Consider the following 55,734-nt stretch of genomic DNA (forward strand, 5'->3'; position numbering starts at 1 on the left):
GACATAGATCACGGCCTGCGCGATCGCGAGCTCGCCTTCCGGCGAGCCCAGGAAATCATAGGCGTCCTTGGCGGCGTTGGCGATGACCAGCGCCTGCGGATCGGCCAGACCGATGTCCTCCACCGCCATGCGCACGATGCGGCGCGCCAGGAACAGCGGGTCCTCGCCGGCGTCGAGCATGCGTGCGAAATAGTACAGCGCCGCATCCGGATCGGAGCCGCGCACCGCCTTATGCAGCGCCGAGATCAGGTTGTAGTGGCCGTCGGCCGACTTGTCGTAGATCGGCGCCCGGCGCTGCAGGATCTCCTGCAATTGCACCGCGTTGAAGATCTCGTCCTTGCGCGCCGAGCGCCAGACTTCCTCGGCGAGCGTCAGCGCGGCGCGGCCGTCGCCGTCGGCCATGCGGATCAGCACGGCGCGCGCCTCGTCGTCAAGCGGCAGCTTGCGGCCCTCGACCGCTTCGGCGTTGCTGTAGAGCCGCTCGATCGCAGCGGCGTCGAGCGAGTGGAACACCAGCACGCGCGAACGCGACAACAGAGCGGCGTTGAGCTCGAAGGACGGATTCTCCGTGGTGGCGCCGACCAGCACGACGGTGCCGTCCTCCATCACCGGCAGGAAGGAATCCTGCTGGGCGCGATTGAACCTGTGCACCTCGTCGACGAAGAGAAGCGTTCCTTGCCCGGTCTCGCGGCGGGCGCGCGCGGCGTCGAACACCTTCTTCAGGTCGGCGACGCCGGAGAACACCGCGGAGATCTGCTCGAAATGCAGCTCGGTGGCATCGGCCAACAGCCGCGCCACCGTGGTCTTGCCGGTGCCGGGCGGGCCCCAGAAGATCAGCGAGCCCAGCGTCCGCGTCTCCAGCATGCGCGTCAGCGCGCCGTCGGGGCCGAGGATGTGATCCTGTCCGACGACGTCGGAGAGCTTGTGGGGGCGCAGCCGCTCCGGCAGCGGCCGCGGCGCATCGTGCTCCATCCCCGCCGCGGCGAAGAGGCTCGGGCCTCCCTGCTGGGGGCGCTTCGGACTCATCCGCCGAGCGTGACGTTGATCTGCTGGCCGCCGCGCAGCACGGTGATGCGCCAGACGCGGGCGGTCTCGCGCGCGGCCTTGTCGAGATCAGCGGTCTTGGCGATCTTCTGGTTGTTGACCGCCATAATCACGTCGCCCTTCTGGAAGCCGACATTGGCCGCCGTGGTGCCGTCGCCCGGCTCGAGAATGACGACGCCCTCGGTGTCGGCATCGAGATGCAGCTCGTCGGCCACCGCGGGCGAGATGTTGGCGACCTTGGCACCCTGGAACGGCGAGCGGCCGTTGATGACCATCTCGTTGCGCCCCGTGTCCGGCGCCGTCTCCAGCGCGACCGCGACCTTCACCGGCTTGCCGCCGCGCTGCACCTCGATCTGCGCGGTGCCGCCGAGCGGCCGCGTGGCGAAGCGGTAGTCGAAGGCGTTGGGATCGTCGACGGTCTGGCCGTCGATCGACACGATCAGGTCGGACGACTTGATGCCCGCCTTCGCCGCCGGGCTGTTCGCGACCACGGAGGCGACCAGCGCGCCGGTCGGTGAGCGCAAGCCGAGGCTCTCGGCGATCTCAGGGGTCACCGCCTGCAGCCGCGCGCCGAGCCACGGACGCTTGACCGCCTTGCCGCCGCTCTTGGCAGACGCCACGACGACCCGCACCATGTTGGCGGGAATCGCGAAGCCGATGCCCTGCGAGCCGCCGGACTTGGAATAGATCGCGGTGTTGATGCCGACCAGACGGCCGTTGATATCGACCAGCGCACCGCCGGAATTGCCGGGATTGATCGCGGCATCGGTCTGGATGAAGAACTGATAGTCGGTGATGCCGACCTGCGTGCGCGCCAGCGCCGAGACGATGCCGTGCGTCACGGTCTGGCCGACGCCGAACGGATTGCCGATCGCCAGCACGATATCGCCGACCAGCAGATCGTCGGAATTGGCGAGGTCGAGCGTGACGAACGACTCGCGCGTTCCCTTCAGCTTGAGCACAGCAAGGTCGGTGCGGCTGTCCTTCAGCACGATCTCGGCCTCGAATTCGCGCTTGTCGGACAGCGACACCTTCACCTCGTCGGCGCCCTCGATGACGTGCACGTTGGTGACGACGAGACCCGACTGATCGATCATCACGCCCGAGCCGAGCGAGCGCTGCATCTGCTCCTGCGGTCCGCCCTGCAGGCCGAAGAAGCGGCGGAAGATGGGATCGTCGAGGAAGGGATTGCGGTTCTGCACCACCTTGGCGGCGTAAACGTTGACGACTGCCGGCTGCACCCGCTGCACGATCGGCGCATAGGACAGCCGGAGCTCGGCCTGGGACTGCGGCACGCGCCGGTCCTGGGCCGCGAGCGGAGAGGCGGCCAGCAGGGACAGCAGCAGGACCACGGAAGTGCGAATCAACGTCATGCAAAGAATCCCGGACAATGAGGACTTCGATATAGGCGGAACGGCGGGTGCGGCCAAGCTCAGGCGGTCTGATGCGGCGCTTTGATGGTCTCCGCAACGGGTGCGCAGGACAGCCGTTCCTGGTGCCGCTCGCCCCAGCTTCTGAGAACCTCGATCACCGGCCGCAGGCTCTCGCCGACCTCGGACAGGCTGTATTCGACGCGCGGCGGCACCTCGGCATAGACCTTGCGGACGACCAGCCCGTCGTCCTCGAGCGCCCGCAGCTGCTTGGTCAACATGCGCTGAGTGATGCCGGGCATCAGCCGGCGCAGCTCGCCGAAGCGCTGGCTGCCACCCTGCAGGTGGTAGAGGATCACGCCCTTCCACTTGCCGTCGATCAGATCGAGCGTGGCTTCGACCGCGCAGCCGGGACGGCGGGTGAAATTCTTCCGTTTCATCGCGTTTTGGCCCAATAGTATCCAAATGGGGACTAGTTCCCCATTTTTACAGTACTTGCTGAAGTGATGCCAGCAGGACAAACAGATCCTATTGCCAAGCCAACCAGGAGGCTGTTCATGAAGGCCGTCGGATACCAGCAGTCGCTGCCCATCACCGAGGACCGCGCGCTGTTCGATTTCGAGACCGCCAAACCCGAGCCGAAGGGACGCGACATCCGCGTCGCGGTGAAAGCGGTGTCGGTCAATCCGGTCGACACCAAGGTGCGCAAGCGCGCCGCACCGCCCGCCGGCGAAACCAAGATCCTGGGCTATGACGCCGCTGGCGTGGTCGAGGCTATCGGCCCGGACGTGAGCCTGTTCAAGCCCGGTGACGAGGTGTTCTACGCCGGCTCGATCCTGCGCCAGGGCACCAATGCCGAATTCCATCTGGTCGACGAGCGCATCGTCGGCCGCAAGCCGAAGAGCCTGTCGTTCGCCGAAGCCGCCGCCCTGCCCCTGACCTCGATCACGGCCTGGGAGCTGTTGTTCGACCGGCTCGGCGCAATCCCCGGCAAGAGCCTCGACGACCGCACTTTGCTGATCACGGGCGCCGCCGGCGGCGTCGGCTCGATCCTGATCCAGCTCGCGCGCCGGCTCACCGGGCTGACCGTGCTCGCCACGGCGACGCGACCGGAGTCGCGCGACTGGTGCCTTGCGCTCGGCGCCCATGCCGTGATCGATCATGGCAAGCCGATGAAAGAGCAGATCGACGCGCTGAAGCTGCCGCCGGTCGCGCTCATCGCGAGCCTCACCCACAGCGACCAGCACTACAAGGCAATCGCCGAGTTCATGACGCCGCAGGGCAAGTTCGGCCTGATCGACGATCCCGCCGAGTTCTCGCTCGCCGCCTTCAAGGGCAAGGCGATCTCGATCCACTGGGAGTCGATGTTCACGCGCTCATCGTTCACGACCCCGGACATGATCGCGCAGCACCATCTGCTCAACGACGTGTCCGACCTGATCGACAAGGGCGTGATCCGCACCACCCTTGGCGACAATTACGGCACCATCAACGCGGCCAACCTCAAGCGCGCGCACGCGTTGATCGAGAGCAACACCTCCCGCGGCAAGATCGTGCTGGAGGGATGGAGCTAACTAGCAGGCAACAATGGGCAAAGGCGCACAGGCGGTCTCCTCGCGCGAGATCGCGGGGGCGCCGTGCCCACCATTCCACCGATCGAAAGCATGAGATGGCCGGCAGCCGACGCGCGGTCCGATCAGCGGCCATGAGCGATTGAGACTGGCCGACGGTCCCGTTTCCCCTTAACGAAAGCCGATAGGAACCTCCTCGCGACTGGAACGAACGTCCGTGAGCAGCCTGAAGTCCGCGACCAACGCGTCCGCCGATCATGGGCATCGCTCCGGATCTGCGCTCGAGGTTCTGCGGATCTTCCTCACGCTCGGCCTGACCTGCTTCGGCGGTCCGATCGCCCATATCGGCTATTTCCGCGACGAGTTCGTCGTCAGGCGGAAGTGGATCGACGAGCATGCCTATGCCGATCTGGTCGGGCTGTGCCAGTTCCTGCCCGGCCCCGCCAGCAGCCAGGTCGGCTTCTCCATCGGGCTGATGCGCGCCGGCTATCTCGGCGCGCTCGCCGCCTGGACCGGCTTCACCCTGCCGTCGGCCGCCATGCTCGTCCTGTTCGCCTATGGTGCGGGCCGATTGAGCGGACCGGTCGGCAGCGGCCTGCTGCACGGGCTGAAGCTGACCGCGGTCGCCATCGTCGCGCAGGCGGTCTGGGGCATGGCGCGCTCGCTCTGTCCCGACCGTGCGCGCGCCTCGATCGCGGTCGCCGCAACGCTCATCATCCTATTCAGCACCGCCTCGCTCGCCCAGATCGGAGCGATCGTTCTCGGCGGACTCGCCGGTCTGTGGCTCTGCCGCGGCGAGGCGGCGCCGTCCGGACACGTCGCGATCCCGGTGTCGCGGACCGTGGGGCTGGTTGCGCTCGCCATGTTCGTCGTCCTGTTGGCGGGACTTCCGCTGCTGCGCGGCGTGACGGGATCGACCGGCATCGCCTTGTTCGATGCCTTCTATCGCTCGGGCGCGCTCGTGTTCGGCGGTGGGCACGTCGTGCTTCCGCTGCTGCGCGAGGCCTTCGTCGGACCTGGCTGGCTGAGCGACGACGCCTTTCTCGCCGGCTACGGCGCCGCGCAGGCCGTACCAGGCCCGCTCTTCACCTTCGCCGCCTATCTCGGCACCGTGGTGGCTCCCGAGCCGCACGGGATCATCGGGGCTGCGCTTGGTCTCCTGGGCATCTTCCTGCCTGGCATGCTTGTCCTGCTCGCCGCGCTACCGTTCTGGGACTCGTTCCGCAAACGCGCCGGCGCCCAGGCCATGATGCGGGGGGTCAACGCTGCGGTGGTCGGTGTGCTGGGAGCGGCCCTGTACGACCCGGTCTGGACAACCACCATCCACAACGCCGCGGATTTTGGCATCGCCCTGATCGGCTTCGTCCTGCTGGTCGCATGGCGCGCGCCGCCGCTCGTCGTGGTCGCGTTCAGCGCCGCTGCCGGCGTCACGGTCGCGCTGGTGTGAGCGGCGCCGCCGTCGCATCACATGGTGGCAAAGCGCCGCCACGGCGGCGCCTTGCCACCAGCGAACCGCCGTGCGCGGCTAATTGTGCTTCTTCCAGAATATGCGCGCGCCCTGCACGGATTGCGCGACGTTGATGCGGGCACGCTCGAACGGCGTCACCACGCCGTCCACCTTGGCCTTGTTTTCCAGCTTCTGGACGTGGATCTGACCGCGGACGAGCTGTTGCGCCTCCAGATAGGTCAGCCGTCCGCTCGCGATGCCGTTGTAGATGCGATGTGACTGGTCGTGCTGACGCGCATCGATCAGCGGCGTGCCGCAAGGCTTGCGCCCGATGTCAGCACGAGCAGCAACGCAGAGGCCATGATGGACTTCATTTCACTCTCCTGTGGTTGTCGTCCACTGGCGTGAAGACCTCATTGTCCGCACTTCTCCAGCGAACGGCCGCCAGGATGCGCGCGATCAGCGGTGTCGGCCGTGCCCGCGCTCACACTGCAGCCCCTGTCGGCAGGTGAAGACGAACGCCGTCGCATCGACGGTCCGGCAGAGCCGCATTTCACGCCGCGAGGCGCCTCCGAAAAAAAACGCGGGTTGCGTGAGCTACCGGTCTTGCAAATCTCACCTTTGGGTGCATGTTCGCCGCGCACTACTTTTGAATGAATCATTTTCAGCAATCATTTGCGACGCATGGCGGCGAGACCTTCGGCCCATCCCAGCGCGCACATCAATGGAGACCGGCCATGAAGACGATTCAGTGGCTCATGCTCACTTTCGCGACGACCATCACCGCAAGCGGCCTTGCCGGCGCCTTCAGCCCGGCCAGCGCCGCCCCTCCACCGCCGGCGAAGAACTGCCCGGCCTTCGGCTGGTCGGAGGGACTGGGCAATTATCTCAAGCCGGACGCCGCCTTCCCCACCTCCGACACCAAGACCATCCCGACGCCGGACTGCAATTTCCATCAATGGTCGTGGGAGGCGTTCGTCTGGGCGACGGCGCTGGTGAAGGATTCGGGCTCCGGCGCCGCCGTCCCGCGATTCATGACCTTGGCGACGCCCGACGAGTTGCTCGGCAACGCCGAGAATGCCGGCGCACCACGGCCGCGCCCGCTGACGCTGGCGGCCCGTGCCCAGGTCTTCCACGGCACGGCCGGCTTCACCGAAGGCGCCGGCGCCATCGTCGAAGCCGACGGCAACATGCTGGTCGCGCAGAACGGCTATCCCGTCTACGCCTCGGTTCACATGAACCAGAGCTATTTCAGCACGGCGCGCAAGAACCTGATCGCGACCGGTGGCTACCAGAGCCAGCCGGCGGATTCCTCCTTCGCCGTTGGCGATGCGGTGTTCAAGGCGACGTGGCTGCGGCTCGACCCCGGGCAGGCACCGCCTGCGGGCGCCTATACGACCCAGGCGCAGGTGCCGGTGCTGGAGAACAACATCACCCCCGGCCTGATCACGATCCGCCCGGTGCCCGGCAAATTCGTCACCGTGACCGTGGCGCTGATCGGCCTGCACGTGGTCGGCTACACCGAGAACCACCCCGAATTCCTGTGGGGCACGTTCGAGCTGAAGAACAACTCGCCGCAGACGCCGGACAACACCTTTGCGCCATTGGCGAGCCGCTCGGATCCGAAGAGCTACACGCTCTACAAGGGCCGCACGCCGTTCTCACAGGTCAACATCCCGGCTCTGCCCGGCGCCAACCGGCCGCAACTGCGGCTCGATCCGGCGACCCAGAAGCTCACACCGGTGAGCAACGTCGTGCTCGAGAACCAGACCGGCGGCGAGAACCAGCCCAATGGCGTCGGCAACATCTTCGCGATCACGGCGCAAGCCCAGGGCTTTCTCTCCGGCCTGAAAGGCCTGCAATCGACGTTCGCGAACTACGCCCTCGACGGTACGGTCTGGATGCTCCCCAACTCGTATAATCTGAACAGCAACCAGACCAGCGCGGTCGGCTCGGTCAATCTCGCCAACGCCACCGCCGAGACCTTCGTGCAGAACGCCGACAACACGCCGATCAAGAACGTGCTGAATTGCTTCCTGTGCCACAACCCGACGTCGTATTCGTTCCAGACGCCGCCGCCGGCCAAGCTGCCGAACCGGCTGATCGCGCTGAGCCACGTGCTGTCGATCGGCTCACCCTACGAGGTGCCGAACTCGATCTCCGGCCGGCTCCTGATGCGGCCAGATCCGTTCAGGAAGTAGAGCGACGAACCTTGCGCGGCGGCGCCTGCAACGGGGCCGCCGACGGTCATTTCGAACTGATGGCAGATCCCAGGATCTGCCATCAAGCGATTGAACCGACGCCGGTTGTCGGCGCGCTCCGAACACTGTGGATGAGCGCGAGGTCAGGACGGCGCGGCAAACCGCTTCGGTCCTTGCGCTGCCTCAGCCTTTGTCTCAGCTCTGGCGACGAAGCCCTTGGCGAGGGCATGATAGAGCCCCTCCTCGCAGATGAGACGCGAGGTCGATACCCTTGCCGAGCGCGATCGGCGTCGTGCCGAAATAAGCGTAGTTGCCCATCAAGGCCGGCGAGGTCAGGCCCGCGGCGATCACGGTGGCGATGACGAGACTCGAGGTCTGCGTCTCGAAGGCGCGGCTCATCTCCTCGATGCCGAACACGATGCCGGCGAGCGGCGTGTTGAAGGCGGCCGCGACCCCGGCGGCGGCGCCAGCCAGGATCAGGCCGGGCTGGCGGCGCGGCGACAGCCGGCCCAGCGCGAACATGATGGAGGCGCCGACCTGCACCGTCGGACCCTCGCGGCCGACCGAGCCGCCACAGAGCAGTCCGAGCAAGGTCAAAAGTACCTTGCCGACGGCGATGCGGATCGACACCAGCGGGCTACGCGCGCTCGTGTCCGTCCGATGGCGTGCGGCAATCGCCTGCGGAATGCCGCTGCCTTGCGCATTGGGGAAGTAGCGCTGGGTCAGATAGACCGACAGCGCGAAGCCGGCGGGCGTCACCACCAGGGACGCGTAGCGCGATTTCGACAGCAGCCAATTGAAGGCGAGCTGGGCCAGGTCGGCGAGCTCCGCCAGCGCCACCGCCGCGGCGCCCACCACCAGGCCGCCGGCCACGAACAGCACCCGCCGCTGCCACCGCGCCGAGGTCAGCTTGAGCCAACGCTTGCGGCGGGGGGTGATGGTCAGCGTGAGCGCAACGGAGTCCGTTCTCTACGCAGGTGCAGCACCCTCGACGAAAATCAGCCGACGGTCCAGCGCCTTCCAGCGCTCGCCCAGAGCTTCGGCGTATTCGGCCGACGCATACCATTCGCGCCGCCGCGCCATCGACGGAAACTCCACGATGATGAGGGTCTTGGCGGGCGGGCCGCCTTCGACCGTCTCGGCGGCCCCGCCCGGACCAGATAGCGCCCGCCGTATTGCGCGATCGAGCCCGCCGCGCGGGTGCGATAGCGCTCCATCGCCTCGATGTCGCGCACCTCGACTTCGGAGATGACGTAGGCCGCCATGGCCGGCCTCAGGCGATGGTGTCGAGGATACCGCCTTCGGCGCGCAGCGCGGCGCCGTTGGTGGCGGAGGCCTGCGGCGAGGCGGCGTAGACGACCATGTTGGCGATCTCGTCGACGCCGGCGAAGCGCTGCAGCAGCGAGGCCGGCCGGTGCTGTTTGACGAAGGACGAGGCCGCCTCCTCCTCCGACTGCCCGTTCTGGCGGGCGAGATCCTTGACGAAGGTCTCGACGCCTTCCGACATCGTCGGTCCCGGCAGCACCGCATTGACGGTCACGCCGGTGCCGCGGGTCAGTTTGGCGAGGCCGCGGGAGACCGCGAGCTGCGCGGTCTTGGTCATGCCGTAATGGATCATCTCGGTCGGGATGTTCACCGCCGACTCCGAGGAGATGAAGATGATGCGCCCCCAGTTACGCTTCAGCATGCCCTGCATGTAGGCGCGCGCCAAGCGCACGCCGGACATGACGTTGACCTCGAAGAAGCGGCTCCAGTCCTCGTCGGGAATGTCGAAGAAGTCCTTGGGCTCGAAGATGCCGGCATTGTTGACGAGGATGTCGACCTCGGGAAGCGCCGTGACGATGGCGTTGCAGCCGCCGATCTGAGCGACATCGCCGGCGACGCCGCGCAGCTTGGCTGCTGGGACCAGCTGCTTGAGCTTGGCGACCGCCTCATCGACACGGGCTTGGCTGCGACCATTGATGACGACCTCCGCGCCGGACGCGGCAAGCCCCTTGGCGATGGCAAAGCCGATCCCGGCAGTGGAGCCGGTGACGAGGGCGGTCTTTCCCGAAAGGTCGATGTGCATAAGCAGCTCTCCGTTGTGCCGAAGGAACGGATGTGGGGCGTCGTCGCGCCAACGCAACGCGCTACATGCAGAGCTGATCCTTTCTGATCGATCGTAGCCCGGCTGAGCGAAGCGATATCCGGGGCCACACGAGCTGCGCCGGCGAACCCGGATGTCGCTTTGCTCAGCCGGGCTACGGATCCTCAAAAAAAAAACGGCGCCCGAAGGCGCCGTTTTGAAACTCGGATCGGAACGACGCTTACGCGGCTTCCGAGGTCTCCTGCACCGGGCCGGAGTCCTGGCCTTTGGCATCGACGTCGCGATCGACGAACTCAATCACGGCCATCGCGGCGTTGTCGCCGTAGCGGAAGCCGGCCTTGATGATGCGGGTGTAGCCGCCGTTGCGGTCCTTGTAGCGTGGCGCCAGGACGTCGAACAGCTTCTTGACCTGGTCGACATCGCGCATCTCCGCGATCGCCTGGCGGCGCAACGCCAAGCCGCCCTTCTTGCCGAGCGTGACGAGCTTCTCGACGATCGGCCTGAGCTCCTTGGCCTTCGGCAGCGTGGTGACGATCTGCTCGTGCTTGATCAGCGCGGCGCACATGTTGGCGAACATCGCCTTGCGATGCTCGGCGGTGCGGTTGAGCTTCCGATGAACCTTGCCGTGACGCATTGTCTTAGTCCTTCATTTCAATCTGCCGCGACGGTTCGTCGGACATGTTGCTCAGGTGGGCTGCCTGCGTTCGCCCAGAAGTGCGAGTAGCGAATGGCGAGTAGCGAATAGTTCCTCCTATTCGCCACTTCCTACTCGCTATTCGCCACTCCCAATTCGCTCAGTAGTGATCCTCGAAGCGCTTGGCGAGCTCGTCGATGTTCTCCGGCGGCCAGCCCGGCACTTCCATGCCGAGATGCAGACCCATCTGGGCCAGCACTTCCTTGATCTCGTTCAGCGACTTGCGGCCGAAGTTCGGGGTGCGCAGCATCTCTGCTTCCGACTTCTGCACGAGGTCGCCGATGTAGACGATGTTGTCGTTCTTCAGGCAGTTCGCCGAACGCACCGACAGCTCGAGCTCGTCCACCTTCTTGAGGAAGGCCGGGTTGAAGGCGAGGTCCGGGATGATCTCCTGGGCGACTTCCTTGCGCGGCTCTTCGAAGTTGACGAAGACGTTGAGCTGGTCCTGCAGGATGCGGGCGGCATAAGCCACCGCGTCCTCCGGCGTGATCGCGCCGTTGGTCTCGATCGTCATGGTCAGCTTGTCGTAGTCGAGGATCTGGCCCTCGCGGGTGTTCTCGACCTTGTAGGAGACTTTGCGGACCGGAGAGAACAGGCTGTCGACCGGGATCAGGCCGATCGGCGCGTCCTCGGGGCGGTTGCGATCGGCGGCGACATAGCCCTTGCCGGTCGCGACCGTGAACTCCATGCGGATCTCGGCACCCTCGTCCAGGGTGCAGAGCTGCAGGTCGGGGTTCAGAACGACGATGTCGCCGACGGTCTGGATGTCACCGGCGGTGACCGCGCCCGGGCCCTGCTTCTTCACGACCATCCGCTTCGGGCCTTCGCCCTGCATCTTGATCGAGATGTCCTTGATGTTCAGCACGATGTCGGTCACGTCCTCGCGGACACCGGCGATCGAGGAGAACTCGTGCAGCACGCCGTCGATGTGCACCGACTGCACAGCGGCGCCCTGCAGCGACGACAGCAGGATGCGACGGAGCGCATTGCCGAGCGTCTGGCCGAAACCGCGCTCCAGCGGCTCGGCAACCACGGTGGCGAAACGGGTCGCGTCGGAGCCCGGCGTGACCTGGAGCTTGTTCGGCCGAATCAATTCTTGCCAATTCTTCTGGATCGTCACTGTTTCACCCATGGGCCAGTCATGGGATCTGACTGACTGGCGTTGGAGAACCGCGCTTCAGATCGCGGCAGTCGAAATGTCTCAAAAGCACGACGAGGCGGACATGCTGTCCGCCTCTTTCAGATTAGACGCGCCGACGCTTGCGCGGACGGCAACCATTGTGCGGGATCGTCGTCACGTCGCGGATCGAGGTGACGGTGAAGCCCGCAGCCTGCAGCGCGCGCAGCGCCGATTCGCGGCCAGAGCCAGGGCCGGCAACCTCGACCTCGAGGGTGCGCATGCCATGTTCCTGGGCCTTCTTGGACACGTCCTCCGCCGCGACCTGCGCGGCATACGGGGTCGACTTGCGCGATCCCTTGAAACCCATCGTACCGGCGGACGACCAGGCAATGGTGTTGCCCTGTGCGTCGGTGATGGTGATGGTGGTGTTGTTGAACGACGAATTCACATGAGCGACGCCGGAGGCGATGTTCTTGCGCTCGCGACGGCGGACACGTGTGGCTTCCTTGGCCATATAAGTACCTTTCTTGAGATCTCAACGCCGCCGTAATGCCAGCGGCTACACCAAACGAGCGAATGGTAAATAGCGAATAGCGAGAAGGGCCTCCCCTACCCGCTATCCGCGCATTCGCAATTCGCCAATTACTTCTTCTTGCCGGCGATCGCCTTGGCCGGCCCCTTGCGCGTGCGCGCATTGGTGTGGGTGCGCTGACCACGCACCGGCAGGCCGCGGCGATGACGCAGGCCGCGATAGCAGCCAAGGTCCATCAGCCGCTTGATGTTGATGCCGGTCTCGCGACGGAGGTCACCCTCGACGACGTAGTCACGGTCGATGATCTCGCGGATCTGCAGGACTTCCTGGTCGCTCAGCTGGTTGACGCGGCGATCTTCCGCGATCTTCACCTTCTCCACGATCTCACCCGCGATCTTCGGGCCGATGCCATGGATGTACTGGAGCGCGATCAGGACGCGCTTGTTGGTCGGGATGTTGACACCGGCAATACGGGCCACGGACTTCTCTCCTGTCACCGATCCCAGGACGGACCGGCCTTCATTCTCGCTATCTCGGGCAGGTGTCCGCAAACGCGAACAAGACGCCCACCCCTCGATTCGTGGGGCCCGGCATCTCTGGGAAAACCATCCGACTTTGATGCGGGCTTATTAATGGATTCACACGGCGGTCGTCAACCGCCCCTACAAGATTCGATCACCTCGCCGCACGCTTTTTTGCAGCCTTTGCAGAGGTCTTGCGGGTTCCCCTGGCGGCCTTGGCGGCGGGCCTGGCAGCCTTCTTGGAGGCCTTCTTCGGCGTCGTCTTGACCGCCTTTCTTGCGGTCTTGGCGGACTTCTTGACTGCCTTTTTCGCGGGTGCGGCTGCCTTAGGAGCCTTTTTGGCAGCCTTCTTGGCCGATTTTGCCGGCCCCGTCTTGCCCGGTGCCTTGGCGCTGCGCTTGGCCGGGCTCGCCTTCTTGGCCGCCCGGTTACCGCCGGTCTTGCCAACGGCGGCCAGGATCCGACCGATCTCCTCGGTCACCTGCTCGATCGGCATCATGCCGTCGACGGTCGCCAGCATCCGATGGTCGGAATAATAGTGGATCAGGGGCGCGGTCTGGTCGCGGTAGCTGGCCAGGCGCTTGGTGAGGACCTCCGGCGTATCATCGGCCCGAACAGCTTCGCCGCGCGCGCGGGTCTCGGCGGCCCGGCGCTCGACGCGCTCAAGCAGCACACCTTCATTGACGCGGAGTTCGATCACCGCGTCGAGCTTCATCTGCTTCTGCTTCAACAGCGCATCCAGCGCCTCGGCCTGCGGCACCGTGCGCGGGAAGCCATCGAGGATGAAACCATTGGCCGCGTCGGGCTGCTCGATCCGGTCCGCGATGATGCCGACCACGACCTCGTCCGGGACCAGACCGCCCGCCGCCATGATGTCCTTGGCTTTCAGCCCGATCGGCGTCTGCGCCGCCACCGCGGCGCGCAGCATGTCACCGGTCGACAGCTGGACGATGCCATACTGCTGCACGAGGCGCTGCGCCTGCGTTCCCTTGCCCGAGCCGGGCGGTCCCAGAAGAATGAGTCTCATCGAATTTCGCCCCCCGGCACACGGTGAGCGACCCTCCCGCACACCTTGTTCTTGGCTTTGTGGTTCCCGGGCCGCGATCCGCCGCTATCCGCGGCGGCGCCCCCGCAACTTCGACTTCCTGATCAGCCCCTCATATTGATGGGCGAGCAGATAACCCTGAACCTGCGCCACGGTATCCATCGTAACGCTGACCACGATCAGAAGCGAAGTGCCACCAAAGTAGAACGGGACGGAAGCGTAGGAAATCAGAATTTCCGGGATCAGACACACGATCGCCAGATAGATGGCGCCGAGCACGGTGATCCGCGACAGCACGTAATCGATATATTCCGCGGTGCGCTCGCCCGGCCTGATGCCGGGGATGAATCCGCCGTGCTTCTTGAGGTTGTCCGCGGTCTCAGTCGGGTTGAACACGATCGCGGTGTAGAAGAAGGCAAAGAACAGGATCAGCGCCAGATACAGCACCAGGAACAGCGGCCGGCCATGACCGAGCTGCGTCGTGATCCACTGGAACCACTCGGGTCCCTTGCCGGCGTTGAAATTGGCGACCGTGGTCGGCAGCAGCAGCAGCGACGAGGCGAAGATCGGCGGGATCACGCCCGAGGTGTTCAGCTTGAGCGGCAGATGCGAGGACTGGCCCTCGAACATCTTGTTGCCGACCTGGCGCTTCGGATACTGGATCAGGAGCCGGCGCTGGGCGCGCTCCACGAACACGATGAAGGCGATCACGGCGACTGCCATCACGATGACGATCAGGATCAGGCCGGTCGACAGCGCGCCCTGACGTCCGAGCTCGAGCATGTTGGCGAGCGCCGAGGGCAGCTCGGCCACGATGCCGGACAGGATGATCAGCGAGATGCCGTTGCCGATGCCGCGCGAGGTGATCTGCTCGCCCAGCCACATCAGGAACATGGTGCCGCCGGTCAGCGTGATCGCGGTGGAGAGGCGGAAGAACAGGCCGGGATCGGCAACGACGTTGCCCGCGCCTTCGAGGCCGACGGCGATGCCGTACGACTGCACCGCGGCGAGAATCACCGTCAGATAGCGGGTGTACTGATTCAGCATCTTGCGGCCAGCCTCACCCTCTTTCTTGAGGGCTTCGAGCTGGGGCGAGACGGTGGTGAGCAACTGAATGATGATCGATGCCGAGATGTACGGCATGATGTTCAGCGCAAAGATCGCCATGCGGTGAATGCCGCCGCCGGCGAACATGTTGAACATGCCGAGAATGCCGCCGGCCTGGGTCCGGAACACCGAGTCCCAGATGTTCGGATCGATGCCTGGCAGCGGAATGTAAGTGCCGAGGCGGTAGACCAGCAGCGCACCGAGGGTGAACCAGATGCGCTTCTTCAGCTCATCGGCCTTCGCGAGCGCGCCGAAATTGAGGTTTGCCGCCAGTTGTTCCGCTGCTGAGGCCATGTCTAGCTTTCTCCCGCCGCCCTTCTTCACCGCATTGGGCCCCGCGAGGGCTCGCAGGGCCGGGCAGACGCCGGATATTATCTGGTGCGCGGGCGCGTTCTGTCCATTGCCCTGCCCTATCCGGCATGCGCCGGAGGCAGGGCAATGACGCAGATGTTACGCAGCCTCGCCTTCGTCCTTGGCTGGCGCCAGGAGCTTGACGGTGCCGCCGGCCTTCTCGACCGCCGCGATCGCCGACTTCGAGGCGCCATGCACCTCGATGTTGATCTTCGCGGTGAGCTCGCCACGGCCGAGCAGACGCACGCCGTCCTTCGGCCGCCGCAGCGCGCCCGACTTCACCAGCGCCTCGGCGTTGATCACGCTGCCGGCGTCGAGCTTCTTGGCGTCGATCGCCTGCTGGATCCGGTCGAGATTGATCTCGACGAAATCGAGCGCGAAGATGTTGTTGAAGCCGCGCTTCGGCAGACGGCGATGCATCGGCATCTGACCGCCTTCGAAGCCCTTGATGCGCACGCCGGAGCGCGCGGTCTGGCCCTTGCCGCCACGGCCCGAGGTCTTGCCCTTGCCGGAGCCGATGCCGCGGCCGACGCGCATGCGCTTCTTGCGCGCGCCGGCGTTGTCGGCGATATCGCTGAGCTTCATCGCCCTTCTCCTTACTTCTCGTCGACGATGCGGACGAGATGATGAACCTTGGTGATCATGCCGCGGACCGCCGGCGTATCCGGCAGCTCGGTCACGCGGCCGATCTTGTTGAGCTTCAACCCGATCAGCGTCTCGCGCTGCGAGTGATGCCGGCGGATCGGGCTGCCGATCTGCTCGATCTTGATCGTCTTGGCGCTAGCCATGGTGTTCACTCCGAGTTGCGCCATCCGCAGGACGACGCGCGTTCGTTAGTCGGCTGCTGCCTCGGCATCGCCACCGACGCGGCGGGCCTGCAGAGTCGACACCTTGATGTTGCGGCGCGCGGCGACCGAGCGCGGGCTATCCTGGTGCTTCAGCGCGTTGAAAGTCGCGCGCACCATGTTGTACGGGTTGGACGAGCCGATCGACTTCGCCACCACGTCCTGGATGCCCAGCGTCTCGAACACGGCGCGCATCGGGCCGCCGGCGATGATGCCGGTACCGGCCGGAGCCGCACGCAGATAGACGCGGCCCGCACCGTGACGACCGAAGATGTCGTGGTGCAGGGTGCGGCCCTCGCGCAGCGCGACGCGGGTCAGGTTGCGCTTGGCGGAGTCGGTCGCCTTGCGGATCGCCTCCGGAACCTCACGTGCCTTGCCGTGGCCGAACCCGACCCGGCCCTTCTGATCGCCGATCACGACGAGCGCCGCAAAGCCGAAGCGCTTACCGCCCTTCACGACCTTCGCGACTCGGTTGATGTGGACGAGCTTGTCGACGAACTCGCTGTCGCGCTCCTCGCGCTCCTTGCGATCGCGACCGCCTCGTTCCCGTTCACCTGCCATGGTGCTATCCAATCTTCTGAGGGGCTCTGACGCCCAAATCCGTTGATGTTAGAAGCTCAGCCCGCTCTCGCGCGCCGCGTCGGCCAGCGCCTTGACGCGCCCGTGATAGAGATAGCCGCCGCGATCGAACACGACTTCCTTGATCCCCGCCTTCACCGCGCGCTCGGCGAGCAGCTTGCCCACCGCCTTCGCCGCGTCGATGTCGGCACCGGTGTTGCCGGCCGAGCGCATCTCCTTCTCCATCGACGACGCAGAGGCGAGCGTCTCGCCCTTCTGGTCGTCGATGACCTGAGCGTAGATGTGCTTCGACGAGCGGAACACCGACAGACGCGGACGGCCGCCGGCGGAGCGGCGCAGCGACAGCCTCACACGCTGCTTGCGCCGGGCATTCGTAACCTTGGCTCTCGACATGTCCGGCTCCGTTACTTCTTCTTGCCTTCCTTGCGGAAGATGAATTCACCCGCGTACTTCACGCCCTTGCCCTTGTAGGGCTCCGGCGGCCGGTAGGCGCGGATTTCGGCGGCCACCTGGCCGACGCGCTGCGGGTCGATGCCCGTGACCGTGATCTCGGTGGGCTTCGGCACCGCGATCGTGATGCCTTCCGGGATCTGGTAGACGACGTCGTGGCTGTAGCCGAGCGCGAGCTGCAGGTTCTTGCCCTGCATCGCGGCGCGGTAGCCGACGCCGGTGATCTCGAGCTTCTTCTCGAAGCCCTTGGTGACGCCTTCGACCAGATTCGCGATCTGGGCGCGAGCGGTGCCGTACAGCGAACGGGCGCGCTTGGTCTCGGCGCGCGGGGCAACCTTGACCTGGCCGTTCTCGAACTTCACGTCCACGTCGTCATGGACGATGAACTGAAGCTGGCCCTTCGGCCCCTTCATCTTGACGGTCTGTCCATCGACGGAGGCCGTCACACCGGACGGCACCGCCACAGGCTTCTTGCCAATACGTGACATGGCTCAATCCTTCTTAGAACACCGTGAAGAGAACTTCACCGCCGACATTCGCGTCACGCGCGCTATGGTCGGCCATGATTCCCTTCGGTGTCGACAAAACAGAAATTCCGAGCCCGTTGTTCACGCGCGGCAGGTTCTTCACCGAGGTGTAGACGCGGCGGCCGGGCTTGGAGACGCGCTCGATCTCGCGGATCACGGGCTCGCCGTCGAAATATTTCAGCTCGATCTCGATCTCGCTGCGGCCCGACGGATGCTCCAGCGTGGCATAGCCACGGATGTAGCCTTCGGACTTCAGCACCTCGAGCACGCTGGCGCGCATCTTGGAGCCGGGAGTCGAGACCTTCGACTTCGAGCGCATCTGCGCGTTGCGGATGCGGGTGATCAGATCGCTGATGGGATCGTGCGTTGACATGGTGCGACCCTCCTTACCAGCTCGACTTCACGAGGCCCGGGACCAGGCCCTTGGACCCGAGCTCGCGCAGCGCGATGCGGCTCAGCTTGTTCTTGCGATAGTTCGACCGCGGACGGCCGGTCAGCTCGCACCGGTTGCGGATGCGGGTCGCCGACGAATTGCGCGGCATCTCGGCCAGCTTCAGGGTCGCGGCAAAGCGCTCCTCCATCGGCTTGGACTTGTCGGCGATGATCGCCTTCAACCGGGCGCGCTTCGGGGCGGCGTTCTTCGTCATCCGCTTGCGCCGGTTGTTCTTCTCGATTGAACTCTTCTTTGCCATGCTTGGCTCCTGGGTATCCGCGTTTGAGAAGCTGTTCAGCGTCTCACTGCCGGAACGGGAAATTGAATGCGGTCAGAAGGGCACGGGCCTCATCATCGGTCGTCGCGGTGGTGCACACCGTGATGTCCATGCCCCAGCTCTCCCCGGCCTTGTCGAAGTCGATCTCGGGGAAAATGATGTGCTCCTTGATGCCGAGCGAGTAGTTGCCACGGCCGTCGAAGCTCTTCGGGTTCAGACCGCGGAAGTCGCGGACGCGCGGCAGCGCGACGTTGATCAGACGGTCGATGAACTCGTACATCTTGGTCTTGCGCAACGTGACCTTGCAGCCGATCGGCTGGTTCTCACGCAGCTTGAAGGTCGCGATGGCGACGCGCGAATAGGTCACGACCGCCTTCTGGCCGGCGATCAGCGACAGGTCGGCCGCCGCCGTCTCCGCCTTCTTGCGGTCGTTGACCGCCTCGCCGATGCCCATGTTGAGCACGACCTTGTCGAGCCGCGGCACCTGCATGACGTTGGCGTAGCCGAACTTCTCAGTCAGCTGGCTCTTGATCTGGCGATCATATTCCGTGCGGAGGCGCGGGGTGTAAGCAGTCTCAGCCATCGATCTCAACTCCCGAGCTCTTGGCAACGCGGACCTTCTTGCCGTCCGCCTGAATCTTGAATCCAACACGCGTCGGCTTGCCGTCCTTGCCGACATACGCGACGTTCGACAGGTTGATCGGCGCCTCCTTGGAGATGATGCCGCCTTCCTGGTTCTGGGTCTGCTTCTGGTGACGCTTCACCAGGTTGATACCGCGCACCAGCGCGGTGCCCTCGTCGGGACGCACCTCGAACACCTCGCCGGTGCGACCCTTGTCGCGGCCGGTCAGGACGATCACCTTGTCGCCCTTGCGGATCTTGGCAGCCATCACAGCACCTCCGGCGCGAGCGAAATGATCTTCATGTGGTTCTTGGCGCGCAGCTCGCGCGGCACCGGCCCGAAGATGCGGGTGCCGACCGGCTCCGACTGGTTGTTGATCAGAACGGCCGCGTTGCGGTCGAAGCGGATCACCGAGCCGTCGGCGCGGCGGATGTCCTTGCGGACGCGCACCACGACGGCCTTCATGACGTCGCCCTTCTTCACCTTGCCACGCGGAATGGCTTCCTTGATCGACACCACGATGATGTCGCCGACTGTGGCATAGCGGCGCTTCGAGCCGCCCAGCACCTTGATACACATGACACGGCGTGCGCCGGAATTATCGGCCACGTCGAGGTTGGTCTGCATCTGAATCATTGATGCACCTCGTCCTCTTCATCTGCTGCGCAGGAAAGCTGCGCCTTGTTTGATCCCGAAAGCGAAATGGGCCCTCTTCGACGAGGGCCGCTTCGCGCCTCAGGCGGTTTTCTTGTGCTCGCCCCGGACCACGGTCCAGCGCTTCAGCTTCGAGATCGGCTTGCTCTCCTCGATCCACACCATGTCGCCCGGCTTGAACTCGTTGTTCTCGTCGTGGGCGTGGTAGTTCTTCGAGCGGCGGATGGTCTTCTTGTAGATCGGGTGGGTGAAGCGCCGGTCGACGCGCACGACCACCGTCTTGGCCTGCTTGTCGCTGACGACAACGCCCTGGAGGGTCCGTTTCGGCATGTCGAGCCTCTTACTTCGTCTTGGCGCGCTGCTGCGCGGCGATGGTCTTGATACGGGCGATGTCGCGACGCGCCTCGCGCAGCCGAGCGGTGTTCTCGAGCTGGCCGGTGGCACGCTGGAAGCGCAGGTTGAAACGCTCCTTCTTCAGGTTGACGATCGCATCGTCCATCTGATCGGGGCTCATCGCGCGAATGTCGGCAATCTTCATCTCGGCCATGACCATTACTCCGCAATGCGTTCGACGAAGCGCGTCTTGATCGGCAGCTTGGCGGCCGCCAGCAGCAGCGCCTCGCGCGCGATCTGGGTGCTCACGCCGTCGATCTCGAACATCACCCGGCCCGGCTTGACGCGGGCCACCCACAATTCCGGCGAGCCCTTGCCGGAGCCCATGCGGACCTCGGCCGGCTTCTTCGACACCGGAAGATCCGGGAACACCCGGATCCAGACGCGGCCGGCGCGCTTCATGTGACGGGTCAAGGCACGACGGGCGGCCTCGATCTGGCGCGCGGTGACGCGGTCCGGCTCCATCGCCTTCAGCCCGAACTGGCCGAAGGCCAGCGTCGCGCCCGAGGACGCAACGCCGTGGATACGGCCCTTATGCGCCTTTCGGAACTTGGTCTTCTTTGGTTGCATCATGGCTTTGAGCCCTCAAACCTGTCTTGTCGCGGCTGATCGATCAGGCCGCGTCGCGGCGCGACCGCGGCTGCGAGCTCTCGCCGCCGCCTTCGTTCATCCGCTTGTCCTGTGCCATCGGATCGTGCTCGAGGATCTCGCCCTTGAAGATCCAGACCTTCACGCCGCAGGTGCCGAAGGTGGTGAACGCGGTGGCCACACCGTAGTCGATGTCGGCGCGCAGCGTGTGCAGCGGCACCCGGCCCTCGCGGTACCATTCCATGCGGGCGATTTCCGCACCGCCCAGACGACCCGAGCAGTTGATGCGGATGCCCTCGGCGCCGAGACGCATCGCCGACTGCACGGCGCGCTTCATGGCGCGGCGGAACGCCACGCGGCGCTCGAGCTGCTGCGCGATCGACTCGGCGACCAGGGTCGCATCGAGCTCGGGCTTGCGGATCTCGACGATGTTGATGACGACGTCCGACGAGGTGATGTCGGCGACGCGCTTGCGCAGCTTGTCGATGTCGGCGCCCTTCTTGCCGATCACGACGCCCGGACGTGCCGAGTGGATCGTGACGCGGCACTTCTTGTGCGGACGCTCGATCACGATGCGGGCGACGGCCGCCTGCTTGAGCTCCTTGTGCAGGATCTCGCGGATCTTGACGTCTTCATGCAGCAGCTTGCCGTACTCGGCCTTGCCAGCGAACCAGCGCGAATCCCAGGTCCGGTTGATGCCGAGACGCAGACCGATCGGATTGATCTTTTGACCCATCGTATTCTCCCAGCGCCTGCTTTAAGCGCTCGCCTCGACCTGACGGACAATGATCGTCAGCTGCGAAAACGGTTTGAAAACTCGGCCCGAACGGCCACGGCCGCGCGGCGAGAAACGCTTCATCACGATTCCCTTGCCGACGAAAGCCTGCGAAACGACGAGATCGTCGACCTCGAGCTCGTGATTGTTCTCGGCATTGGCGATCGCCGATTCCAGGCACTTCTTGACATCGACCGCAATCCGCTTGCGCGAGAACTGCAGGTCGGCGAGGGCTGCCGACGCCTTGCGGCCGCGGATCATCTGCGCCACCAGGTTCAGCTTCTGCGGGCTCACCCGAAGCATCCGGGCCACAGCCTTGGCCTCGTTTTCGGGGAGGCTCCGTTCGCGCTTTGGTTTGCTCATCGCTTAATCCTCAAGCCTTCTTGGCTTTCTTATCGCCCGAATGGCCGTGGAAGGTGCGGGTCGGCGAGAACTCGCCGAACTTGTGGCCGACCATCTCTTCGTTGATCGCCACCGGCACGTGCTTCTGGCCGTTGTAGACGCCGAACGTCAGGCCGACAAACTGCGGCAGGATGGTCGAGCGGCGGCTCCAGATCTTGATGACGTCGTGACGGCCGGACGCGCGCGCCGCATCTGCCTTCTTGAGCAGCGACGCCTCGACGAACGGGCCTTTCCAGACTGAACGAACCATGTCCGTCGTTCCTTACTTCTTCCGCTTGTGGCGGCTCAAGAGAATGAATTTGTCGGTCGACTTGTTGGTGCGGGTCTTCTTGCCCTTGGTAGGCTTGCCCCACGGAGTGACCGGGTGACGACCGCCCGAGGTACGGCCTTCGCCGCCGCCGTGCGGATGGTCGATCGGGTTCATCGCGACACCGCGGTTGTGCGGGCGACGACCCATCCAACGCTTGCGGCCGGCCTTGCCGATCGAGGTGTTCATGTGGTCCGGGTTCGACACCGCACCGATGGTGCCGCGGCAACGGCCGTGCACCAGGCGTTGCTCGCCCGAGTTCAGGCGGACGATCACGTAGTCCTGGTCGCGGCCGACGATCTGAGCATACGTGCCGGCCGAACGCGCGAGCTGGCCGCCCTTCCCGATCTTGACCTCGATGTTGTGCACGATCGTGCCGACCGGCATGTTGCCGAGCGGCATGACGTTGCCCGGCTTCACGTCGACATAGTTGCCGGCGACGATGGTGTCGCCGACCGCCAGGCGCTGCGGCGCCAGGATGTAGGCGAGCTCGCCGTCCTGATACTTGACCAGGGCGATGAAGGCGGTGCGGTTCGGATCATACTCCAGCCGCTCGACGGTGGCCGGAACGTCGACCTTGTCGCGCTTGAAGTCGACCGTACGATACGACTGCTTGTGGCCGCCACCGAGGAAGCGAACCGTGATGCGGCCGGTGTTGTTGCGACCGCCGCTCGACTGCTTGCCTTCGGTCAGCGCCTTGACCGGCTTGCCCTTGTAGAGGGCCGAACGATCGACCATCACCAGCTGGCGCTGGCCCGGCGTCGTGGGATTGAATGTCTTCAGTGCCATGGCAGCTCAGCCTTACAGTCCGGTGGTCACGTCGATACGGTGACCCTCTTCGAGGGTCACGATCGCGCGCTTGCTGTCCGATTGCGAACCGAAATTGCCGCGGAACACCTTGGTCTTGCCCTTGCGGACGAGCGTGTTGACGCTCCTGACCTTGACATCGAACAGCTTCTCGATCGCCTCTTTGATCTGAGGCTTGGTCGCCTTGGCGGCCACCTTGAACAGAACCTTGTTGTGCTCGGAGGCGAACGTCGCCTTCTCGGTCACGACCGGCGCGATGATGATGTCGTAGTGGCGCGGATCAATGGTCTTCATTTGAAGCGCGCCTCCAGCGCATCGATCGCCGCCTTGGTCAGCACGAGCTTCTGACGGCGCAGGATGTCGTAGACGTTGATGCCCTGGATCGGCAGCACGTCCAGGTTCGGGATGTTGCGGGCCGCAGCGGCGAAGCCGTTGTGCAGCTCGGCGCCGTCGATGATCAGCGCGTTGGTCAGGCCGAGACCGGAGAAGTGACCGATCAGCGCCTTGGTCTTCGCCGCCTCGAGGGTGGCGTTCTCCAGCACGACAAGATCACCGTCCTTGGCCTTGGCCGACAGCGCATGCTTCAGCGCCAGCGCACGGACCTTCTTCGGCAGGTCGGTCGCATGCGAGCGCACGACCGGACCGAAGGCGCGGCCGCCGCCACGGAACTGCGGCACGCGGGCCGAGCCGTGACGAGCACCGCCGGTGCCCTTCTGCTTGTACATCTTCTTGCCGGTGCGCCAGATCTCGGCGCGGCCCTTGGCCTTGTGGGTGCCGGCCTGGCGCTTGTTCAGCTGCCACTGAACGCAGCGCTGAATGATGTCGACGCGCGGCTCCAGACCGAAGATGGCGTCGGAGAGCTGGACGGAGCCGGCTTCCTTGCCCTCGAGGGTGGTGACTTTCAGTTCCATTTATGCGCCCTCCTGCACGGCCGGCGCTTCGGCAGCCTGCTCACCCGCGACCTTGAACTTGCCGGGCTTCGGCGCTTCCTTCGGCAGCGGCTTCTTCACGGCGTCGCGCACCGAGATCCAGCCACCCTTGGAGCCGGGCACCGCGCCTTCCACCAGGATCAGGCCACGCTCGACATCCGTCTGCACCACACGCAGGTTCAGCGTGGTGATGCGATCGACACCCATGTGACCGGGCATCTTCTTGTTCTTCCAGGTCTTGCCGGGGTCCTGACGGCCACCGGTCGAACCGATCGAACGGTGCGAGATCGACACACCGTGCGTGGCGCGCAGACCGCCGAAGTTCCAGCGCTTCATGCCGCCGGCGAAGCCCTTACCGACCGAGGTGCCGGTGACGTCGACGAACTGGCCGACGACGAAGTGATCGGCCTGGATCTCGGCGCCGACCGGAATCAGCGAGTCCTCGCTGACACGGAATTCGGCGAGCTTGCGCTTCGGCTCGACCTTGGCGACCGCGAACTGGCCGCGCTCGGCCTTCGGCATGTAGACCGTCTTGCGGCTGCCGCTGCCGAGCTGCAGAGCGACGTAGCCGTTCTTCTCGGTGGTGCGGTGACCGACCACCTGGCAATTGCCGAGCTTCAGCACGGTCACGGGGATATGTTCGCCGGTCTCCGTGAAGACCCGCGTCATCCCGACCTTTTGTGCGATCACTCCGGAGCGCATCGGCGTGCTTCCTGTTCTTCTCTATGTCCGCGTGAGGTGCGAACGTGAATCCAAAAACTTAGAGCTTGATCTCGACGTCGACACCGGCGGCCAGATCGAGCTTCATCAAAGCATCGACGGTCTGCGGGGTCGGATCGACGATGTCGAGCAGGCGCTTGTGGGTGCGCATCTCGAACTGCTCGCGGCTCTTCTTGTCGACGTGCGGCGAACGGTTCACGGTGAACTTCTCGATGCGGGTCGGCAGCGGAATGGGTCCGCGAACCTGCGCGCCGGTCCGTTTCGCCGTGTTGACGATCTCGCGCGTCGACGTATCGAGGATACGATGGTCAAACGCCTTGAGACGGATGCGGATATTTTGGCCGTTCATTGCCGTATCTTTCTGTGAGTAGTGAGTGGCGAGTAGCGAACGGCGAATGGATAATCTCCATTCGCCACCCGCCATTCCCTATTCGCTGTTGTTACTCGATGATCGAGGCGACGACGCCGGCGCCGACGGTACGGCCGCCCTCGCGGATGGCGAAGCGCAGCTTCTCCTCCATCGCGATCGGCACGATCAGGTGCACTTCCATCGCGATGTTGTCGCCCGGCATCACCATCTCGGTGCCTTCCGGCAGATGGACGACGCCGGTCACGTCGGTCGTGCGGAAGTAGAACTGCGGACGATAGTTGGTGAAGAACGGCGTGTGACGGCCGCCCTCTTCCTTGGTGAGGATGTAGGCCTCAGCCTTGAACTTGGTGTGCGGCTTGACCGAGCCCGGCTTGCACAGCACCTGGCCGCGCTCGACGTCCTCGCGCTTGGTGCCGCGGAGCAGCGCGCCGATGTTGTCGCCGGCCTGGCCCTGATCGAGCAGCTTGCGGAACATTTCGACGCCGGTGACGGTGGTCTTCTGGGTCGGGCGGATGCCGACGATCTCGATTTCCTCACCGACCTTGATGATGCCGCGCTCGACACGGCCGGTCACCACGGTGCCGCGGCCCGAGATCGAGAACACGTCTTCGACCGGCATCAGGAAGGGCTGGTCGATCGGACGCTCCGGCTGCGGAATGTACTCGTCGACATTGCGCATCAGCTCGAGGATGGCGTCGTGGCCGAGCTTCTTGTCCGAATCTTCGAGAGCGGCGAGCGCCGAGCCCTTGATGATCGGGATCTTGTCGCCCGGGAATTCGTACTTCGACAGCAGCTCGCGGACCTCGAGCTCGACGAGCTCCAGCAGCTCCGGATCGTCGACCATGTCGCACTTGTTGAGGAACACGACCAGCGCCGGCACGCCCACCTGGCGAGCGAGCAGGATGTGCTCACGGGTCTGCGGCATCGGGCCGTCAGCGGCCGACACGACCAGGATCGCGCCGTCCATCTGCGCGGCGCCGGTGATCATGTTCTTCACGTAGTCGGCGTGGCCGGGGCAATCGACGTGCGCGTAGTGACGGTTCTTGGTCTCGTACTCGACGTGCGCGGTCGAGATGGTGATGCCGCGCGCCTTCTCTTCCGGGGCCTTGTCGATCTGGTCGTAGGCAGTGAACGTCGCACCGCCCGTCTCGGCCAGGATCTTGGTGATTGCAGCCGTCAGCGAGGTCTTGCCGTGGTCGACGTGACCGATGGTGCCGATGTTGCAGTGGGGCTTGTTACGTTCAAACTTAGCTTTGGCCATTTGACTCTCCGTTCAGTCGCTCACTTGAGCTCGCGACAATCAGGCAAACTTCTTCTGGACTTCAGCCGACACGTTGGCCGGCGCTTCAGCGTAGTGCGAGAACTGCATCGTGAAGGTCGCGCGGCCCTGGCTCATGGAGCGCAGGTTGTTCACGTAACCGAACATGTTCATGAGCGGCACCATCGCGTTGATGACGTTGGCGTTGCCGCGCATGTCCTGGCCCTGAATCTGGCCACGACGCGAGTTCAGGTCGCCGATGACCGAGCCGGTGTAGTCTTCCGGGGTCACCACCTCGACCTTCATGATCGGCTCGAGCAGAACCGACTTGCCCTTCTGCAGCGCCTCGCGGAAAGCCGCACGAGAGGCGATTTCGAAGGCCAGCGCCGACGAGTCGACATCGTGATACTTGCCGTCGACCAGCGCCACCTTGACGTCGACCACCGGGAAGCCGGCGACAACGCCCGCGCCCAGCACGCTCTCGATGCCCTTCTCGACGCCCGGGATGTATTCCTTCGGAACCGCACCGCCGACGATCTTGGACTCGAACACATAGCCGCCGCCCGGCTCGTTCGGCTCGACCACGAGGCTCACGGCCGCGAACTGGCCGGTACCGCCGGTCTGCTTCTTGTGGGTGTAGTCCACGTTGGCCGGCTTGGTGATACGCTCACGGAACGCCACCTGCGGCGCGCCGATGTTCGCATCGACCTTGTAGGTGCGCTTGAGGATGTCGACCTTGATGTCGAGATGGAGCTCGCCCATCCCCTTCAGAATGGTCTGGCCCGACTCGTGATCGGTCGACACGCGGAAGGACGGATCCTCCGCGGCCAGCTTCGCCAGCGCGACGCCCAGCTTCTCCTGGTCGGCCTTCGACTTCGGCTCGATCGCGATCTCGATGACCGGCTCCGGGAACTCCATCTTTTCCAGGATCACCTGGTTGGACGGATCGCACAGCGTGTCACCGGTGCGGGCTTCCTTGAGGCCTGCAAGAGCGACGATGTCGCCGGCATAGGCTTCCTTGATGTCCTCGCGGTTGTTCGCATGCATCAGCAGCATGCGGCCGATGCGTTCCTTCTTCTCGCGGGTCGAGTTCACGACGCCGGTGCCCGAGGTCAGGACGCCCGAATAGATGCGGCAGAAAGTGATGGTGCCGACGAACGGGTCGTCCATGATCTTGAACGCCAGCAGCGCCAGCGGCTCCTTGTCGTCCGCCTTGCGCACGACCTCGTTGCCCTTGTCGTCGGTGCCCTTGATCGCGGGCACATCGAGCGGCGACGGCAGATAGTCGACGACGGCGTCGAGCAAGGGCTGCACGCCCTTGTTCTTGAAGGCCGAGCCGCACAGCACCGGATAGAAGGCGCCGGTCAGCACCGCCTTGCGGATCAGGCGCTTCAGGGTCGGCTCGTCCGGCTCGTTGCCGTCCAGGAACGCAGCCAGAGCGTCGTCGTCGAGCTCGACGGCGGCTTCCACCAGCTTCTCGCGATATTCCTTGGCCTGATCGGCGAGATCAGCCGGAATCTCGGCGTAGTCGAACTTCGCGCCGAGCGCCTCGTCGTTCCAGACGATCGCCTTCATCGTCACGAGATCGATGCAGCCCTTGAAGTTGTTCTCCGCGCCGATCGGCAGCTGAATAGCCACCGGCTTCGCGCCCAGGCGGTCGACGATGTCGGACAGGCACTTGAAGAAGTCGGCGCCGGTCTTGTCCATCTTGTTCGCGAAGACGATGCGCGGCACCTTGTATTTGTCGCCCTGACGCCAGACGGTCTCGGTCTGCGGCTCGACGCCCTGGTTGGAGTCGAGCACGCAGACGGCGCCGTCGAGCACGCGCAAGCTGCGCTCGACCTCGATGGTGAAGTCGACGTGACCGGGGGTGTCGATGATGTTCAGGCGCTTGCCGTTCCAGAACGCGGTGGTCGCAGCGGAGGTGATCGTGATGCCACGCTCCTGCTCCTGCTCCATCCAGTCCATCGTCGCGGCACCTTCGTGCACTTCGCCGATCTTGTGGCTCTTGCCGGTGTAATAGAGGATGCGCTCGGTCGTGGTCGTCTTACCGGCGTCGATATGCGCCATGATGCCGAAGTTGCGATAGTCTTCGATGGCGTGTTGGCGGGGCATGGGTGCGTTCCCTGATTTCCGTCGGTTTCGCCGTTACCAGCGATAGTGCGAGAAGGCGCGGTTGGCTTCAGCCATCCGGTGCACGTCTTCACGCTTCTTCACGGCGTTGCCCCGGTTATTGGAGGCATCGAGCAGCTCCGCCGAAAGCCGCTCGGTCATCGTCTTCTCGTTGCGGTCGCGCGCGGCCGAGATCAGCCAGCGGATGCCCAGCGCCTGCCGGCGGGTCGAACGAACTTCGACCGGCACCTGGTAGGTCGCGCCGCCGACGCGGCGGGAGCGGACCTCGATGGTCGGCATGACGTTTTCGAGGGCCTGCTCGAACACCGTCAGCGGGCTCTGCTTGGTCTTGGCCTCGATGATGCCGAACGCGCCGTAGACGATACCTTCGGCGACCGACTTCTTGCCGGCGTACATCACCGAGTTCATGAACTTGGTGACAATGATGTTCCCGAACTTCGGATCCGGAAGCACTTCACGCTTTTCGGCTGAATGGCGACGCGACATGTGATCTTGTTCCCGCTTCTCTCGAACGTCTTACTTCGGACGCTTCGCGCCATACTTCGAACGGCGCTGCTTACGGTTCTTGACGCCCTGGGTATCCAGCACGCCGCGGAGGATGTGGTAGCGCACGCCCGGCAAGTCCTTGACGCGGCCGCCGCGGATCATGACCACCGAGTGCTCCTGCAGGTTATGGCCTTCACCCGGGATGTAGCCGATCACCTCGAAGCCGTTGGTCAGGCGCACCTTGGCGACCTTACGAAGCGCCGAGTTCGGCTTCTTCGGGGTCGTGGTGTAGACGCGCGTGCAAACGCCACGCTTCTGCGGCGACTGCTGCAGCGCCGGCACCTTCTTGCGCGACTTCTGCACTTCGCGCGGATTTGCGATCAGCTGGTTGATCGTCGGCATCTTGGCCTTCACCCTTCTCAACGTTCGCACGGAGACCGCGACCGGCTTCCGCAAATTCTGTTCGAGGTTCCCCGCCTCACCGGGCCGTTCGCGCGATCAAAACCCACGCAAAACGAAATCGCGCCAACCGTCCATCGCTGAACGGAAAGCGCTTGACGCCACAGAGGACCGCGATCACCACCAGTCAGCTTGCGCTGGCGGGCGGCCTACCGAGGTCATGCATCCGAAATTGGTCTCAGGAGAACGAGCTCGAGAGATCTAATATCGTTTTGGCATTGCCTAGCTATGATCGACAGCGTTTGAGCGGCATTCGTCGAGGGTGGTGCCCGTCCCACCCTGTTCTGGGTGGTCTGGGTGATCCGTACCGACGCTGGCGAAGCTCACCGCCTGTCGTTGAGTGCCGGCCTTTTATAAGCGGTAAATATCCAAGTCAAGCAAAACGACGCCGCAGGACGCTCAAAGAAGCGCTTCTGGCCGCTGCAGTTTCCGCTCCGACGGTGCCCCCGCGTCCTAAGGTATCTGTAGACCGCAGAGCCCTACCCGCGCCTGCGCAGTCACCTCTCCAACCCGGGACATATCCAGAGACATTGAAGATAAGGCTTTTTTCGGCTTTGGCCGACAAGGATGGCGCCACGACGAGGCGCCCGGTGACAGAATATACCGATATTGCGATCATTGGCGGCGGCCTGGCCGGCGCGATCACGGCCGCCATGCTCGGGCGTGCGGGCATCCCGGCGATTCTGGTCGATCCCCACGCGATCTACCCGGCCGACTTTCGAATCGAGAAGATCTCCGGTGCCGGGCAGATCGACCGGTTCCGTCGCACCGGGATCGCCGACAAGGCGTTAACCCAAGCCACCCTGGCCCCGGAGAACTGGATCGCCCGATTCGGCTACGTGCTCGAACGGGCGCCAGTCCAGCAATATGGCATCCTGTACGATACGCTGGTGACGGCCGTGCGTGACGAGATCCGTGGCCCTGTGACGCGAATCGTCGCCAAGGCCGTGGCGATCACGCCAGGCGAGGATCGCCAGTCGGTCGTGCTGTCCAACGGGCAGACGATCTCGGCCCGCCTCGTCGTGCTCGCCAACGGGCTGAACGTTGGGCTGCGGCACATGCTGGGAATCACCCGCAAGATCACCAGCCCCGCGCATTCCGTCTCGATCGGCTTCGACCTGACGCCGGTCGGCCGCGCCGCCTTCCCGTTCCCGGCCATGACCTACTTCCAGGAGCGGGCCAGTGCGCGGGTGCCCTACATCACCCTGTTCCCGATCGGCGAGCGCATGCGGGCGAACCTGTTCGCCTATCGCGAGGTGGATGATCCCTGGCTGCGGGCGATCCGGCGCGCCCCGGTCGAAACGCTGACGACCGCCCTGCCCGGCCTGCGGCGGATCACTGGCGAGTACGCCGTGAGCGGCGAGGTGAAGGTCCGGCCGGCCGATCTGATCACCAACAGCGGATATCGCATGCCCGGCGTGGTGCTCGTCGGCGACGCCTTCTGCACCACCTGCCCCGTCACCGGCACCGGCTCCGACAAGGTGTTCACCGATGTCGAGCGCCTCTGCAACGTCCACATTCCGCGCTGGCTGGCGACTGACGGCATGGGCGAGGCCAAGATCGCGGCCTTCTATGCGGACCCGGTCAAGATGGCCTGCGATGCGTGGTCGCTCGAGAAGGCCTGGAATTTCAGATCCGTCTCGATCGGGACCAGCCCCTATTGGCAGGCGCAGCGCTGGGCACGCTTTGCAGTCTCGCTCGGCCGCGGCACGCGGCAGCGGCTGACGAAGACCATTGCGCCGCTCAACGCTTATTCGTCGTCATCGTCATCATCATCATCGTCTTCATCGCTGTCGTCGTCGGCCTGATCGGCCCGACTCGGCTGGTGGCCCTGGTCGTCCCACAGCTTGCGATAGACACCGTTCTTGGCCAAGAGCTCGGCGTGGCTGCCGCGCTCGATCGCCCGGCCGCCAGAGATGACGATGATCTCGTCCATCTCGACCACCGAGGTCAGGCGGTGGGTCGACCAGATCATGGTGCGGCCCTTGGCGACCTTGAGCAGGGTGCGGTTGATTGCGGCTTCCGTGGTCTGGTCGAGCGCCGAGGTCGCCTCGTCGAGCAGCAGCACGGAGGGATTGCGGATGATGGCGCGGGCGATTGCGATGCGCTGGCGCTGGCCGCCGGACAGCGTGTCGCCGCGCTCGCCGACGAGCGTGTCGTATTTCTGCGGCAGGCTCATGATGTAGCGGTGGATCTCGGCCTTCTTGGCCGCCTCCTCCACCTCGGCGTCGGTGGCGCCCTCCTTGCCGAGCCGGATGTTCTCCCGCAGCGACATGTTGAACAGCATGTTCTCCTGGAACACCACGGCCATGCTGCCGCGCAGCGAATCGCGCGTGACCCTGCGGATGTCGACGCCGTCGATGGTGACGCGGCCTTCGTTGGGCACGTAGAGTCGCAGGATCAGGTTGAGCAGCGTGCTCTTGCCCGAGCCCGACGGACCGACGATCGCGATCCGCTTGCCGACGTCGAGCTTGAGGCTGAGATTGTCGAGCACCGGCGTCTGGCTGCCCTCGTACTGGAAGGTCACGCGCTCGAAGGTGATGTCGTGGCTGATGCGGGGCAGATCCGGCGCGCCCGGCCGGTCGGCGCCGCGGGTCGGCTCGTCCAGCAGCTCCTGCATGTGCCGGATTGCGGCCGCCGAGGAAATCGACACCGGCACGAAGTGCATGACATGGGCGATGTTGTAGGACACCTCCCAGAACGCGCTCTCGAAGGTGACGAAGGTGCCGATGGTGATCTGGCCCTTGGTCGCGAGATAGGCGCCTAGGGCGAGCACGACGAGATGCAGCAGCAGCACGGAGATCGTGACCGTGCGCTCGACCATGGTCGACAGGAACATCGCATCGGCCATCTTGCGCCGCGCCGCGTCGTTGCGGAAGCTGAACCAGCCGAATACCTTGCGGTGCAGGCTGAAGGCCTTGATGACGGCTTGCGCCGCGATGTTCTCCTGGATCACGCCGAGCAGCGACGCCTCGTTCAGCTTCTGCTCGTAATTGGCCTGAACCGCCTTCGGCGTCAGGATGCGCGGGCCGATCAGGGTGATCGGAAACACCAGCAGCGCGATCGCAGCGAGCTGCCAGTTGAGGAACAGCATCAGAATGATGCCCGCAATCAGCTCGAGGAACGGCAGCACAGCGCTGTTGGCGAAACTCTTCACGACGTTCTCGAACGCCGACATGTCGACCGAGAAGCGCGACAGGATCTCGCCGCGCTTGGTGCGCTGGAAATAGGCGGCCGGCAGGTTCTGCACGTGGTCGAACAGACGGGTGCGGACATCCGAGATGACGCAGGCCGCCAGACGCGCATCCCAGCGCTCGTAGAGCACGGCAACGATCGAGGTGAAGATGCCCGCAACGGCCAGGACGCCGAGGATGCGATAGAGCGCCTCGAAATCCTCCTCGCCGAGCGCATCGTCGATCAGGAACTTGAGGCTGAGCGGCATGATGACGTTGAACAGCGTCTCGATCAGGACGCCGATCGACACGAAAGCCAGCATCTTCTTGTATCTGGCGAGCAGCGGCGAGACGAAGCCGTAGATGGTCGCAAGCGCACCGGCGGCCTCGCGGGCCGTGTAGACGACGAGATCCTCGTCGTCGTCATCATCGTCGAGGTCGAGGCCGGCCTCTTCGCCGTCCTCCTCGTCATCGTCCTCGATGACATCAGCCTTCTCGGTCGCCGACGTCTTCGCTGTTCCGGGTTTTGGAACGGCAGGCACGGCCGCCGGCGGCCCCCGCTTGTCCAAATCATCGGCAGGATCAGCTGCCGTTGCGGACGTCTGATTTCGCGGCGGTGAAGATTTGGGCGCCATTCAACGAACCGATCCTGCACGGCCAGTATGACCGTAACGGATTAAAGCGGCTCGGCTTTAACACCTGTGTCCGCCGGCCGCCAGCATTCTCGCGACACGGTGCCGCAGCGGCAACGAACAAGACGCGGCCCTGTCACGCAACCAGCACAGTCACAAGCGCCGCGGACGCAAACACAGCATCGAGATGCCGGGTTCAACGCCCGCGACCTTGGCTCGAAATGACGGCGGCTGTGCCGCAAGCCTAGTCCTCGTCCTCGACCTTGTCGAAGAACGAATAGCGCAGGCTGTCGGCGTCGGCGTACCACTGACCGGGCCCCTTGTTGGCCGCGAGCGTCGCAGCCCACACCTCGTCGGTGCAATCGCGGCGGTGCATGGCCAGATCAAACCCGTTGCCGAAGAACAGCTCCGACCACTCCCACCAGGTGCCGAGCTTCTTGACCCCACGCAGCAGGTCGTAGCGGTCGACCAGCGCCGGGGCCATGTCCGAGGTGATCGAGCCGAACACGAGGCCGGTCTTGACGACACGGTTGAGCTCGCGGACCGCGCGCGCAACCTGCTTGTCACCGAGGTGGCAGAGGCTGGTCTCGAACACGAAATCGAACTCACCGGTCTTGAACGGCATGTCGGTGATCGAGCCGAGCTTGTTGTACTTCTTCAGCGCCTTCGGCGTCTTGCCGTGGATGTAGCGGTTGTTCTCGATGCCCCAGGCATCGATGCCACGCTCGCGGAGCGCACCCACCAGCTCGCCGCTCGCGGAGCCGGCGACCAGGAGCTTGTAGCCCTTGCCCTTGCCGGCCCGGTTCCAGACGATCTTGATCAGGCTGGTCAGATAGTCCGGATCGGTGAACTGCGACCACGCTTCGCTGTACGGCCCCTGCCCGCGATAATTGTCGAAATAGTCGCGGTCGATCTTGTCCGACAGCGGCATCTCGGCCTGCGAGCGGGCGCGGCGCAGCCGCATCATCTCGGTCAGGATGATGTCGGTGGCCGCATCTGAGGAATCGAGCAGCCCGTTCAAGGTCGAGTCGAACAGGTAGTCTCCGACCACGACGATACCGGGGTGCTCCTTCGGCTCAGGCCGGTGATTGGTCATGACGTCGCGCACCGGCAGACCGCCGGGCAGCGCGTTGACCGACGACAGCCAGCGATGGATCTTGCCTTCCATGAAGTGCGCGCGCGCGTCGCCGAGCGCCGCCGGGAGCGACTTCAGCGCGGCATCGATCAGCTCCTGGTCCGACAGATTGGCGAAGGCGAGCGCATCCGAGCCCGCGATCAGCCAGTTCAGCACGCCGTGCTTGCCGACGTCGTGGCGCGAGCCCTCGTTGTAGATGCAGCAGCCGCCGAACGCCTCCGACATGAACCAGGAGCCCGGAATCTTCTCGCCCCAGAACGGCTCGTCGAACAGGATCGAGACGCGCAGATAATGCGCGGGACGATCGAAATAGGCGATGTGCTTGACCATGGACTGGCGCAGCTTCTCGCCGTCCCAGCCGACCGTCGACAGCCAGGAATGCGGCAGACACACCAACACGAGATCGAACTCGCGCGTCTCCGGCCCCTTGCCGTTCATCATGTTGAGCCGGTAGCGGCCCTGCTCGGTCTTGCCGATGCGGAGCACGCGATGATTGAGTTTGATATCGGCATCCACCTCCGAGCGAAGGCACTCGATCAGCTGCTCATTGCCGTTCTGGATCGAGTACAGGCCGATATAGTCGTCGATATCCATCACGAAGTTCTTGAGCGCATTGAGGCCGTTGGTGTTGTGGGCCTCGGTCGCGAGGTCGGAGCGCGACATCACCTTGAAGAAGCGCTTGGCCGTGGGATCCTCGACCTCCTCGTCGAGCAGCTCTTCGCAGGTCTTGTAGGCCCAGGGGTGCTCGTTATCGTGGGCGCCGACGCCTTCGTAATATTCGACCGGCGACATTACCTCCGTACAACGCTTGCGGAACGCCTCGACGGCAGCGGCCGTCTTCGGGCCGTACTTGCGGCGCAGCCCGGGCACGTCGTCGAGCAGCTCGCCGTCGAGCTGGACCTGCAGCGCATCCATCGGAATCGTCTGCAGACCGAAATGCTGGATCAGCTCGCGCAGCGGATCAGGGCCGGTCATCGAGTAGTCGTAGATTTCTGCGACACCAGCCTCATACATCGCCGGTGCGGTATCGAACTTGCGCGTCACGATCTTGCCGCCGAGCCGGTCGGATGCCTCGAAGATCGTCACCTTGCAGAGATCGCCGAGTTTGCGCCTCAGGTACCAGGCGCTCATCAGTCCACCCGGACCGCCACCAACAATCGCAAGGTCAAGCATCGAAGTTCCGCCATCTCCGGCTGTCAGCGACGTTGCCGGTCGTCCATATCAGGGGTCCTGCCACCCTCGGGGCTCGATCGGCCATAGCGTACCCGGCCCGCAAAAGATTTGCGCCGGAGCAAATCGGCGCATCGCCACGGGAGTCGACGGAAATCAGCTCAGCGGATCTGATGCTTCCAAAAGCGCCTCTGTCCCTGAAGGGAAGATGAACAACGGGGCAGCAGCGCGGCAACAGGAGAAGAAAATGTTAAAAAAGGCCGGCAACCGCCGGCCTTCTTCTACGCGTGATGAACGCGCGGCAGACCCCGACACCGTCAGGGTCATGCCGCAACCGTCCGCTTACTCTGCCGGCGGCAGAGCGAGCGGCTGAGGCTCCGGCTGCGCCGGCACGATCGCCGCCTGCTTCTCGCGCTCGTCGAGAATCAGCTTGTCGCGCTTCAAGGCGACTTCGCGGATGCGGGCCATCGAGGCGCCGGTGCCAGCCGGGATCAGACGGCCGACGATGACGTTCTCCTTGAGACCCTCGAGCGGATCGATCTTGCCGTTGACCGCCGCCTCGGTGAGGACGCGGGTGGTCTCCTGGAATGAGGCCGCCGAGAAGAACGACCGGGTCTGCAGGCTCGCCTTGGTGATGCCGAGCAGAACCGGAGTGCCTGTGGCCGGCTTCTTCGCCTCCTCCACGGCTTTCGCGTTGAGCAGGTCGAACTCGATCTTGTCGACCTGTTCGCCCGAGATCATGTCGGTGTCGCCCTGGTCGGCGATCTCCACCTTCTGCAGCATCTGACGGACAATCACCTCGATGTGCTTGTCGTTGATGAGCACGCCCTGCAACCGGTAGACCTCCTGGATCTCGTTGACCAGATAGGCCGCGAGCTCCTCGATGCCCTTGATCGCCAGGATGTCGTGCGGCGCCGGGTTGCCCTCAACGATGAAGTCACCCTTCTCGACGATGTCGCCATCCTGCAGATGGATGTGCTTGCCCTTCGGGATCAGGTACTCGCGCGGCTCCTCGGTCTTGTCGACCGGCTCGATCGAGATGCGACGCTTGTTCTTGTAGTCGCGACCGAACCGGATGGTGCCGGCGATCTCAGCGATGATCGCGGCATCCTTCGGCTTGCGCGCTTCGAACAGCTCCGCCACCCGCGGCAGACCGCCGGTGATGTCGCGCGTCTTGGCGCTTTCGGTCGAGATACGCGCCAGGATGTCGCCTGGCTTCACCGTCGCACCGACGTCGACAGAAAGAATCGCGTCGACCGACAGCATGTAGCGGGCATCGCCGCCGCGGGCGAGCTTGAGCACCTTGCCGTCCTTGCCCTTGATCACGATCGCCGGACGCAGATCCGCGCCACCGCGCGTTCCACGCCAGTCGATGACCACGCGCTTGGCAATACCGGTGGATTCGTCGAGCGTTTCCGAGATCGACAGACCTTCGGTCAGATCCTCGAACCCGATCGTGCCCTCCGCTTCCGTGAGGATCGGGCGGGTGTAAGGATCCCACTCGGCGATGCGCTGGCCGCGCTTGATCATGTCGCCGTCGTCGACGTGCATGCGCGAGCCGTACTGGATACGGTGCGTCGCACGCTCGGTGCCGTCGGGGTCGACGATCGTCACGACCATGTTGCGGACCATCGCGATCAGGTGACCCTCGCTGTTGCGAGCGATCGACTTGTTCCTGATGACCACCTTGCCTTCGAAGTTCGATTCCACGAAGGACTGCTCGTTCAGCTGCGCCGCGCCGCCGATGTGGAAGGTGCGCATCGTCAGCTGGGTGCCGGGCTCACCGATCGACTGCGCGGCGATGACGCCGACAGCCTCGCCATGATTGACTGGCGTGCCGCGCGCCAGATCGCGGCCGTAGCACATCTTGCAGATGCCGTTGACGAGCTCGCAGGTCAGCGCCGAGCGGATCTTCACCTCCTGGACGCCGGCCTGCTGGATGGCGTCGATGTGGCTCTCCTCCATCAGCGTGCCGGCCTTGACCAGCACGGCATTGGTCGCGGGATCACGCACGTCATCGCAGGGCACGCGGCCCAGGATGCGCGAGCCGAGCGAAGCCACGACCGTGCCGGCATCGACGATGGCGCGCATCTTGATGCCGAGATGGGTGCCGCAATCGTCCTGCGTGATGATGCAGTCCTGCGCGACGTCGACCAGACGACGGGTCAGGTAGCCCGAGTTCGCGGTCTTCAACGCGGTGTCCGCGAGGCCCTTGCGGGCGCCGTGGGTCGAGTTGAAGTACTCGAGAACCGACAGACCTTCCTTGAAGTTCGAGATGATCGGCGTCTCGATGATCTCACCCGACGGCTTGGCCATGAGGCCGCGCATGCCGGCGAGCTGACGCATCTGGGCCGGCGAACCGCGGGCACCGGAATGCGACATCATGTAGATCGAGTTGATGTCGGCATCCGCCCCCGTCGCCGTCTTCTTGGTGACGGAGATTTCCTTCATCATCTCCTTGGCGATCTCTTCGCTGGCCTTCGACCAGGCGTCGACGACCTTGTTGTACTTCTCGCCATGGGTGATCAGACCGTCATTGTACTGCTGCTCGAAATCCTTCGCCAGCGTACGGGTGGTGTCGACGATCTTCCACTTGCCCGCCGGCACGACCATGTCGTCCTTGCCGAACGAGATGCCCGCCTTGAAGGCGTTGTAGAAGCCGAGCGCCATGATGCGATCGCAGAAGATCACCGTCTCCTTCTGGCCGCAGTGACGATAGACCTGATCGATCACGCCCGAGATTTCGCGCTTGGTCATCAGCTTGTTGATGACCTCGAACGTGACGCGCGGATGCTTCGGCAAGAGATTGCCGAGCATGACGCGGCCCGCGGTGGTTTCGATCCAGCGCTTGGCGACCTTGCCGGTCTCGTCCATGCCCTCCCAGCGATACTTGATCTTGCTGTGGAGATGGATGGCCTTGGCGTGCAGCGCATGCTCGAGCTCGGCCATGTTGCCGAACGCCATGCCCTGGCCGGGCATGCCTTCGCGCATGATCGAGACGTAGTAGAGACCGAGCACGATGTCCTGCGACGGCACGATGATCGGCTGACCATTGGCCGGATGCAGGATATTGTTGGTCGACATCATCAGGACGCGCGCTTCCAGCTGCGCTTCGAGCGACAGCGGAACGTGGACGGCCATCTGGTCGCCGTCGAAGTCGGCGTTGAACGCGGAGCACACCAGCGGATGCAGCTGGATCGCCTTGCCTTCGATCAGCACCGGCTCGAACGCCTGGATGCCGAGGCGATGCAGCGTCGGCGCGCGGTTCAACAGCACCGGATGCTCGCGGATGACCTCGTCCAGGATGTCCCAGACCTCGGGGCGCTCCTTCTCGACCAGCTTCTTGGCCTGCTTGACCGTCGTCGACAGGCCCTTGGCATCGAGCCGCGAATAGATGAACGGCTTGAACAGCTCGAGCGCCATCTTCTTCGGCAGGCCGCACTGGTGCAGGCGCAGCTCCGGACCGACCACGATGACCGAGCGACCGGAATAGTCGACGCGCTTGCCGAGCAGGTTCTGACGGAAGCGGCCCTGCTTGCCCTTGAGCATGTCGGCGAGCGACTTCAACGGACGCTTGTTGGCGCCGGTGATGACGCGGCCGCGGCGGCCGTTGTCGAACAGCGCATCCACCGCTTCCTGAAGCATGCGCTTCTCGTTGCGGATGATGATGTCCGGCGCGCGCAGCTCCATCAGCCGCTTCAGGCGGTTGTTGCGGTTGATGACGCGGCGGTAGAGGTCGTTGAGGTCGGAGGTCGCGAAGCGGCCGCCGTCGAGCGGCACCAGCGGCCGCAGGTCCGGCGGGATCACCGGCACCACGGTCATGATCATCCATTCCGGCTTGTTGCCGGAGTGGCGGAAGGCCTCGACGATCTTCAGGCGCTTGGCGAGCTTCTTGTGCTTGATGTCGGAGTCGGTCTCCTGCATCTCCGCACGCAGCGTCTGCTCGAGCTTCTCCAGCTCGAGGCCGCGCAAGAGCTCACGGATGGCCTCGGCGCCGATCATGGCGGTGAAGCTGTCCTGGCCGTATTCGTCCTGCGCCTTGAGGTACTCGTCCTCGGACAAGAGCTGACGGTCCTTGAGCGCGGTCAGACCCGGCTCGAGAACGACGTAGTATTCGAAATACAGGATCCGCTCGAGATCCTTCAGCGTCATGTCGAGCAGCAGGCCGATGCGCGACGGCAGCGACTTCAGGAACCAGATGTGCGCGACGGGAGCGGCGAGCTCGATATGGCCCATGCGCTCGCGCCGGACGCGCGACAAGGTCACCTCGACCGAGCACTTCTCGCAGATGATGCCCTTGTACTTCATCCGCTTGTACTTGCCGCACAGGCACTCGTAGTCCTTGATCGGCCCGAAGATGCGGGCGCAGAACAGGCCGTCGCGCTCGGGCTTGAAGGTGCGGTAGTTGATCGTTTCCGGCTTCTTGATCTCGCCGTAGGACCAGGACAGAATCTTCTCCGGAGACGCAATCGAGATCCGGATCTGGTCGAAGACCTGAGCCGGCGTCGTCGGATTGAAGAGATTCATAATTTCTTGGTTCATCGTATTCTCCTCGCGGGCCGATCGGGGGTCGGCCGCAAATTCGAAAATCTCTCAACGGGCGCCTTGTCCTGACCCGCGGGGGAAGGCGCCGGCACCCGGCCGTCCGAGACGGCCGGGCCTGACCTCTTGAACTACTCGGCGGCTTCCGACGTCGGCGCCGGTCCGAGCTTGGAGTTGTGCAGGTCGACGTTGAGGCCGAGCGAGCGCATTTCCTTGACCAACACGTTGAACGATTCCGGAATACCGGCCTCGAACGTGTCGTCGCCGCGCACGATCGCCTCGTAGACCTTGGTGCGGCCGGCGACGTCGTCCGACTTCACCGTCAGCATCTCCTGCAGCGTGTAGGCCGCGCCGTAGGCTTCGAGCGCCCACACCTCCATTTCGCCGAAACGCTGGCCGCCGAACTGGGCCTTGCCGCCCAGCGGCTGCTGGGTGACCAGCGAGTACGGGCCGATCGAACGCGCATGGATCTTGTCGTCGACCAGATGGTGCAGCTTCAGCATATAGATGTAGCCGACCGTCACCTTGCGATCGAACGCATCGCCGGTGCGGCCATCATAGACCGTCGACTGACCGGATGCGTCGAGGCCGGCGAGCTTCAACATCTCCTCGATGTCGGCCTCCTTGGCGCCGTCGAACACCGGTGTGGCGATCGGCACGCCACGGCTCAGATTGTGACCAAGCTCGATCAACTCGTTGTCGTTGAGCGACTTGATGGTCTCGTCATCGCCGTAGATCCGCTTCAAGGTCTCCTTCAGCGGCTTCACGTCCTGCTTCGACAGGTAGGCATCGACCGTCTGGGCGATGCGCTTGCCGAGGCCGGCGCAGGCCCAGCCGAGATGCGTCTCGAGGATCTGTCCGACGTTCATGCGCGAGGGCACGCCCAGCGGGTTCAGCACGATGTCCGCATGCGTGCCGTCCTCGAGGAACGGCATGTCCTCGATCGGCACGATCTTGGAGACGACGCCCTTGTTGCCGTGACGGCCGGCCATCTTGTCGCCCGGCTGGATCTTGCGCTTCACCGCAACGAAGACCTTGACCATCTTCATCACGCCTGGCGGCAGCTCGTCGCCACGCTGCAGCTTCTCGACCTTGTCGAGGAAGCGCTGTTCCAGCCCCTTCTTCGACTCGTCGTACTGCTTCCGCATGGCCTCGATCTCGGCCATCAGCTTGTCGTTCGGCGAGGCGAACAGCCACCACTGCGACTTCGGATACTCGTCGAGCACCGCGCGCGTGATCTTGGTGTCCTTCTTGAAGCCCTTCGGACCAGAGATGCCCTGACGGCCATCCAGCATGTCGGCGAGACGGCTGTAGACGTTGCGGTCCAGGATCGCCTGCTCGTCGTCGCGGTCCTTGGCCAGACGCTCGATCTCTTCCCGCTCGATCGCCAGCGCACGCTCGTCCTTGTCGACGCCGTGCCGGTTGAACACGCGCACTTCGACGATCGTGCCCTGCACGCCCGGCGGCACCCGCAGCGAGGTGTCGCGCACGTCAGAGGCCTTCTCGCCGAAGATGGCGCGCAGCAGCTTCTCTTCCGGCGTCATCGGGCTCTCGCCCTTCGGCGTGATCTTGCCGACCAGGATGTCGCCGGCGCGCACTTCCGCGCCGATATAGACGATGCCGGCTTCGTCGAGGTTCTTCAGCGCCTCTTCCGACACGTTCGGAATGTCGCGCGTGATTTCCTCCGGACCCAACTTGGTGTCGCGCGCCATCACCTCGAATTCCTCGATATGGATCGAGGTGAAGACGTCCTCCTTCACGATCCGCTCGGAGAGCAGGATGGAGTCCTCGAAGTTGTAGCCGTTCCACGGCATGAACGCGACCAGCACGTTGCGGCCGAGCGCGAGCTCACCGAGATCGGTCGACGGACCGTCAGCGATGATGTCGCCCTTCTTGACGATGTCGCCGACCTTCACCAGCGGACGCTGGTTGATGCAGGTCGACTGGTTCGAGCGCTGATACTTCATCAGCCGGTAGATATCGACGCCCGACTTGGTCGGATCGAGATCCTCCGTGGCGCGGATGACGACGCGGGTGGCGTCGATCTGGTCGATCACGCCGGAGCGGCGCGCCGCGATCGCGGCGCCCGAGTCACGGGCAACGACGCCTTCCATTCCGGTACCGACGAACGGCGCCTCGGCGCGAACCAGCGGCACCGCCTGGCGCTGCATGTTCGAGCCCATCAGCGCGCGGTTGGCGTCGTCGTTCTCGAGGAACGGGATCAGCGCCGCGGCCACCGAAACGAGCTGCTTCGGCGACACGTCCATGTAGTCGACCTTGTCGGGCGTCATCGGCACGACTTCGCCGGCGTGACGGCAGACCACGAGGTCCTCGGTGAAGCGGCCCTTGGCATCGAGCGGCACGTTGGCCTGCGCGACGCGGTAGCGCCCCTCCTCCATGGCCGACAGATACACCACCTCGTCGGTGACCCGGCCGTCCTTGACCTTGCGATACGGCGTCTCGACGAAGCCATACTTGTTGACGCGGGCGAAGGTCGCCAGCGAGTTGATCAGGCCGATGTTCGGACCTTCCGGCGTCTCGATCGGGCAGATGCGGCCGTAATGCGTCGGATGCACGTCGCGCACCTCGAAGCCGGCGCGCTCGCGCGTCAGACCGCCCGGTCCAAGCGCCGACAGGCGGCGCTTGTGGGTGATCTCCGACAGCGGGTTGGTCTGGTCCATGAACTGCGACAGCTGCGACGAGCCGAAGAATTCGCGCACGGCAGCGGCGGCGGGCTTCGCGTTGATCAGGTCCTGCGGCATCACGGTGTCGATGTCGACGCTCGACATGCGCTCCTTGATGGCGCGCTCCATGCGCAACAGGCCGATGCGGTACTGATTCTCCATCAGCTCGCCGACCGAGCGGACGCGGCGGTTGCCGAGATGGTCGATGTCGTCGATCTCGCCCTTGCCGTCACGCAGGTCGACCAGGGTCTTGATGACCGACAGGATGTCTTCCTTACGCAGCGTGCGCTGGGTGTCGGGCGCATCGAGCTCGAGGCGCATGTTCATCTTGACGCGACCGACCGCGGAGAGGTCGTAGCGCTCGGCATCGAAGAACAGCGACTGGAACATCGCCTGCGCCGAATCGAGCGTCGGCGGCTCGCCCGGACGCATCACGCGGTAGATGTCGAACAGCGCATCCTCACGCGTCATGTTCTTGTCGGCCGACAGCGTGTTGCGGATGTAGGGGCCGACATTGACGTGGTCGATGTCGAGCAGCGGCAGGTCCTTGTAGCCCTGCTCGTTCAGCACCTTGAACAGCTTGTCGGTGATCTCCTCGCCGGCCTCGGCGTAGATCTCACCCGTCTTCGGATTGACGAGATCCTCGGCGATGTAGTTGCCGAGCAGCTCCTCGTCCGACATGCGCAGCGCCTTCAGCCCCTTCTCCTGGAGCTGGCGGGCGGCGCGCACGGTGAGCTTCTTGCCGGCCTCGAGCACGACCTTGCCGGTGTCGGCGTCGATCAGGTCGTTCACGGTCGAATAGCCGCGGAACCGGTTGGCGTCGAACGGAACGCGCCAGCCTTCCTTGATGCGCTTGTAGATCAGCTTCTTGTAGAAGGTCGACAGGATCTGCTCGCCGTCGAGGCCGAGCGCGAACATCAGCGACGTCACCGGCAGCTTGCGGCGACGGTCGATGCGCGCGAACACGATGTCCTTGGCGTCGAACTCGATGTCGAGCCAGGAGCCGCGATACGGAATGACGCGGGCAGCGAACAGCAGCTTGCCCGACGAGTGGGTCTTGCCCTTGTCGTGGTCGAAGAACACGCCTGGCGAACGGTGCATCTGCGAGACGATGACGCGCTCGGTGCCGTTCACGATGAAGGTTCCGTTCATGGTCATGAGCGGAATGTCGCCCATGTACACGTCCTGCTCCTTGATGTCCTTCACCGACTTCGCACCGGTTTCCTCGTCGATATCGAACACGATGAGGCGCAAGGTCACCTTGAGCGGCGCAGCGAAGGTCATGCCGCGCTGGCGGCACTCGTCGACGTCGTATTTCGGCGGCTCGAACTCGTAGCGGACGAATTCCAGCATCGAGGTGCCCGAGAAATCGGAGATCGGGAACACCGAGCGGAACACCGCCTGCAGGCCCTCATCCGCTCGCCCACCCGTGGGCTCGTCCACCATCAGGAACTGGTCGTAGGACGCCTTCTGAACCTCGATGAGGTTCGGCATCTCGGCGACTTCCTTGATGTGTCCAAAGAACTTGCGAACGCGTTTGCGACCGGTGAATGTCTGCTGCGCCATCGTGGCCTCTCATTTCGTCGCCCGGAGGGGCGAACCTTCCGAAACAGCGGCTGCCACCGCCCCTTCGGGTTGAATTTCGATCCATTTCGAGGATCTGAGGCTCAAAGCCGGAACGGAAACGTCCCAGCTCTGTTCTTCAGACCAGCAAAACGCAAAACGACGCGCGAGGCGCGAGGGCGCACCCGCTCGTCACAACCATCTCGTCACGGACTGCAAAAGCCCGAAATTGCCTATCTCCCAACGGTCTAAGGGCGGAGACGCCACTCCACCGATAACCGGCTTTTCGTGCTGCCGACCCAATATGGGCCGACGATAGCCGAGATTCGAGGGGGAAGCCCCTAAATCTCCACACTTTTCCGTGTTCGGCCCGCAACGGGCGATCCTGTTGCACGCCTTTTGCAGTATCCCGGCCCGACCCGACACCTCTGCAAAACTCTTTCGTCTCGATGATGACCGGGCGATGTTACCGCCCGGTCACCATAATCTCTCGAAACCTTCGGACCTGCCTTAGGCCGCCGGAAGGCTCCGCTTGCAATCTTGCGATTACTTGAGGTCGATCTTGGCGCCAGCCTTCTCGAGCTGAGCCTTGATCTTCTCGGCCTCTTCCTTGTTGACGCCTTCCTTGACCGGCTTCGGGGCACCCTCGACCAGGTCCTTGGCTTCCTTCAGGCCCAGGCCGGTGATGGCGCGGACTTCCTTGATGACCTCGATCTTCTTGTCGCCGGCCGAAGCCAGGACAACCGTGAACTCGGTCTTATCTTCCGCCGGAGCGGCAGCGGCAGCGGCCGGGCCAGCAACCGCGACGGCGGCAGCGGCGGACACGCCCCACTTATCTTCCAGGAGCTTGGCGAGCTCGGCGGCCTCGAGAACGGTGAGCGAGGACAGGTCGTCGACGATTTTCTGCAAGTCAGCCATTGATCTACTTCCTTAAGATGGTTCGGTTCGAAACCAGGTTTTGAGTGTTTGCGAAGGGCGTCAGGCCGCTTCGCCCTTTGAGGCATGAGCCTGAATGACGCGCGCGACCTTGGCCGCGGGTGCGTTGGCGAGCTGGGCGAGCTTGGTCGCCGGAGCCTGGATCAGGCCGACGAGCTTGCCGCGCAGTTCGTCCAGCGACGGCAGCGAGGCGAGAGCCTTGACGCTGTCGACATTCAGGACGGTTTTACCCATGGAGCCACCGAGGATGACGAACTTTTCGTTCGCCTTGGCGAATTCCATGGCAACCTTGGGCGCCGCGACAGGATCGTTCGAAGTTGCGATCACGGTCGGCCCCTTCAACAGGGGACCGATGCCGACGACGTCCGTGCCTTCAAGAGCAATTTTGGCGAGACGGTTCTTCGAGACCTTCACCGACGCGCCCGCCTGCTTCATCTGCATGCGCAGCTTCTGCATCTGGGCTACGGTGAGGCCGGAATAGTGAGCGACGACCGCGACGCCCGTGGTCTTGAAGACCTCGTGCAGTTCCTCGACCGCCTCTTTCTTTGCCGCTCGTTCCACAGCAAGCTCTCTCCGGTTGGCGGCCTTCGCCCGAAAGCGGGACCGCCGGGTTGCACCCGCCGCCCCACCAAACCTGACCTCCGGACGGAAGAACCCGAGGACACGCAAGGCAAAACGGCGATGAATAGCCTGCCCTTCCGCAAGGCTTTATCGGCCCACGGAGTGTCGAGGTTCGAACCAAACCTGCATGCCACCACGACAGAAGCAGTGGACATGCCGAAATCCGGTCTTCACCCGTCTATGCAGGCTGGACGATTAAGCCATTGAGGAAATTGAATTCCGCGCCGGCGCCTGCAGTCTCGGACAGGATCGGGGTGATCGGCGGACCGACCTCCCCTGCGGCATTCGAGAGCAGAAAGATCCTTCTTCCTTCCGGGTCATCCAAACGGATATCCTCAAAAGGAATGCTGATCCTCTAGGCTTTCGGAATGCGCGCACGAGCGCGCCAGCAAATGCCAGCCCGCCCGGAAGCCGGTTCTTTAACGGGTCCACGGCGACTTGCCAAGACCCCCAAGAGCAAAAATCGCACCAGTTGGGCAGTTCGCGAGGCCCCCACGGAGCATCCGCCAGCGCCTGACAGGCGAAGGCGAGAGCAGCATGCGGGTTCCCACGCTCGGTCTCTCGCCCGTCATTGCGAGCGAAGCAATCCAGGGTCGAGAAGGAAGTCTGGATTGCTTCGTCGCAATGACGGCGCTCATGACGGCCGAGGTCTCACACCGGATAAGTGTAGGCCGTTGCGGCGGTCACACCGGGTCTTCACGGGCGCTTTGGCTTCGGCCGTCATCTGTGCGGCCGTGTTCGCATCCAGCCTCGGCCTGGCCGGCCAGGCAGAGGTCGATGCCACCTACAAGGACATCAAGCAGACGCTCGGCAAGGTGCCAGGCTTTCTCCACCAGGTTTCGAAAGCCGCGCTGCCGGGCGCCTGGGCCGAGGTGAAGGCGCTGCAGTTTTCGAACGAAACCGCCCTGCCGCCGAAGGTGAAGGCTCTGATCTCACTCGCCGTCTCCGCCCAAATCCCCTGTCGGTACTGCATCTGGGAAGACACCGAGAACGCCAAGCGGGCAGGTGCAACGAAGGACGAAATCGAGGAAGCCGTCGCGATCGCCGCGGTGGCCCGGCACTGGAGCACGATCTTCAACGGCATGCAGGTCGATTTTGAGACCTTCAAGAAGGAGCTTGGCGGCGACGCGCAAGCGACTCCGCCTGCCAAATAAGGCGAACACCATCGGCAATGTGCCAAAATCGGGATGCCGGACGGAAAACGCTGCCGTCGGCATCCCATGGCGTGACTTAGAAACCCACGATTGGAAGGAGGCAAGGATGCCCATCGTTTTCGGAGAAGCTGTCAGCACGGTGAAGGATATCGTGTCCGTGATGAAGAAGCATGGCGATGCGGTGCGCGGGACCTACCGTGCCCGCTACCGCTTCGATCCGCAGTCAAGCGATCCCTACACAACACCGCTTCTGGAGCGGCCGGCGAGCCTGAAGGACAATGCCCCGTCTGTCGTCTATCCTTGGGAACAGATCTTCGCCGCTGCAGCCGTCTGTGCCGGCTCGGACTATCCGATGCTGGCGGCGCATGCCGGCATCGATCTCCGTTCGGTCGAGTTCGTCGCGGAAGGCGTGTTCGATCCGCGTGGTGAATTCGATGGCCTCGAAGGGCTCGATGCGCCCGTCGAGGCCCGGCATTGCTACCTATCCCTCCACCTCCGCGCCACCTTGAGTTCCTCCGCACCGCGTGCCGAACTCGAGAAGATCCATGAGCGCGCCATTTCCCACAACATGGTGCTCGGCGCACTGAGGGGAATCCCCATGACCAGCGAGCTTGTGGTTCGGCAGGCATAGAGGTCAGATCGTCGCGTCCATGCCTGATGACTCGCGCCCACAGTCAAGCATCAAGGCTCTGATGGCCCACCATATCGCATCGTCCAGATCGGCACCTGACCGGGCCCATACTCATTTCCGATCCACAGTGTGCCGCAGATCTGCAGATAGGCGTAAGGCGTGCCATCGAACATCACCCACGCTCGCAATGACGAGGAGGGAGTTCGTCACGTCACGAGCATGGCAACGTTCGCGCGATCTGTCGGGTGCCGTGGCACCCGACGGGGCCGTGCCGCCTACCCCTTCGGGCAGGCCCCACCGGCATCGGCCCAGGCCTTGATCAGCTCGCCGAACTGCTTCTGGCTGCCCGGCGCCGGCGTCCGCCCTGCTCCCGGATTCCAGCCCCAGCCGACCAGTTCGTCCTCAGCCATATGATGAATCAGCTGGGCCATGGTCTTGCCGCCGTTGAGCTTCGGGTCCTTGATCTGGGTGCAGATCTGGCCGAGTGATCGGCCCTGCCAGGCCATCTCGATCGGCGCCAGCTGCCACTTCGGATTGCCGGGCACGCGCGCCGGGTCGAAATTGGCTTCGTGGTGACAGGTCGTGCAGGCGAGCCCGCCGGGCGCGCCCATGCCGGCCTCGCCGCGGACCACCAGCGGCTGGTGCGGAATCATCTTGTCGGTCTGGGTCGGACGATCGCCGGCCGGATGGCAGTTCATGCAGCGCGGCGACTGCAGCACCTTGCCGGCCTCCTCGAACAGCGCCACCGCGCGCTCCTCCCTGTTCTTGATCTTCGCGAAGTCTGCTGCCGGCTTCAGGCCATTGGCCATGCGGGTCGCCTCGGGCGCGGCATAGGCGCGCTGAAGCCCCGGATAGGCCGCGACGGCAACCGCAGCCAGGCAGCCGGCGAGCAACGCCATCGCCCCCATTCTAACCAGTCTCATGCAGTGTCTCCCGGCCGGATCGGCAATTGCGTGGGGCGCGGCAGGCCGAGCTTCGCCATGGCGTTGGCGACGGCCGGTCCGAGCGGCGGGACGCCGGGCTCGCCTACCCCCGATGGCTTCTCTGTCGACGGCACGATCGCGACCTCGATCTCGGGCATCTCGTGGATGCGCAGCGAGCGGTAGGTATCGAAATTGCCCGACACCGGACGTCCCTCGTCGAGCGGCTGCTGCGCATAGAGGATGTGGCCCAGCGCAAAGCCGATGCCGCCCTCCATCTGGGCGCGGATGATGTCGGGATTGACCGCGACGCCGCAGTCGACAGCGCACCAGACCTTGTGCACGACCGGTCCGTCGGCGCCCATCGACAGCTCGACCACCTGGGCGACGTAGGTGTTGAAGCTCTCGACCACGGCAACGCCGCGGGCGCGGCCCGCCTCGAGCTTGGCGCCCTTCCAGTCCGCGAGCTCGGCGACCGCCTTGAGCACGCCGGCGTGACGCGGCTTGTCGGCCATCATCGCCAGTCGCCCCTCCACCGGATCCTGGCCGGCGGCTTCGAGCAGCTGATCGACGAACGCCTCGACAGCGTAGCCGGTGTGGGTGTGGCCGACCGAGCGCCACCACAGCACGGGCACGCCGACATCGACCTGGTGCAGGTCGCAGCGGAAGTTCGGCACCTGGTACGGGATCTCGTTCGAGCCCTCATAGGCGGTCGCATCGAGACCATTCTTCATGGTCATCGCCTCGAACGGCGAGCCCTTCATGATCGACTGGCCGACGATCGTATCCGACCACGCCACGATCTTGCCGTCGCGAACGACGCCACGCATGCGGTGCAGGCTGAACGGCCGGTAGTAGCCGCCGCGCATGTCGTCCTCGCGGGTCCACACCAGCTTGACCGGACGTCCCGGCCCGATCGCCTTGGCGACCTGCGCCAGCTCCATGGCGACATGAGTCGACTGCTGCGCGCGCCGGCCGAAGCTGCCGCCGGCGAGAATCGTCTTGAGATCGACCTTGGCGATGTCGAGCCCCAGCACCTGCGCGATCACGGCGTGATCAGGCGTCGGAAACTGGCTGCCGTAGCGCGCCGACGCCGTGTCGCCCTTCCAATGCAGGAAGGCGTTGATCGGCTCCATCGGCGCATGCGCCAGATAGGGGAAGACGAACTCGGTCTCGATCAGCTTGCCGCCCTTGGCGATCTCGGCGTCGACGTCGCCCTCCTGCTTGACCAGCGCACCCTGCTTCTTCGCACGCGCGCGAAACTCCTCCAGCAATTGCGCCGTGCCGCGCGTCTCCGCCTTGCTGTCGTCCCAGGTGATCTTGAGCAGGTCGCGTGCCGTCTTGGCCGGCCAAAAGCCCTCCGCATAGACGGCGACGCCATTCGGCACCTCCTTGACGTCGACGACGCCAGGCACGGCCTTCGCTGCTGATGCGTCGAAGGAGGCCACCTTGCCGCCGAACCGCGGCGAGCGCGCCACCAGCACGGTCAAGGTCCCCGGATCCTTGATGTCGAGCGTGTACTCGGCCGAGCCGTTCGACTTCGCCACGCTGTCGAGCCGGGTCACGGCGCCTTCCTTGCCGATCAGCTTGAAGGCGGAGGGATCCTTGAGCTGCGGGTTCGCCGGCACCGGCTGTTGCATCGCCTTCGCGGCCAGCGCGCCGAAACCGCTCTGCTTGCCGGAGGGATGTCTAACGATACCTTTATCGACCGTGATCTCCTCGGCCGGCACCTTCCATTCGTCGGCAGCCGCAGCCACCAGCATCGCGCGCGCGGCGGCGCCGACCTTGCGCATCTGCTCGTAGGAATTGGCGATCGCGCTCGAGCCACCAGTGCCCTGCACCCCGAACAAGAGATTCTTGTAGAGCACCGGATTTGAGGGCGCATGATCGGCGCGCATCTGCGACCAATCGGCATCGAGCTCCTCAGCCACCAGGGTGGCCATGCCGGTGAACGGGCCCTGTCCGAACTCGATGTGCTTGCAGAGAACGGTGACGGTGTCGTCCTGGCCGATCACCAGAAACGTGTTCGGCGCGATGTTGACGGATTTTGCCGCAGCAGCGTCCTGCGCGTAGGCGACGCCGTTGCGCGCGACATAGGTGGCGAGCACGAACCCAGCGCCGGCTTTCAACAGCGAGCGGCGCGACAAGGTCGCAGCGGCTTCAGATTTCACATGAAGGTTCATGATCAGCCCTCCAGAGTCTTGGCGGCCGAATGAATTGCGGCGCGGATGCGGACATAGCTGGCGCAGCGGCAGATGTTGCCGTTCATTGCGAGATCGATGTCCTGGTCGCTGGGCTTCGGGGTCAGGCTGAGCAGCGCGGCGGCGCTCATCACCTGGCCTGACTGGCAGTAGCCACATTGTGGCACATCATGCGCGGCCCATGCCTTCTGGACGGCAACCGCCTCTTTGCTGGAGAGTCCCTCGATCGTCGTCACCTCGCTCTTCCCGACTGCCGACACCGGCAACGAGCACGAGCGCACGGTCTGGCCGTCGATATAGACTGTGCAGGCCCCGCATTGCGCAACGCCGCAGCCATATTTGGTGCCGGTCAGCCCAACATTGTCACGAATGGCCCAGAGCAAGGGAGTGCCGGGGTCGACATCAACCTGATGCTCCCGCCCATTGATCTTCAAAGTGAACGCCGCCATGGCCCCTCGCTCTATCTGTCGTCCTAACAGCAAGAGTTAGAAGCATTCGAGAATGGTTCGCAATTCACAGAGATGTGCAGTGCGTCAAAATATTTCTGCGCGGGGCGGAACGTTTTGGACGTAGCCCGCATCAGCGTCAGCCACAGCCCGCAAAGGCGAAAGCGACATGGGGGATGGTCCGTCCCGGGTCGTTCCGCTCGCCCGGGTTACGAGCTACTTGACTTGATAAGGCATCATCTCGCCGCCGAAGAACGCTGTGAGATTCGCCACCACGCAGGCCTGCATCGCGACGTGCGACTCCCTGGTGTTGCCGCCGATATGCGGCGTCACCACCACGTTGGGCAGGGAGGTCAGCTCATCCGGCGCATGCGGCTCCGTCTCGAACACGTCGAGACCGGCACCGGCAACGGTACCCTCCTTGAGCGCCGCCACCAGCGCCCGCTCGTCGATGACCGAGCCGCGCGAGATGTTGACGATGTGGCCGTCGGTGCCGAGCTTCTTGAGGAGGTCGGCGTTGACGACGTGGGTGGTCTCGGCGCTGGCACGGACGGCGATCATCAGCACGGTGCACCATTCGGCGAGCGCATCGAGGCTCGGGAAATATTGATACGGCAGATCGTCATAGCGGGTGCGGTTGAAATAGCCGACCTCAGTCTCGAAGGCGGCTACGCGGCTCGCGATCTTGCGGCCGATCTCGCCCGTGCCGAAGACGCCGATCTTGCAGCCGGCGAGACTGGGCGGCGGCTTCATCAGCGGCGATGGTTTTGCGGACGCCCAGCCCCCGTCGCGGACGTAGGCGTCTGCCACCGTCAGCCGCCGCGTGGTCGCCAGCATCAACATCACAGCGACGTCTGCGACCGCCGCGGCATTGGCGCCCGGGCTGTGGCCGACGGCGATGTTACGGGCCGCGGCCGCCTTCAGGTCGACGCCGTCGTAACCGGTGCCATAGCAGACGATGGCCCCGAGCGCCGGCAGCCTGTCCATGTCGGCAGCCCCCAGCGGCGTGCCGCCGGCCGTGATCAGCGCCCGGATCCGCGCGACCTCGTCCGCCGGAAACACCTCGTGCGCCGGCTTGCCGCCGCTGTCGAGCAGATCGAACCGATCGGCAAAGCGCTGGGTCAAGGATTTCGGCAGGCGGGAATAGATCAGGACCTTGTCGGGCATGTCGGCCGGTACTCCAAAATGCGAAGGGCGGGATCGATGAACGATCCCGCCCTCCCCAATCTAACCTATGCTTGGCCGCTCAGGCGAGCACGGTGCCCGGCTCGACCTTGACGCCCGGACCCATCGTCGAGGAGACGGCGACGCGCTGGACGTAGGTGCCCTTGGCGCCCGCCGGCTTGGCCTTCACCACCGCATCCGCCAGCGCCTTGATGTTCTCGACCAGCTTGTCCTCGGCGAACGAGGCCTTGCCGACGCCGGCCTGGATGATGCCAGCCTTCTCGACGCGGAACTCGACCGAACCGCCCTTGGCGCCCTTGACGGCACCGGCGACGTCCATGGTCACGGTGCCGATCTTCGGGTTCGGCATCATGCCGCGCGGACCGAGCACCTTACCGAGACGGCCGACCAGTGGCATCATGTCGGGGGTGGCGATACAGCGGTCGAAGTCGATGTTGCCGTTCTGCACCTTCTCGACAAGGTCCTCCGCACCGACGACGTCGGCACCGGCGGCCTTGGCTTCCTCGGCCTTGGCGCCGCGGGCGAACACGCCGACGCGCAGCGTGCGGCCGGTGCCGTTCGGCAGCATGACGACGCCGCGGACCATCTGGTCGGCGTGGCGCGGATCGACGCCGAGGTTGATCGAGACCTCGATGGTCTCGTCGAACTTCGAGACGGCCCGCTCCTTGATCATCTTGATCGCGTCAGCAAGCGGGTAGAGCTTGGTGCGATCGATGCCCTCGCGGGCCTTCTTCAAACGCTTTCCGAGTGCCATGGCGCCTTACCCCGCAACTTCCAGACCCATCGAGCGGGCAGAGCCCTCGACCATCTTCATGGCCGACTCGATCGAGTCGCAATTCAGGTCCTTCATCTTCTTCTCGGCGATCTCGCGCACCTGCGCCTTGGTCACCTTGCCGGCCTTGTCGCGGCCCGGCGCCTTCGAGCCGGACTGGATCTTGGCAGCCTGCTTGAGGAAGTAGGACATCGGCGGGGTCTTCATCTCGAAGGTGAAGGACCGGTCCGCATAAATGGTGATGACCACCGGGATCGGGGTGTTCTTCTCTTCCTTCTGGGTCTGCGCGTTGAACGCCTTGCAGAACTCCATGATGTTGAGACCGCGCTGACCCAGCGCGGGGCCGATCGGCGGCGACGGGTTGGCCGCGCCGGCCGGGACCTGAAGCTTCAGGTAACCGGTTACTTTCTTTGCCATTATGACTCTCCAATGCGTTCGCGATTCTGCCTGATGCGAACGCAACGCCTTCGGGCGACAAAACCCTCAGGCGAGGTTTGGGACCGTGGTCCGGCGCGCTTGATCCGGCTGGCAAAGCCGGTCACGCCTCCCACGAACGAAATCGCCCCCCGGTTGGGGAGCGAAGGGCGCCCGATACACGAGATCGGACGAAAAGGAAAGCCCGGGACGCCTAGAGACCCGGCAGCCCGGCCCTTAACCGACGATCTTCTCGACCTGGTTGAATTCCAGTTCGACCGGGGTGGCGCGGCCGAAGATCGACACCGCGACCTTGACCCGCGAGCGCGCCTCGTCGATTTCCTCGACCACGCCAGAGAACGAGGCGAACGGGCCGTCGGCGACGCGGACGTTCTCGCCGATCTCGAACGACACCGAGGATTTCGGCCGCTCCACGCCTTCCTGCATCTGGTTCAGGATGCGCATCGCCTCGCCTTCGGAGATCGGCATCGGCTTGTTCTCGGCGCCGAGGAAGCCGGTCACCTTGGGCGTATTCTTGATCAGGTGGAACGCCTCGTCGGTCAGCTTCATCTTCACCAGCACGTAGCCGGGGAAGAACTTGCGCTCGGCGTCGATCTTGCGGCCGCGGCGCACCTCGGTGACCTTCTCGATCGGCACCAGCACCTGCTCGAACAGGTCCTCGAGATTGCGCTGCTTGGCCTGCTCGCGGATCGACTCCGCGACCTTCTTCTCGAAGTTCGAATAGGCGTGGACGATGTACCAGCGCTTGTCGGAGCTTTGCGTTGCGGTTGCCATCAGTGAATGCCCAGCACGAGGGTGATGAGATAACGGATGATCTGATCGGCGGCGAAGAAGAACACCGAGGCCAGCGCCACCATCACGAACACCATGATCGTGGTGATGGTGACCTCGCGACGGCTCGGCCACGAGACCTTGGCGGTCTCCGAGCGCACTTCCTGCAGGAATTTGAACGGGCTGGTAGCCATCGTCAGGGGTCCGCGTCCGTCATCGGACGATTGAAGAGTTGACTGGGAAAACCGAACAGCCGTCCTTGGCCCACCCTCTTGTCGGAGAGATGAGCCGAATCCACGGGCTCGCTTGTTCGGGGAGTGAAAAGCCGCGCCGGATATCCGCTTTTATCGCGGGCCGGCTGCAGGTTGTCGAGATATCTACTGTCGGGCCGGCCAAAGGTCAAGATATGGGCATGCCGGGCGTCGGCGGCCATTCCCGCGTCAGGCCCCCGCCTGGTCCGCCACAACGCGGTTTTTCGTGCAACGGCAGGCCATTTCCGCACCACGGCAGGTTGAGCAGTTGCCGCGACGAAATGCCCGTGGTGGAGCAGCTCATGCTCTTGCCGGGCCTGCGCCACCCGCTCATTCTCGTCCGCACAAGAACAATCCGGAGGAAACCCATGACCTTTGCCCGGCGCAAGGGACGGACGCGCCTTGCCGCCGTCAGCCTTGCTGCTCTCGGTCTTGCCGCTCTCGCCCTCACCGCCGTCCCTGCCTGTGCCCAGGCCCCGCTCAAGATCGGCGTGCTCAGCGACTTCTCGTCGGTCTATTCGGACATCGGCGGCCAGGGCAATCTCGAGGCCACCAAGCTCGCGGTCGAGGAGTTCGGCGGCAGCATGTTCGGCAAGCCGATCGAGGTGATCAGCGCCGATCCGCAGAACAAGGCCGACATCGCCGCCGCGATCGCGCGCAAATGGTACGAGAACGAGGCCGTCGACATGGTCATCGACATGCCGACGTCGGCGACCGCGCTCGCCGGCATGGAGATGTCGAAGCAGTTCGAGAAGCTGATGATCGTGACGGATGCCGCGAGCTCCGACATCACCGGCAAGTCCTGCTCGCCCTACACCGTGCACTGGACCTACGACACCTACGGCAACGCGCACACGGTCGGCAGCGCCATCGTCAAGAACGGCGGCAACACCTGGTTCTTCATCACCGCCGACTATCTGTTCGGCCATTCGATCGAGCGCGACACCGGCGACGTCGTGCGCGCGGCCGGCGGCACGGTGGTCGGCAGCGCCCGCCATCCCCTCAACAACCAGGATTTCTCGTCCTTCCTGCTTCAGGCGCAGGCCTCCAAGGCCAAGATCATCGGCATGGCCAATGGCGGTGGCGACACCATCAACACCATCAAGCAGGCCGCCGAGTTCGGCATCGTCGCCGGCGGCCAGAACCTCGCCGGCATCGTGATGTTCATCTCCGACATCCACAGCCTCGGCCTGAAGCTCGCCCAGGGCCTGATCATCACCGAGGCGTATTACTGGGATCTCAACGACCGCACCCGGGCGTTCGGCAAGAAGTTCTTCGAGCGCATGAAGCGGATGCCGACCATGAACCAGGCGGCGACCTACAGCGCGACCCTGCACTATCTCAACGCGGTCAAGGCAGCAGGCAGTCGCGACACCAAGCCGGTGCTCGCCAAGATGCGCGAGACCCCG

General features: G+C 64.4%; 58 protein-coding genes and 2 pseudogenes (2 of these 60 running past the window's edge). 8 read left to right on the forward strand and 52 right to left on the reverse strand.

The genetic code is table 11. The annotated features are described in order from the left end of the window. The 3 genes in view from QX121_RS06470 to QX121_RS06480 are tightly spaced (at most 59 nt apart) and all read right to left on the reverse strand, a layout consistent with a single transcriptional unit that may run on beyond the window. Nucleotides 1–1,026 carry the 5' portion of a replication-associated recombination protein A gene (locus QX121_RS06470; protein WP_315754231.1) on the reverse strand. The gene continues 309 nt to the left of window position 1, outside the view, so 1,026 of the gene's 1,335 nt are visible here — the first part of the coding sequence; the start codon lies at nt 1,024–1,026; its stop codon lies beyond the left edge, outside the window. Then, complete coding sequence (locus tag QX121_RS06475) at nt 1,023–2,417, reverse strand: DegQ family serine endoprotease (RefSeq protein WP_315776618.1); 1,395 nt, start codon at nt 2,415–2,417, stop codon at nt 1,023–1,025. The genes QX121_RS06470 and QX121_RS06475 overlap by 4 nt, the downstream gene beginning before the upstream one ends. Before the next feature lie 59 nt (nt 2,418–2,476). Then, nucleotides 2,477–2,854 (reverse strand): helix-turn-helix domain-containing protein, encoded by a 378-nt coding sequence (locus QX121_RS06480; RefSeq protein ID WP_315737613.1) that lies wholly within the window; start codon nt 2,852–2,854, stop codon nt 2,477–2,479. A 117-nt stretch (nt 2,855–2,971) separates the two neighbouring features. Between QX121_RS06480 and QX121_RS06485 the strand changes: the two genes are divergently transcribed. The 4 genes from QX121_RS06485 (at nt 2,972) to QX121_RS06500 (ending at nt 7,633) form a co-directional block, all read left to right on the forward strand. Beyond that, a complete protein-coding gene (locus tag QX121_RS06485; RefSeq protein WP_315811475.1) occupies nt 2,972–3,988 on the forward strand; it encodes a zinc-binding alcohol dehydrogenase family protein in 1,017 nt (338 codons plus the stop codon). 214 nt (nt 3,989–4,202) lie between these two features. Next, complete coding sequence (chrA, locus tag QX121_RS06490) at nt 4,203–5,432, forward strand: chromate efflux transporter (protein ID WP_409999319.1); 1,230 nt, start codon at nt 4,203–4,205, stop codon at nt 5,430–5,432. Between the two features lie 21 nt (nt 5,433–5,453). Beyond that, nucleotides 5,454–5,711, forward strand: a complete 258-nt coding sequence (locus QX121_RS06495; protein ID WP_315811476.1) for a hypothetical protein — start codon at nt 5,454–5,456, stop codon at nt 5,709–5,711. A gap of 458 nt (nt 5,712–6,169) precedes the next feature. Beyond that, a complete protein-coding gene (locus QX121_RS06500; RefSeq protein ID WP_315811477.1) occupies nt 6,170–7,633 on the forward strand; it encodes a hypothetical protein in 1,464 nt (487 codons plus the stop codon). Nucleotides 7,634–7,894: 261 nt separating this feature from the next. Here the strand turns inward: QX121_RS06500 and QX121_RS06505 are convergent. The 34 genes and pseudogenes from QX121_RS06505 to rpsL all read right to left on the reverse strand — a co-directional run. After that, nucleotides 7,895–8,578, reverse strand: a pseudogene (locus tag QX121_RS06505) (chloride channel protein); the annotation flags it as partial. 24 nt (nt 8,579–8,602) lie between these two features. Further along, nucleotides 8,603–8,898, reverse strand: a pseudogene (locus QX121_RS06510) (DUF1330 domain-containing protein). Nucleotides 8,899–8,906: 8 nt separating this feature from the next. After that, nucleotides 8,907–9,701: an SDR family NAD(P)-dependent oxidoreductase gene (locus QX121_RS06515; RefSeq protein ID WP_315811478.1), complete on the reverse strand. Its 795-nt coding sequence runs from the start codon at nt 9,699–9,701 to the stop codon at nt 8,907–8,909. A gap of 238 nt (nt 9,702–9,939) precedes the next feature. Then, complete coding sequence (rplQ, locus tag QX121_RS06520; protein ID WP_006611863.1) at nt 9,940–10,353, reverse strand: 50S ribosomal protein L17; 414 nt, start codon at nt 10,351–10,353, stop codon at nt 9,940–9,942. Between the two features lie 160 nt (nt 10,354–10,513). Then, complete coding sequence (locus QX121_RS06525; RefSeq protein WP_315737606.1) at nt 10,514–11,545, reverse strand: DNA-directed RNA polymerase subunit alpha; 1,032 nt, start codon at nt 11,543–11,545, stop codon at nt 10,514–10,516. 112 nt (nt 11,546–11,657) lie between these two features. Further along, nucleotides 11,658–12,047, reverse strand: a complete 390-nt coding sequence (rpsK, locus tag QX121_RS06530; protein ID WP_012045029.1) for a 30S ribosomal protein S11 — start codon at nt 12,045–12,047, stop codon at nt 11,658–11,660. Nucleotides 12,048–12,175: 128 nt separating this feature from the next. Continuing rightward, nucleotides 12,176–12,544 (reverse strand): 30S ribosomal protein S13, encoded by a 369-nt coding sequence (gene rpsM, locus QX121_RS06535; RefSeq protein ID WP_006611860.1) that lies wholly within the window; start codon nt 12,542–12,544, stop codon nt 12,176–12,178. Nucleotides 12,545–12,740: 196 nt separating this feature from the next. After that, complete coding sequence (locus QX121_RS06540) at nt 12,741–13,613, reverse strand: adenylate kinase (protein WP_315811479.1); 873 nt, start codon at nt 13,611–13,613, stop codon at nt 12,741–12,743. 84 nt (nt 13,614–13,697) lie between these two features. Beyond that, a complete protein-coding gene (gene secY / locus QX121_RS06545) occupies nt 13,698–15,032 on the reverse strand; it encodes a preprotein translocase subunit SecY (protein ID WP_315714557.1) in 1,335 nt (444 codons plus the stop codon). 156 nt (nt 15,033–15,188) lie between these two features. Then, nucleotides 15,189–15,674, reverse strand: a complete 486-nt coding sequence (gene rplO / locus QX121_RS06550) for a 50S ribosomal protein L15 (RefSeq protein WP_315737604.1) — start codon at nt 15,672–15,674, stop codon at nt 15,189–15,191. Nucleotides 15,675–15,685: 11 nt separating this feature from the next. Then, the gene (rpmD, locus tag QX121_RS06555) at nt 15,686–15,877 is read right to left on the reverse strand and encodes a 50S ribosomal protein L30 (protein ID WP_006611856.1); all 192 of its coding nucleotides are present in this window, start codon (nt 15,875–15,877) and stop codon (nt 15,686–15,688) included. A gap of 45 nt (nt 15,878–15,922) precedes the next feature. Beyond that, nucleotides 15,923–16,495 carry a 30S ribosomal protein S5 gene (rpsE, locus tag QX121_RS06560; protein WP_006611855.1) on the reverse strand — a complete coding sequence of 191 codons (573 nt, stop codon included), beginning with the start codon at nt 16,493–16,495 and terminating at the stop codon, nt 15,923–15,925. 48 nt (nt 16,496–16,543) lie between these two features. Beyond that, on the reverse strand, nt 16,544–16,906 hold the full coding sequence (rplR, locus tag QX121_RS06565; protein ID WP_006611854.1) for a 50S ribosomal protein L18: 363 nt from the start codon (nt 16,904–16,906) through the stop codon (nt 16,544–16,546). A gap of 11 nt (nt 16,907–16,917) precedes the next feature. Further along, a complete protein-coding gene (gene rplF, locus QX121_RS06570) occupies nt 16,918–17,451 on the reverse strand; it encodes a 50S ribosomal protein L6 (RefSeq protein WP_172108074.1) in 534 nt (177 codons plus the stop codon). 13 nt (nt 17,452–17,464) lie between these two features. Continuing rightward, nucleotides 17,465–17,863, reverse strand: a complete 399-nt coding sequence (rpsH, locus tag QX121_RS06575) for a 30S ribosomal protein S8 (protein ID WP_315714559.1) — start codon at nt 17,861–17,863, stop codon at nt 17,465–17,467. A gap of 13 nt (nt 17,864–17,876) precedes the next feature. After that, nucleotides 17,877–18,182 carry a 30S ribosomal protein S14 gene (gene rpsN, locus QX121_RS06580; protein WP_315737603.1) on the reverse strand — a complete coding sequence of 102 codons (306 nt, stop codon included), beginning with the start codon at nt 18,180–18,182 and terminating at the stop codon, nt 17,877–17,879. A gap of 43 nt (nt 18,183–18,225) precedes the next feature. Next, entirely contained in the window at nt 18,226–18,783 is a 558-nt protein-coding gene (gene rplE, locus QX121_RS06585; RefSeq protein ID WP_315737602.1) for a 50S ribosomal protein L5, read from the reverse strand. Continuing rightward, entirely contained in the window at nt 18,776–19,090 is a 315-nt protein-coding gene (gene rplX, locus QX121_RS06590; RefSeq protein WP_315737601.1) for a 50S ribosomal protein L24, read from the reverse strand. The genes rplE and rplX overlap by 8 nt, the downstream gene beginning before the upstream one ends. After that, nucleotides 19,090–19,458 carry a 50S ribosomal protein L14 gene (gene rplN, locus QX121_RS06595; protein WP_006611848.1) on the reverse strand — a complete coding sequence of 123 codons (369 nt, stop codon included), beginning with the start codon at nt 19,456–19,458 and terminating at the stop codon, nt 19,090–19,092. The genes rplX and rplN overlap by 1 nt, the downstream gene beginning before the upstream one ends. Nucleotides 19,459–19,557: 99 nt before the next feature. Continuing rightward, on the reverse strand, nt 19,558–19,806 hold the full coding sequence (gene rpsQ, locus QX121_RS06600; RefSeq protein WP_008963469.1) for a 30S ribosomal protein S17: 249 nt from the start codon (nt 19,804–19,806) through the stop codon (nt 19,558–19,560). A gap of 10 nt (nt 19,807–19,816) precedes the next feature. Then, nucleotides 19,817–20,023 (reverse strand): 50S ribosomal protein L29, encoded by a 207-nt coding sequence (gene rpmC, locus QX121_RS06605; RefSeq protein ID WP_006611846.1) that lies wholly within the window; start codon nt 20,021–20,023, stop codon nt 19,817–19,819. Nucleotides 20,024–20,028: 5 nt separating this feature from the next. Further along, on the reverse strand, nt 20,029–20,442 hold the full coding sequence (gene rplP / locus QX121_RS06610; RefSeq protein ID WP_315737600.1) for a 50S ribosomal protein L16: 414 nt from the start codon (nt 20,440–20,442) through the stop codon (nt 20,029–20,031). A 40-nt stretch (nt 20,443–20,482) separates the two neighbouring features. Next, nucleotides 20,483–21,193 carry a 30S ribosomal protein S3 gene (rpsC, locus tag QX121_RS06615; protein WP_012045041.1) on the reverse strand — a complete coding sequence of 237 codons (711 nt, stop codon included), beginning with the start codon at nt 21,191–21,193 and terminating at the stop codon, nt 20,483–20,485. A gap of 21 nt (nt 21,194–21,214) precedes the next feature. Beyond that, nucleotides 21,215–21,595: a 50S ribosomal protein L22 gene (gene rplV, locus QX121_RS06620; RefSeq protein ID WP_315714562.1), complete on the reverse strand. Its 381-nt coding sequence runs from the start codon at nt 21,593–21,595 to the stop codon at nt 21,215–21,217. Nucleotides 21,596–21,605: 10 nt separating this feature from the next. Continuing rightward, nucleotides 21,606–21,884 (reverse strand): 30S ribosomal protein S19, encoded by a 279-nt coding sequence (gene rpsS / locus QX121_RS06625; RefSeq protein ID WP_006611842.1) that lies wholly within the window; start codon nt 21,882–21,884, stop codon nt 21,606–21,608. A 12-nt stretch (nt 21,885–21,896) separates the two neighbouring features. Next, nucleotides 21,897–22,730, reverse strand: coding sequence for a 50S ribosomal protein L2 (gene rplB / locus QX121_RS06630; protein ID WP_006611841.1), 834 nt, complete (start codon nt 22,728–22,730; stop codon nt 21,897–21,899). Nucleotides 22,731–22,742: 12 nt separating this feature from the next. Next, nucleotides 22,743–23,042 (reverse strand): 50S ribosomal protein L23, encoded by a 300-nt coding sequence (locus QX121_RS06635; protein WP_315737599.1) that lies wholly within the window; start codon nt 23,040–23,042, stop codon nt 22,743–22,745. Beyond that, the gene (gene rplD, locus QX121_RS06640) at nt 23,039–23,659 is read right to left on the reverse strand and encodes a 50S ribosomal protein L4 (protein ID WP_315737598.1); all 621 of its coding nucleotides are present in this window, start codon (nt 23,657–23,659) and stop codon (nt 23,039–23,041) included. The genes QX121_RS06635 and rplD overlap by 4 nt, the downstream gene beginning before the upstream one ends. Next, nucleotides 23,660–24,379, reverse strand: a complete 720-nt coding sequence (gene rplC / locus QX121_RS06645) for a 50S ribosomal protein L3 (protein WP_006611838.1) — start codon at nt 24,377–24,379, stop codon at nt 23,660–23,662. 58 nt (nt 24,380–24,437) lie between these two features. Continuing rightward, nucleotides 24,438–24,746, reverse strand: coding sequence for a 30S ribosomal protein S10 (rpsJ, locus tag QX121_RS06650; protein ID WP_002712302.1), 309 nt, complete (start codon nt 24,744–24,746; stop codon nt 24,438–24,440). Nucleotides 24,747–24,837: 91 nt separating this feature from the next. Next, a complete protein-coding gene (gene tuf / locus QX121_RS06655) occupies nt 24,838–26,028 on the reverse strand; it encodes an elongation factor Tu (protein WP_006611837.1) in 1,191 nt (396 codons plus the stop codon). Between the two features lie 39 nt (nt 26,029–26,067). Continuing rightward, a complete protein-coding gene (fusA, locus tag QX121_RS06660) occupies nt 26,068–28,140 on the reverse strand; it encodes an elongation factor G (protein ID WP_315811480.1) in 2,073 nt (690 codons plus the stop codon). A 33-nt stretch (nt 28,141–28,173) separates the two neighbouring features. After that, nucleotides 28,174–28,644, reverse strand: a complete 471-nt coding sequence (rpsG, locus tag QX121_RS06665) for a 30S ribosomal protein S7 (RefSeq protein WP_006611835.1) — start codon at nt 28,642–28,644, stop codon at nt 28,174–28,176. A 30-nt stretch (nt 28,645–28,674) separates the two neighbouring features. Continuing rightward, the gene (rpsL, locus tag QX121_RS06670) at nt 28,675–29,046 is read right to left on the reverse strand and encodes a 30S ribosomal protein S12 (RefSeq protein ID WP_006611834.1); all 372 of its coding nucleotides are present in this window, start codon (nt 29,044–29,046) and stop codon (nt 28,675–28,677) included. Nucleotides 29,047–29,693: 647 nt separating this feature from the next. On the opposite strand from rpsL, the gene QX121_RS06675 reads away from it, so the two are divergent. Beyond that, nucleotides 29,694–30,911 (forward strand): NAD(P)/FAD-dependent oxidoreductase, encoded by a 1,218-nt coding sequence (locus tag QX121_RS06675; RefSeq protein ID WP_315811481.1) that lies wholly within the window; start codon nt 29,694–29,696, stop codon nt 30,909–30,911. Here the strand turns inward: QX121_RS06675 and QX121_RS06680 are convergent. The 6 genes from QX121_RS06680 to rplJ all read right to left on the reverse strand — a co-directional run bounded on the left by QX121_RS06680 (nt 30,854) and on the right by rplJ (nt 45,499). Beyond that, nucleotides 30,854–32,911, reverse strand: a complete 2,058-nt coding sequence (locus QX121_RS06680; protein WP_315811482.1) for an ABC transporter ATP-binding protein — start codon at nt 32,909–32,911, stop codon at nt 30,854–30,856. The genes QX121_RS06675 and QX121_RS06680 overlap by 58 nt on opposite strands. A 241-nt stretch (nt 32,912–33,152) precedes the next feature. Beyond that, nucleotides 33,153–35,216: an FAD-dependent oxidoreductase gene (locus QX121_RS06685; protein WP_315811483.1), complete on the reverse strand. Its 2,064-nt coding sequence runs from the start codon at nt 35,214–35,216 to the stop codon at nt 33,153–33,155. A 339-nt stretch (nt 35,217–35,555) separates the two neighbouring features. Beyond that, nucleotides 35,556–39,755 (reverse strand): DNA-directed RNA polymerase subunit beta', encoded by a 4,200-nt coding sequence (gene rpoC, locus QX121_RS06690; protein ID WP_315737593.1) that lies wholly within the window; start codon nt 39,753–39,755, stop codon nt 35,556–35,558. Between the two features lie 131 nt (nt 39,756–39,886). Continuing rightward, nucleotides 39,887–44,005, reverse strand: a complete 4,119-nt coding sequence (gene rpoB / locus QX121_RS06695) for a DNA-directed RNA polymerase subunit beta (RefSeq protein WP_315737592.1) — start codon at nt 44,003–44,005, stop codon at nt 39,887–39,889. Nucleotides 44,006–44,548: 543 nt separating this feature from the next. After that, nucleotides 44,549–44,920, reverse strand: coding sequence for a 50S ribosomal protein L7/L12 (rplL, locus tag QX121_RS06700; protein WP_315811484.1), 372 nt, complete (start codon nt 44,918–44,920; stop codon nt 44,549–44,551). A 60-nt stretch (nt 44,921–44,980) separates the two neighbouring features. Then, complete coding sequence (gene rplJ, locus QX121_RS06705; protein WP_315737590.1) at nt 44,981–45,499, reverse strand: 50S ribosomal protein L10; 519 nt, start codon at nt 45,497–45,499, stop codon at nt 44,981–44,983. Nucleotides 45,500–46,293: 794 nt separating this feature from the next. Here rplJ and QX121_RS06710 point away from each other — a divergent pair. Both QX121_RS06710 and QX121_RS06715 read left to right on the forward strand, forming a co-directional pair. After that, the gene (locus QX121_RS06710; protein WP_315811485.1) at nt 46,294–46,713 is read left to right on the forward strand and encodes a carboxymuconolactone decarboxylase family protein; all 420 of its coding nucleotides are present in this window, start codon (nt 46,294–46,296) and stop codon (nt 46,711–46,713) included. A 106-nt stretch (nt 46,714–46,819) separates the two neighbouring features. Continuing rightward, the gene (locus QX121_RS06715; protein ID WP_315811486.1) at nt 46,820–47,344 is read left to right on the forward strand and encodes an OsmC family protein; all 525 of its coding nucleotides are present in this window, start codon (nt 46,820–46,822) and stop codon (nt 47,342–47,344) included. Nucleotides 47,345–47,619: 275 nt separating this feature from the next. Here the strand turns inward: QX121_RS06715 and QX121_RS06720 are convergent, their stop codons facing one another. The 9 genes from QX121_RS06720 to QX121_RS06760 form a co-directional block, all read right to left on the reverse strand. Next, a complete protein-coding gene (locus tag QX121_RS06720; protein ID WP_315811487.1) occupies nt 47,620–48,267 on the reverse strand; it encodes an Isoquinoline 1-oxidoreductase subunit in 648 nt (215 codons plus the stop codon). Beyond that, nucleotides 48,264–50,447, reverse strand: a complete 2,184-nt coding sequence (locus QX121_RS06725; RefSeq protein WP_315811488.1) for a xanthine dehydrogenase family protein molybdopterin-binding subunit — start codon at nt 50,445–50,447, stop codon at nt 48,264–48,266. Before QX121_RS06725 ends, QX121_RS06720 begins: the two co-directional genes overlap by 4 nt. Nucleotides 50,448–50,449: 2 nt before the next feature. Continuing rightward, entirely contained in the window at nt 50,450–50,914 is a 465-nt protein-coding gene (locus QX121_RS06730; RefSeq protein ID WP_315776633.1) for a (2Fe-2S)-binding protein, read from the reverse strand. Between the two features lie 213 nt (nt 50,915–51,127). Continuing rightward, nucleotides 51,128–52,078 carry a 2-hydroxyacid dehydrogenase gene (locus QX121_RS06735; protein ID WP_315811489.1) on the reverse strand — a complete coding sequence of 317 codons (951 nt, stop codon included), beginning with the start codon at nt 52,076–52,078 and terminating at the stop codon, nt 51,128–51,130. Between the two features lie 79 nt (nt 52,079–52,157). Further along, a complete protein-coding gene (gene rplA, locus QX121_RS06740) occupies nt 52,158–52,850 on the reverse strand; it encodes a 50S ribosomal protein L1 (protein ID WP_315754183.1) in 693 nt (230 codons plus the stop codon). Nucleotides 52,851–52,856: 6 nt separating this feature from the next. Then, a complete protein-coding gene (gene rplK / locus QX121_RS06745) occupies nt 52,857–53,285 on the reverse strand; it encodes a 50S ribosomal protein L11 (protein WP_012045056.1) in 429 nt (142 codons plus the stop codon). Between the two features lie 234 nt (nt 53,286–53,519). Then, nucleotides 53,520–54,077, reverse strand: a complete 558-nt coding sequence (gene nusG, locus QX121_RS06750) for a transcription termination/antitermination protein NusG (protein ID WP_284423110.1) — start codon at nt 54,075–54,077, stop codon at nt 53,520–53,522. Next, the gene (secE, locus tag QX121_RS06755; RefSeq protein WP_006611822.1) at nt 54,077–54,268 is read right to left on the reverse strand and encodes a preprotein translocase subunit SecE; all 192 of its coding nucleotides are present in this window, start codon (nt 54,266–54,268) and stop codon (nt 54,077–54,079) included. The genes nusG and secE overlap by 1 nt, the downstream gene beginning before the upstream one ends. A 2-nt stretch (nt 54,269–54,270) precedes the next feature. After that, the gene (locus tag QX121_RS06760; protein ID WP_315811490.1) at nt 54,271–54,507 is read right to left on the reverse strand and encodes a hypothetical protein; all 237 of its coding nucleotides are present in this window, start codon (nt 54,505–54,507) and stop codon (nt 54,271–54,273) included. A gap of 186 nt (nt 54,508–54,693) precedes the next feature. On the opposite strand from QX121_RS06760, the gene QX121_RS06765 reads away from it, so the two are divergent. Continuing rightward, nucleotides 54,694–55,734, forward strand: partial view of an ABC transporter substrate-binding protein gene (locus QX121_RS06765; protein ID WP_315811491.1) — the 5' portion only. 195 nt of this gene lie beyond the right edge of the window; the window shows 1,041 of its 1,236 coding nt (coding positions 1–1,041); it begins with the start codon at nt 54,694–54,696; the stop codon falls past the right edge of the window.

Source organism: Bradyrhizobium sp. SZCCHNR2028, from assembly GCF_032380995.1.
In the GTDB taxonomy this organism is placed as follows: Bacteria; Pseudomonadota; Alphaproteobacteria; order Rhizobiales; family Xanthobacteraceae; genus Bradyrhizobium.

What these genes read in the sequence shown, in the direction of transcription:
- QX121_RS06475 (WP_315776618.1), bottom strand. Translation starts at nt 2,417, where the DNA reads ATGACGTTGATTCGCACTTCCGTGGTCCTGCTGCTGTCCCTGCTGGCC.
- QX121_RS06480 (WP_315737613.1), bottom strand. Translation starts at nt 2,854, where the DNA reads ATGAAACGGAAGAATTTCACCCGCCGTCCCGGCTGCGCGGTCGAAGCC.
- QX121_RS06485 (WP_315811475.1), top strand. Translation starts at nt 2,972, where the DNA reads ATGAAGGCCGTCGGATACCAGCAGTCGCTGCCCATCACCGAGGACCGC.
- QX121_RS06495 (WP_315811476.1), top strand. Translation starts at nt 5,454, where the DNA reads ATGGTGGCAAAGCGCCGCCACGGCGGCGCCTTGCCACCAGCGAACCGC.
- QX121_RS06500 (WP_315811477.1), top strand. Translation starts at nt 6,170, where the DNA reads ATGAAGACGATTCAGTGGCTCATGCTCACTTTCGCGACGACCATCACC.
- QX121_RS06515 (WP_315811478.1), bottom strand. Translation starts at nt 9,701, where the DNA reads ATGCACATCGACCTTTCGGGAAAGACCGCCCTCGTCACCGGCTCCACT.
- rplQ (WP_006611863.1), bottom strand. Translation starts at nt 10,353, where the DNA reads ATGCGTCACGGCAAGGTTCATCGGAAGCTCAACCGCACCGCCGAGCAT.
- QX121_RS06525 (WP_315737606.1), bottom strand. Translation starts at nt 11,545, where the DNA reads ATGGGTGAAACAGTGACGATCCAGAAGAATTGGCAAGAATTGATTCGG.
- rpsK (WP_012045029.1), bottom strand. Translation starts at nt 12,047, where the DNA reads ATGGCCAAGGAAGCCACACGTGTCCGCCGTCGCGAGCGCAAGAACATC.
- QX121_RS06540 (WP_315811479.1), bottom strand. Translation starts at nt 13,613, where the DNA reads ATGAGACTCATTCTTCTGGGACCGCCCGGCTCGGGCAAGGGAACGCAG.
- secY (WP_315714557.1), bottom strand. Translation starts at nt 15,032, where the DNA reads ATGGCCTCAGCAGCGGAACAACTGGCGGCAAACCTCAATTTCGGCGCG.
- rplO (WP_315737604.1), bottom strand. Translation starts at nt 15,674, where the DNA reads ATGAAGCTCAGCGATATCGCCGACAACGCCGGCGCGCGCAAGAAGCGC.
- rpmD (WP_006611856.1), bottom strand. Translation starts at nt 15,877, where the DNA reads ATGGCTAGCGCCAAGACGATCAAGATCGAGCAGATCGGCAGCCCGATC.
- rpsE (WP_006611855.1), bottom strand. Translation starts at nt 16,495, where the DNA reads ATGGCAGGTGAACGGGAACGAGGCGGTCGCGATCGCAAGGAGCGCGAG.
- rplR (WP_006611854.1), bottom strand. Translation starts at nt 16,906, where the DNA reads ATGTCGAGAGCCAAGGTTACGAATGCCCGGCGCAAGCAGCGTGTGAGG.
- rplF (WP_172108074.1), bottom strand. Translation starts at nt 17,451, where the DNA reads ATGTCACGTATTGGCAAGAAGCCTGTGGCGGTGCCGTCCGGTGTGACG.
- rpsH (WP_315714559.1), bottom strand. Translation starts at nt 17,863, where the DNA reads ATGTCAACGCACGATCCCATCAGCGATCTGATCACCCGCATCCGCAAC.
- rpsN (WP_315737603.1), bottom strand. Translation starts at nt 18,182, where the DNA reads ATGGCAAAGAAGAGTTCAATCGAGAAGAACAACCGGCGCAAGCGGATG.
- rplE (WP_315737602.1), bottom strand. Translation starts at nt 18,783, where the DNA reads ATGGCTGAGACTGCTTACACCCCGCGCCTCCGCACGGAATATGATCGC.
- rplX (WP_315737601.1), bottom strand. Translation starts at nt 19,090, where the DNA reads ATGGCTGCCAAGATCCGCAAGGGCGACAAGGTGATCGTCCTGACCGGC.
- rplN (WP_006611848.1), bottom strand. Translation starts at nt 19,458, where the DNA reads ATGATTCAGATGCAGACCAACCTCGACGTGGCCGATAATTCCGGCGCA.
- rpsQ (WP_008963469.1), bottom strand. Translation starts at nt 19,806, where the DNA reads ATGCCGAAACGGACCCTCCAGGGCGTTGTCGTCAGCGACAAGCAGGCC.
- rpmC (WP_006611846.1), bottom strand. Translation starts at nt 20,023, where the DNA reads ATGGCCGAGATGAAGATTGCCGACATTCGCGCGATGAGCCCCGATCAG.
- rplP (WP_315737600.1), bottom strand. Translation starts at nt 20,442, where the DNA reads ATGATGCAACCAAAGAAGACCAAGTTCCGAAAGGCGCATAAGGGCCGT.
- rpsC (WP_012045041.1), bottom strand. Translation starts at nt 21,193, where the DNA reads ATGGGTCAAAAGATCAATCCGATCGGTCTGCGTCTCGGCATCAACCGG.
- rplV (WP_315714562.1), bottom strand. Translation starts at nt 21,595, where the DNA reads ATGAGCAAACCAAAGCGCGAACGGAGCCTCCCCGAAAACGAGGCCAAG.
- rpsS (WP_006611842.1), bottom strand. Translation starts at nt 21,884, where the DNA reads ATGGTTCGTTCAGTCTGGAAAGGCCCGTTCGTCGAGGCGTCGCTGCTC.
- rplB (WP_006611841.1), bottom strand. Translation starts at nt 22,730, where the DNA reads ATGGCACTGAAGACATTCAATCCCACGACGCCGGGCCAGCGCCAGCTG.
- QX121_RS06635 (WP_315737599.1), bottom strand. Translation starts at nt 23,042, where the DNA reads ATGAAGACCATTGATCCGCGCCACTACGACATCATCATCGCGCCGGTC.
- rplD (WP_315737598.1), bottom strand. Translation starts at nt 23,659, where the DNA reads ATGGAACTGAAAGTCACCACCCTCGAGGGCAAGGAAGCCGGCTCCGTC.
- rplC (WP_006611838.1), bottom strand. Translation starts at nt 24,379, where the DNA reads ATGCGCTCCGGAGTGATCGCACAAAAGGTCGGGATGACGCGGGTCTTC.
- rpsJ (WP_002712302.1), bottom strand. Translation starts at nt 24,746, where the DNA reads ATGAACGGCCAAAATATCCGCATCCGTCTCAAGGCGTTTGACCATCGT.
- tuf (WP_006611837.1), bottom strand. Translation starts at nt 26,028, where the DNA reads ATGGCCAAAGCTAAGTTTGAACGTAACAAGCCCCACTGCAACATCGGC.
- fusA (WP_315811480.1), bottom strand. Translation starts at nt 28,140, where the DNA reads ATGCCCCGCCAACACGCCATCGAAGACTATCGCAACTTCGGCATCATG.
- rpsG (WP_006611835.1), bottom strand. Translation starts at nt 28,644, where the DNA reads ATGTCGCGTCGCCATTCAGCCGAAAAGCGTGAAGTGCTTCCGGATCCG.
- rpsL (WP_006611834.1), bottom strand. Translation starts at nt 29,046, where the DNA reads ATGCCGACGATCAACCAGCTGATCGCAAATCCGCGCGAAGTGCAGAAG.
- QX121_RS06680 (WP_315811482.1), bottom strand. Translation starts at nt 32,911, where the DNA reads ATGGCGCCCAAATCTTCACCGCCGCGAAATCAGACGTCCGCAACGGCA.
- QX121_RS06685 (WP_315811483.1), bottom strand. Translation starts at nt 35,216, where the DNA reads ATGCTTGACCTTGCGATTGTTGGTGGCGGTCCGGGTGGACTGATGAGC.
- rpoC (WP_315737593.1), bottom strand. Translation starts at nt 39,755, where the DNA reads ATGAACCAAGAAATTATGAATCTCTTCAATCCGACGACGCCGGCTCAG.
- rpoB (WP_315737592.1), bottom strand. Translation starts at nt 44,005, where the DNA reads ATGGCGCAGCAGACATTCACCGGTCGCAAACGCGTTCGCAAGTTCTTT.
- rplL (WP_315811484.1), bottom strand. Translation starts at nt 44,920, where the DNA reads ATGGCTGACTTGCAGAAAATCGTCGACGACCTGTCCTCGCTCACCGTT.
- QX121_RS06715 (WP_315811486.1), top strand. Translation starts at nt 46,820, where the DNA reads ATGCCCATCGTTTTCGGAGAAGCTGTCAGCACGGTGAAGGATATCGTG.
- QX121_RS06720 (WP_315811487.1), bottom strand. Translation starts at nt 48,267, where the DNA reads ATGAGACTGGTTAGAATGGGGGCGATGGCGTTGCTCGCCGGCTGCCTG.
- QX121_RS06725 (WP_315811488.1), bottom strand. Translation starts at nt 50,447, where the DNA reads ATGAACCTTCATGTGAAATCTGAAGCCGCTGCGACCTTGTCGCGCCGC.
- QX121_RS06730 (WP_315776633.1), bottom strand. Translation starts at nt 50,914, where the DNA reads ATGGCGGCGTTCACTTTGAAGATCAATGGGCGGGAGCATCAGGTTGAT.
- QX121_RS06735 (WP_315811489.1), bottom strand. Translation starts at nt 52,078, where the DNA reads ATGCCCGACAAGGTCCTGATCTATTCCCGCCTGCCGAAATCCTTGACC.
- rplA (WP_315754183.1), bottom strand. Translation starts at nt 52,850, where the DNA reads ATGGCACTCGGAAAGCGTTTGAAGAAGGCCCGCGAGGGCATCGATCGC.
- rplK (WP_012045056.1), bottom strand. Translation starts at nt 53,285, where the DNA reads ATGGCAAAGAAAGTAACCGGTTACCTGAAGCTTCAGGTCCCGGCCGGC.
- nusG (WP_284423110.1), bottom strand. Translation starts at nt 54,077, where the DNA reads ATGGCAACCGCAACGCAAAGCTCCGACAAGCGCTGGTACATCGTCCAC.
- secE (WP_006611822.1), bottom strand. Translation starts at nt 54,268, where the DNA reads ATGGCTACCAGCCCGTTCAAATTCCTGCAGGAAGTGCGCTCGGAGACC.
- QX121_RS06760 (WP_315811490.1), bottom strand. Translation starts at nt 54,507, where the DNA reads ATGGCCGCCGACGCCCGGCATGCCCATATCTTGACCTTTGGCCGGCCC.